General features: G+C 74.1%; 53 protein-coding genes (2 of these 53 only partly in view). 21 read left to right on the top strand and 32 right to left on the bottom strand.

From position 1 onward, the window contains the following. On the top strand, nt 1-323 hold the 3' portion of the coding sequence (locus ACIQUQ_RS25595; RefSeq protein ID WP_403980033.1) for an alpha-ketoglutarate-dependent dioxygenase AlkB. 307 nt of this gene lie to the left of the window's left edge; only the last 323 of its 630 coding nucleotides appear in the window; its start codon lies off the left edge, out of view; it ends in the stop codon at nt 321-323. 87 nt (nt 324-410) lie between these two features. Here ACIQUQ_RS25595 and ACIQUQ_RS25590 read toward each other — a convergent pair whose 3' ends face one another. Next, complete coding sequence (locus ACIQUQ_RS25590; RefSeq protein ID WP_403980030.1) at nt 411-1,151, bottom strand: alpha/beta fold hydrolase; 741 nt, start codon at nt 1,149-1,151, stop codon at nt 411-413. A 19-nt stretch (nt 1,152-1,170) separates the two neighbouring features. Here ACIQUQ_RS25590 and ACIQUQ_RS25585 point away from each other — a divergent pair, with 19 nt between their 5' ends. The 4 genes from ACIQUQ_RS25585 (at nt 1,171) to ACIQUQ_RS25570 (ending at nt 6,499) form a co-directional block, all read left to right on the top strand. Then, nucleotides 1,171-2,964, top strand: coding sequence for a protein kinase (locus ACIQUQ_RS25585; RefSeq protein WP_403980028.1), 1,794 nt, complete (start codon nt 1,171-1,173; stop codon nt 2,962-2,964). Between the two features lie 139 nt (nt 2,965-3,103). Beyond that, nucleotides 3,104-3,562 carry a hypothetical protein gene (locus ACIQUQ_RS25580; protein ID WP_403980026.1) on the top strand — a complete coding sequence of 153 codons (459 nt, stop codon included), beginning with the start codon at nt 3,104-3,106 and terminating at the stop codon, nt 3,560-3,562. Nucleotides 3,563-3,715: 153 nt separating this feature from the next. Continuing rightward, nucleotides 3,716-5,317 (top strand): von Willebrand factor type A domain-containing protein, encoded by a 1,602-nt coding sequence (locus tag ACIQUQ_RS25575; RefSeq protein ID WP_403980023.1) that lies wholly within the window; start codon nt 3,716-3,718, stop codon nt 5,315-5,317. Between the two features lie 453 nt (nt 5,318-5,770). Continuing rightward, the gene (locus ACIQUQ_RS25570) at nt 5,771-6,499 is read left to right on the top strand and encodes a GNAT family N-acetyltransferase (RefSeq protein WP_399951196.1); all 729 of its coding nucleotides are present in this window, start codon (nt 5,771-5,773) and stop codon (nt 6,497-6,499) included. Nucleotides 6,500-6,631: 132 nt separating this feature from the next. Here the strand turns inward: ACIQUQ_RS25570 and ACIQUQ_RS25565 are convergent, their stop codons facing one another. Then, nucleotides 6,632-7,171 carry a GNAT family N-acetyltransferase gene (locus tag ACIQUQ_RS25565; protein ID WP_403980021.1) on the bottom strand — a complete coding sequence of 180 codons (540 nt, stop codon included), beginning with the start codon at nt 7,169-7,171 and terminating at the stop codon, nt 6,632-6,634. A gap of 41 nt (nt 7,172-7,212) precedes the next feature. Further along, nucleotides 7,213-8,064: a LysR family transcriptional regulator gene (locus ACIQUQ_RS25560; protein ID WP_403980018.1), complete on the bottom strand. Its 852-nt coding sequence runs from the start codon at nt 8,062-8,064 to the stop codon at nt 7,213-7,215. Nucleotides 8,065-8,133: 69 nt separating this feature from the next. Between ACIQUQ_RS25560 and ACIQUQ_RS25555 the strand changes: the two genes are divergently transcribed. Then, complete coding sequence (locus ACIQUQ_RS25555) at nt 8,134-8,736, top strand: short chain dehydrogenase (RefSeq protein ID WP_403980015.1); 603 nt, start codon at nt 8,134-8,136, stop codon at nt 8,734-8,736. A gap of 77 nt (nt 8,737-8,813) precedes the next feature. On the opposite strand, the gene ACIQUQ_RS25550 is transcribed toward ACIQUQ_RS25555, so the two are convergent. Beyond that, nucleotides 8,814-9,695 carry a glycoside hydrolase family 19 protein gene (locus tag ACIQUQ_RS25550; protein ID WP_403980094.1) on the bottom strand — a complete coding sequence of 294 codons (882 nt, stop codon included), beginning with the start codon at nt 9,693-9,695 and terminating at the stop codon, nt 8,814-8,816. 427 nt (nt 9,696-10,122) lie between these two features. Between ACIQUQ_RS25550 and ACIQUQ_RS25545 the strand changes: the two genes are divergently transcribed. Further along, the gene (locus tag ACIQUQ_RS25545) at nt 10,123-10,566 is read left to right on the top strand and encodes an SSI family serine proteinase inhibitor (protein WP_403980011.1); all 444 of its coding nucleotides are present in this window, start codon (nt 10,123-10,125) and stop codon (nt 10,564-10,566) included. Nucleotides 10,567-10,703: 137 nt separating this feature from the next. Here ACIQUQ_RS25545 and ACIQUQ_RS25540 read toward each other — a convergent pair whose 3' ends face one another. From ACIQUQ_RS25540 to ACIQUQ_RS25530, 3 genes are all read right to left on the bottom strand, one after another. Beyond that, entirely contained in the window at nt 10,704-10,895 is a 192-nt protein-coding gene (locus tag ACIQUQ_RS25540; RefSeq protein ID WP_403980008.1) for a DUF6126 family protein, read from the bottom strand. Nucleotides 10,896-10,905: 10 nt separating this feature from the next. Continuing rightward, the gene (locus ACIQUQ_RS25535; protein ID WP_403980005.1) at nt 10,906-11,544 is read right to left on the bottom strand and encodes a helix-turn-helix domain-containing protein; all 639 of its coding nucleotides are present in this window, start codon (nt 11,542-11,544) and stop codon (nt 10,906-10,908) included. 99 nt (nt 11,545-11,643) lie between these two features. Continuing rightward, nucleotides 11,644-12,120, bottom strand: a complete 477-nt coding sequence (locus ACIQUQ_RS25530) for a MarR family winged helix-turn-helix transcriptional regulator (protein WP_403980002.1) — start codon at nt 12,118-12,120, stop codon at nt 11,644-11,646. Between the two features lie 134 nt (nt 12,121-12,254). Between ACIQUQ_RS25530 and ACIQUQ_RS25525 the strand changes: the two genes are divergently transcribed. Continuing rightward, on the top strand, nt 12,255-12,665 hold the full coding sequence (locus ACIQUQ_RS25525; protein WP_403979999.1) for an organic hydroperoxide resistance protein: 411 nt from the start codon (nt 12,255-12,257) through the stop codon (nt 12,663-12,665). 90 nt (nt 12,666-12,755) lie between these two features. Here ACIQUQ_RS25525 and ACIQUQ_RS25520 read toward each other — a convergent pair whose 3' ends face one another. Further along, nucleotides 12,756-13,655: a dihydrodipicolinate synthase family protein gene (locus tag ACIQUQ_RS25520; RefSeq protein WP_403979997.1), complete on the bottom strand. Its 900-nt coding sequence runs from the start codon at nt 13,653-13,655 to the stop codon at nt 12,756-12,758. A 71-nt stretch (nt 13,656-13,726) separates the two neighbouring features. On the opposite strand from ACIQUQ_RS25520, the gene ACIQUQ_RS25515 reads away from it, so the two are divergent. Next, nucleotides 13,727-14,662: a LysR family transcriptional regulator gene (locus ACIQUQ_RS25515; RefSeq protein WP_403979994.1), complete on the top strand. Its 936-nt coding sequence runs from the start codon at nt 13,727-13,729 to the stop codon at nt 14,660-14,662. 28 nt (nt 14,663-14,690) lie between these two features. Here the strand turns inward: ACIQUQ_RS25515 and ACIQUQ_RS25510 are convergent, their stop codons facing one another. Both ACIQUQ_RS25510 and ACIQUQ_RS25505 read right to left on the bottom strand, forming a co-directional pair. Next, nucleotides 14,691-16,100 carry an FAD-binding oxidoreductase gene (locus tag ACIQUQ_RS25510; protein ID WP_403979991.1) on the bottom strand — a complete coding sequence of 470 codons (1,410 nt, stop codon included), beginning with the start codon at nt 16,098-16,100 and terminating at the stop codon, nt 14,691-14,693. A 76-nt stretch (nt 16,101-16,176) separates the two neighbouring features. Further along, nucleotides 16,177-17,016 (bottom strand): ArsR/SmtB family transcription factor, encoded by an 840-nt coding sequence (locus ACIQUQ_RS25505; protein WP_403979988.1) that lies wholly within the window; start codon nt 17,014-17,016, stop codon nt 16,177-16,179. Nucleotides 17,017-17,219: 203 nt separating this feature from the next. Here ACIQUQ_RS25505 and ACIQUQ_RS25500 point away from each other — a divergent pair, with 203 nt between their 5' ends. Continuing rightward, the gene (locus tag ACIQUQ_RS25500) at nt 17,220-17,975 is read left to right on the top strand and encodes a carbonic anhydrase (protein WP_403980091.1); all 756 of its coding nucleotides are present in this window, start codon (nt 17,220-17,222) and stop codon (nt 17,973-17,975) included. A 100-nt stretch (nt 17,976-18,075) separates the two neighbouring features. On the opposite strand, the gene ACIQUQ_RS25495 is transcribed toward ACIQUQ_RS25500, so the two are convergent. The 4 genes from ACIQUQ_RS25495 to ACIQUQ_RS25480 all read right to left on the bottom strand — a co-directional run bounded on the left by ACIQUQ_RS25495 (nt 18,076) and on the right by ACIQUQ_RS25480 (nt 20,554). Continuing rightward, nucleotides 18,076-18,345 (bottom strand): hypothetical protein, encoded by a 270-nt coding sequence (locus tag ACIQUQ_RS25495; protein ID WP_399951157.1) that lies wholly within the window; start codon nt 18,343-18,345, stop codon nt 18,076-18,078. Continuing rightward, nucleotides 18,342-18,692, bottom strand: coding sequence for a hypothetical protein (locus ACIQUQ_RS25490; RefSeq protein WP_403672614.1), 351 nt, complete (start codon nt 18,690-18,692; stop codon nt 18,342-18,344). Before ACIQUQ_RS25490 ends, ACIQUQ_RS25495 begins: the two co-directional genes overlap by 4 nt. 188 nt (nt 18,693-18,880) lie before the next feature. After that, entirely contained in the window at nt 18,881-19,375 is a 495-nt protein-coding gene (locus tag ACIQUQ_RS25485) for a peptidylprolyl isomerase (RefSeq protein ID WP_403979985.1), read from the bottom strand. Nucleotides 19,376-19,489: 114 nt separating this feature from the next. After that, entirely contained in the window at nt 19,490-20,554 is a 1,065-nt protein-coding gene (locus ACIQUQ_RS25480) for an alkene reductase (RefSeq protein WP_403979982.1), read from the bottom strand. 121 nt (nt 20,555-20,675) lie between these two features. On the opposite strand from ACIQUQ_RS25480, the gene ACIQUQ_RS25475 reads away from it, so the two are divergent. Both ACIQUQ_RS25475 and cpt read left to right on the top strand, forming a co-directional pair. Beyond that, nucleotides 20,676-21,197, top strand: coding sequence for a MarR family winged helix-turn-helix transcriptional regulator (locus ACIQUQ_RS25475; RefSeq protein WP_403979979.1), 522 nt, complete (start codon nt 20,676-20,678; stop codon nt 21,195-21,197). A 98-nt stretch (nt 21,198-21,295) separates the two neighbouring features. After that, complete coding sequence (gene cpt, locus ACIQUQ_RS25470; protein ID WP_403980088.1) at nt 21,296-21,835, top strand: chloramphenicol phosphotransferase CPT; 540 nt, start codon at nt 21,296-21,298, stop codon at nt 21,833-21,835. Nucleotides 21,836-21,865: 30 nt separating this feature from the next. Here cpt and ACIQUQ_RS25465 read toward each other — a convergent pair whose 3' ends face one another. The 6 genes from ACIQUQ_RS25465 to ACIQUQ_RS25440 all read right to left on the bottom strand — a co-directional run bounded on the left by ACIQUQ_RS25465 (nt 21,866) and on the right by ACIQUQ_RS25440 (nt 28,958). Beyond that, nucleotides 21,866-22,636, bottom strand: a complete 771-nt coding sequence (locus ACIQUQ_RS25465) for an alpha/beta fold hydrolase (protein ID WP_403979976.1) — start codon at nt 22,634-22,636, stop codon at nt 21,866-21,868. Between the two features lie 126 nt (nt 22,637-22,762). Next, nucleotides 22,763-23,443, bottom strand: coding sequence for an HAD family acid phosphatase (locus ACIQUQ_RS25460; RefSeq protein ID WP_403979974.1), 681 nt, complete (start codon nt 23,441-23,443; stop codon nt 22,763-22,765). 303 nt (nt 23,444-23,746) lie between these two features. Then, nucleotides 23,747-24,130: a VOC family protein gene (locus ACIQUQ_RS25455; protein WP_403979971.1), complete on the bottom strand. Its 384-nt coding sequence runs from the start codon at nt 24,128-24,130 to the stop codon at nt 23,747-23,749. A 6-nt stretch (nt 24,131-24,136) separates the two neighbouring features. Next, a complete protein-coding gene (locus tag ACIQUQ_RS25450) occupies nt 24,137-25,492 on the bottom strand; it encodes a cytochrome P450 (protein WP_403979968.1) in 1,356 nt (451 codons plus the stop codon). Between the two features lie 80 nt (nt 25,493-25,572). Continuing rightward, the gene (locus ACIQUQ_RS25445; RefSeq protein WP_403979965.1) at nt 25,573-27,570 is read right to left on the bottom strand and encodes a helix-turn-helix domain-containing protein; all 1,998 of its coding nucleotides are present in this window, start codon (nt 27,568-27,570) and stop codon (nt 25,573-25,575) included. Nucleotides 27,571-27,596: 26 nt separating this feature from the next. Next, complete coding sequence (locus ACIQUQ_RS25440; protein WP_403979963.1) at nt 27,597-28,958, bottom strand: MFS transporter; 1,362 nt, start codon at nt 28,956-28,958, stop codon at nt 27,597-27,599. A gap of 303 nt (nt 28,959-29,261) precedes the next feature. Here ACIQUQ_RS25440 and ACIQUQ_RS25435 point away from each other — a divergent pair, with 303 nt between their 5' ends. Further along, a complete protein-coding gene (locus tag ACIQUQ_RS25435) occupies nt 29,262-31,463 on the top strand; it encodes a TerD family protein (RefSeq protein WP_403980085.1) in 2,202 nt (733 codons plus the stop codon). Nucleotides 31,464-31,526: 63 nt separating this feature from the next. On the opposite strand, the gene ACIQUQ_RS25430 is transcribed toward ACIQUQ_RS25435, so the two are convergent. Then, nucleotides 31,527-34,586: a hypothetical protein gene (locus tag ACIQUQ_RS25430; RefSeq protein ID WP_403979961.1), complete on the bottom strand. Its 3,060-nt coding sequence runs from the start codon at nt 34,584-34,586 to the stop codon at nt 31,527-31,529. 434 nt (nt 34,587-35,020) lie between these two features. Here ACIQUQ_RS25430 and ACIQUQ_RS25425 point away from each other — a divergent pair, with 434 nt between their 5' ends. The 3 genes from ACIQUQ_RS25425 to ACIQUQ_RS25415 all read left to right on the top strand — a co-directional run bounded on the left by ACIQUQ_RS25425 (nt 35,021) and on the right by ACIQUQ_RS25415 (nt 38,861). Next, nucleotides 35,021-36,418 (top strand): DNRLRE domain-containing protein, encoded by a 1,398-nt coding sequence (locus tag ACIQUQ_RS25425; protein WP_403979958.1) that lies wholly within the window; start codon nt 35,021-35,023, stop codon nt 36,416-36,418. A 92-nt stretch (nt 36,419-36,510) separates the two neighbouring features. Next, nucleotides 36,511-37,854, top strand: a complete 1,344-nt coding sequence (locus ACIQUQ_RS25420; protein WP_403979956.1) for an MFS transporter — start codon at nt 36,511-36,513, stop codon at nt 37,852-37,854. Then, on the top strand, nt 37,851-38,861 hold the full coding sequence (locus ACIQUQ_RS25415; RefSeq protein ID WP_403979953.1) for a hypothetical protein: 1,011 nt from the start codon (nt 37,851-37,853) through the stop codon (nt 38,859-38,861). The genes ACIQUQ_RS25420 and ACIQUQ_RS25415 overlap by 4 nt, the downstream gene beginning before the upstream one ends. A 91-nt stretch (nt 38,862-38,952) precedes the next feature. Here ACIQUQ_RS25415 and ACIQUQ_RS25410 read toward each other — a convergent pair whose 3' ends face one another. After that, the gene (locus ACIQUQ_RS25410) at nt 38,953-39,474 is read right to left on the bottom strand and encodes a hypothetical protein (protein WP_403979950.1); all 522 of its coding nucleotides are present in this window, start codon (nt 39,472-39,474) and stop codon (nt 38,953-38,955) included. 114 nt (nt 39,475-39,588) lie between these two features. Between ACIQUQ_RS25410 and ACIQUQ_RS25405 the strand changes: the two genes are divergently transcribed. Continuing rightward, nucleotides 39,589-40,149, top strand: coding sequence for a hemerythrin domain-containing protein (locus ACIQUQ_RS25405; protein ID WP_403979948.1), 561 nt, complete (start codon nt 39,589-39,591; stop codon nt 40,147-40,149). Here ACIQUQ_RS25405 and ACIQUQ_RS25400 read toward each other — a convergent pair. Continuing rightward, on the bottom strand, nt 40,146-41,129 hold the full coding sequence (locus ACIQUQ_RS25400) for an IS481 family transposase (RefSeq protein ID WP_403979946.1): 984 nt from the start codon (nt 41,127-41,129) through the stop codon (nt 40,146-40,148). The two genes, ACIQUQ_RS25405 and ACIQUQ_RS25400, sit on opposite strands and share 4 nt — an antisense overlap. A 297-nt stretch (nt 41,130-41,426) precedes the next feature. Then, complete coding sequence (locus tag ACIQUQ_RS25395; protein WP_403979944.1) at nt 41,427-42,197, bottom strand: 3-hydroxybutyrate dehydrogenase; 771 nt, start codon at nt 42,195-42,197, stop codon at nt 41,427-41,429. A gap of 164 nt (nt 42,198-42,361) precedes the next feature. Here ACIQUQ_RS25395 and ACIQUQ_RS25390 point away from each other — a divergent pair, with 164 nt between their 5' ends. Next, nucleotides 42,362-43,168, top strand: a complete 807-nt coding sequence (locus ACIQUQ_RS25390; protein ID WP_403979941.1) for a tyrosine-protein phosphatase — start codon at nt 42,362-42,364, stop codon at nt 43,166-43,168. Nucleotides 43,169-43,305: 137 nt separating this feature from the next. Beyond that, the gene (locus tag ACIQUQ_RS25385; RefSeq protein WP_403979938.1) at nt 43,306-45,123 is read left to right on the top strand and encodes a S8 family peptidase; all 1,818 of its coding nucleotides are present in this window, start codon (nt 43,306-43,308) and stop codon (nt 45,121-45,123) included. A 108-nt stretch (nt 45,124-45,231) separates the two neighbouring features. Here ACIQUQ_RS25385 and ACIQUQ_RS25380 read toward each other — a convergent pair whose 3' ends face one another. The 7 genes from ACIQUQ_RS25380 to ACIQUQ_RS25350 form a co-directional block, all read right to left on the bottom strand. Beyond that, nucleotides 45,232-45,597, bottom strand: coding sequence for a cupin domain-containing protein (locus ACIQUQ_RS25380; protein WP_403979936.1), 366 nt, complete (start codon nt 45,595-45,597; stop codon nt 45,232-45,234). Between the two features lie 49 nt (nt 45,598-45,646). After that, nucleotides 45,647-46,561, bottom strand: coding sequence for a hypothetical protein (locus ACIQUQ_RS25375; protein WP_403979933.1), 915 nt, complete (start codon nt 46,559-46,561; stop codon nt 45,647-45,649). A 60-nt stretch (nt 46,562-46,621) separates the two neighbouring features. Beyond that, nucleotides 46,622-47,224, bottom strand: coding sequence for a dihydrofolate reductase family protein (locus tag ACIQUQ_RS25370; protein WP_403979931.1), 603 nt, complete (start codon nt 47,222-47,224; stop codon nt 46,622-46,624). Further along, nucleotides 47,221-47,826, bottom strand: coding sequence for a helix-turn-helix domain-containing protein (locus tag ACIQUQ_RS25365; protein WP_403979928.1), 606 nt, complete (start codon nt 47,824-47,826; stop codon nt 47,221-47,223). Before ACIQUQ_RS25365 ends, ACIQUQ_RS25370 begins: the two co-directional genes overlap by 4 nt. 120 nt (nt 47,827-47,946) lie before the next feature. Then, the gene (locus tag ACIQUQ_RS25360) at nt 47,947-48,804 is read right to left on the bottom strand and encodes a VOC family protein (protein WP_403979926.1); all 858 of its coding nucleotides are present in this window, start codon (nt 48,802-48,804) and stop codon (nt 47,947-47,949) included. A gap of 193 nt (nt 48,805-48,997) precedes the next feature. Beyond that, complete coding sequence (locus tag ACIQUQ_RS25355; RefSeq protein ID WP_403979923.1) at nt 48,998-49,687, bottom strand: response regulator; 690 nt, start codon at nt 49,685-49,687, stop codon at nt 48,998-49,000. Beyond that, a complete protein-coding gene (locus ACIQUQ_RS25350) occupies nt 49,684-51,288 on the bottom strand; it encodes an ATP-binding protein (protein WP_403979921.1) in 1,605 nt (534 codons plus the stop codon). The genes ACIQUQ_RS25355 and ACIQUQ_RS25350 overlap by 4 nt, the downstream gene beginning before the upstream one ends. 154 nt (nt 51,289-51,442) lie before the next feature. Here ACIQUQ_RS25350 and ACIQUQ_RS25345 point away from each other — a divergent pair, with 154 nt between their 5' ends. Together ACIQUQ_RS25345 and ACIQUQ_RS25340 are read left to right on the top strand one after the other, a co-directional pair. Next, a complete protein-coding gene (locus tag ACIQUQ_RS25345; protein ID WP_403979919.1) occupies nt 51,443-52,825 on the top strand; it encodes a cation:dicarboxylate symporter family transporter in 1,383 nt (460 codons plus the stop codon). 296 nt (nt 52,826-53,121) lie between these two features. Then, nucleotides 53,122-54,780 (top strand): sigma-70 family RNA polymerase sigma factor, encoded by a 1,659-nt coding sequence (locus ACIQUQ_RS25340; RefSeq protein ID WP_403979917.1) that lies wholly within the window; start codon nt 53,122-53,124, stop codon nt 54,778-54,780. A gap of 125 nt (nt 54,781-54,905) precedes the next feature. On the opposite strand, the gene ACIQUQ_RS25335 is transcribed toward ACIQUQ_RS25340, so the two are convergent. Further along, nucleotides 54,906-55,073, bottom strand: the 3' portion of a protein-coding gene (locus tag ACIQUQ_RS25335; protein WP_403672543.1) for a hypothetical protein. 207 nt of this gene lie beyond the right edge of the window; 168 of the gene's 375 nt are visible here — the last part of the coding sequence; its start codon lies off the right edge, out of view — the gene reads right to left on this strand; it ends in the stop codon at nt 54,906-54,908.

Here is a 55,073-nt window from a genome sequence, read left to right as displayed (position 1 = left end):
ACGAGCTCGGCGAGCCGTTCACCACGGCCGGGCTCTGCCTCTACCGCGACGGCCGGGACAGCGTGGCCTGGCACGGCGACCGCACCGGGCGGTCCTCGCGCGAGGACACCATGGTCGCGATCGTCTCCGTCGGCGACCCGCGCGACCTGGCCCTGCGGCCGCGGGGCGGCGGGCCCACGGCGATACGCCTCCCCCTGGGCCACGGCGACCTGGTGGTGATGGGCGGCTCCTGCCAGCGCACGTGGGAGCACGCGGTCCCCAAGTCGACGCGGGCGGTGGGCCCCCGGGTCAGCGTGCAGTTCCGCACCCGCGGGGTGCGGTGACGCCGCGCGGGGCGGCGCTCCACGGGACGCGGTGACGCGCACGGCGTGCGTACGGCGTCCCGCACGCCGCCCTGCCCGGCCGGCCGGCTACGGCCGCCCGCCGCCCCGCACCCGCCGCTCGAGGAAGTCCCGCACCAGCCGGACGAACTCCTCGGGTTCCGCGGCGTGGATCAGGTGCCCGGCCGGTACGTCGGCCAGTTCGGCGTCGGGCAGGACGCGGGCCATCTCGCGGATCCCGTCCTGCGGCACATGGCTGGCCGGGCCGCCGGCGAGCAGCAGGGCGGGGGCTCCGATGCGCCCCAGCCGGCCCGCCCAGGCGGGGTCGGGGGTGTCGATCTGGGCCCGTACGGCGAGCACCATGTCCCAGTCGAAGTCCAGCTCGCCCTCGGGGCGCACGGGCGCCACGGGCTTCCGGGGCCGCGGCACCGGCACGTCCTCCAGGACCAGTGCGCGGACGCGTTCCGGATGGTCCTGGGCGAACAGGTAGCCCACCACGCCGCCCAGGGAGTGCCCGACCAGGACGACCTCGCGGAGCCCGAGGGCGTCGAGGAAGGCGAGCAGGTCGTCCCGCATCAGCTCCAGCGAGTAGGCGCCCGGCCGGTCGCTGCGGCCGTGGCCGCGCAGATCGGGCGCGTACACCCGCCAGGGTCCGGCGGCGGCCGCGCCGCTCCCCGCACCGTCCCCGGCCAGCGCCGGCGCGACCGCTCCCCAGTCGTCGGCGCACTCCCCGGTGGCGTGCAGCAGGACCATCGCGGGGGCTTCCGGCGGGCCCCAGACCGCGTACGAGAGCCGGATCCCCCCGACGCCCGTCATCCGGCGTTCTCTCATGCTCCTACTATGACCTGCCATGGACACGAGTGAGGCCGGCAGACGGCTGATCGACGGCCGCTTCGAACTGCTGGCACGGCTGGGCAGCGGCGGCATGGGCACGGTGTGGCGGGCCCGGGACATCTCCCTCGACCGTGAGGTCGCGCTGAAGGAGGTCCGGCCGCCCGACCCCGCGGTGGCGGAGGCCAACCCGGCGCTGGCGCGCACCCTGCGCGAGCGGGCGGTGCGCGAGGCCAGGGCGCTGGCCCGGCTCGCCGACCCCCATGTGGTCACCATCCACCAGATCATCGAGCCGGCCGACGGCTCGCACCCGTGGATCGTGATGGAGCTCGTGCAGGGCGGTTCCCTCGCGGACCGGCTGGACCGGGGCTCCCTGCCGGTGGCGGACGCCGTGCGGATCGGCCTGGACGTGCTGGCCGCCCTGCGCGCCGCGCACGCGGCCGGCGTGCACCACCGCGACGTGAAGCCCGCGAACGTACTGCTGCGTCCCAACGGCGGCGCGGTCCTGACCGACTTCGGCATCGCCGCGCTGCGCGGCTCCACCAGCCTGACCGCCACCGGGGACCTGATCGGGTCCCCCGAGTACATCGCGCCCGAGCGGATCCGGGGCGAGGAGGGCCACCCGGCCTCCGACCTGTGGTCGCTGGGCATGATGCTGTACGTGTCGACCGAGGGCATGCACCCGCTGCGCCGGGCGACCACCATGGCCACCATGGTCGCGGTGCTGGAGGACCCGGTTCCGCCGCCGGTCCGGTCCGGCCCGCTGGGGCCCGTGGTGGCCGCGCTGCTGGTGCGCGACCCGGCCGCGCGGCCCGACGCCGAGCGTCTGGAGGAGCTGCTGCGGGCGGCCGGGGAGACCGGCGCGCCGACGGCGCCGGGCGGCCTCGGCGGCTTCGCCAAGCAGGACGCGCCCCCCGCGCCGCAGACGCCCGTGACCCCGGTGGCGCAGCCCGGGGTCACTCCGGGGGCGTACGGGGCCTCCCCGTACGGGCAGGGCCAGTTCGGGCAGCCGGCGTACGGGCAGGGCCCGTACGGGGGCAGCCCGTACGGGGCGCCGACCCCGTACCCGCCCGTGTCCGCCCCCGGCGGTTACGGCGGCGCGACCACCGCGCCGTCCCCGGTGCCCGCGCCGCGGCCCGCGGGCAACAAGCGGTCGGTGGTGCTGGCGATCGCGATCTGCGGGGCGCTGATCGCGGCGACCGTGGCGCTCACCCAGCTGCTGCCGGACGGCAAGGAGTCGAACGCCGGGGACAGCGGGGGCCAGACGACGGGCGGGTCGACGGTGCGCCCGACGGTCCCGGCCACCACGGGCACCGACGACAAGGACGCGACGGACGGCGGGACCGGCTCGGGCGGCGTGGTGACCAAGGGCACCCTGCTGACCCCGGCGAACGTGCGGGCCGCCGTGGCCTCGTTCAAGGAGGCCGCGGGCACGGACAAGGTCGTCGAGATCACCATCTACGAGCAGTACGCGATGGCGGACATCACGCCCAAGGGCCGCAAGGGCGTGTACGACGACTACCGCTACGACATCGGCGGTTCGGCCCGCCGTACCGGTCCCGGCAGCACGCTGGACGCGGACGACGAGCCGATCGACCTGGCGACCGTCAACTGGGACGCCCTGCCGGGGCTGATCAAGCGGGCGGACTCGGAACTCGGCGTCGAGAAGCCCACGATGCGCTACGTGATCGTGGACCGGGGGCTGATCGACAAGGAGGCCACGATGCGGGTGTACGTCTCCGACGAGTACGGCGGCGGCTACCTGCAGGCGGACCTGAAGGGCAAGGTGCAGCGGCTGCTGCCGCGCTCCTGACGTCAGCAGCGCATGGCCCGGGAGCACGCCCGGCGGAGCACCCCGGGCGGAGCACGCCCGGCCGCGGCTCCCGGACGCCGCTCCCGGCCGACGGAAAACCGGTTGGCCGCGGCGGCCGTGCGGCCTACCGTCGCGCGTGATGGAGATGTCCTTCCGGAAGCTGCCGGAGAACCAGCACGAGATCCTGGTCCGCGACCGCAGGGGGCCGGATGTCCGGCTGCCCGCCCAGCCGACCGGTCCGGCCATGCCGCACGACCTGGTGCACGCCGTCGTCGAGTCCGTCCTCGGCCTCGACGACGGCTTCTGGGGCGCGGTGGCGCGCGGCGCCACCTTCCAGGGCTTCGAGCCCGTCGAGCCGTCGCGGCACCGCCGCTCGGGGCTGAAGGTGCTGCGGCGCGGCGGTGACGCGGTGCTGGCCGCGGAGCTGTCGGTGAACTGGGCGTACCGGGTGTGGTCGGGGCTGCCGGCCACGGGCCGCGGCGTGGGCCGCCCGCCGCTCGGCGCGGCCGAGCTGGCCCGTACGGGTGCGGCCCTGGACGAGGCGGCCGCCCGGTGGGCGGCCGTCCCGGAGGGCGGGAGCCTCGTCTGGCGCTGGTGACCCGGCCCGGCGGTGGCGGGCGGCGGCCGTGTCCTGACCTTTACATTCCGCCTCGCGTTGTCCTTTCGAGATCGATTCGCAACCCTGCCGCGTGCTCCGCCTCGCCTTCGCCGACGTCACATTCACAAGTGCCGTAGACCGAGGAGGGGCCAAGTGGAGCTCTGCGCAAGGAAGTACGGGCGGGTGCTGGCGGTGACGCTGGCGGGCGGGCTGCTGGTGACGGGCTGCGGGGGCGGTTCCTCCGTGGACGGCCCGGACAATTCGTACCAGCGGCCGCCGCGCTATGCCGCGCCCGAGAGCGGCGGCGTGACGGGCGGGGGCGTCACGGGCGGCGGTGCACAGAAGGGCGGCGCGGCCCAGGGAGCGGCGCAGGGCACGACGGAGGGCGCCCGCGAGGGCGAGGACGACGGCCTGCGGCCGTCCGCGCCGCCCGCCGACTACCTGTCGACCTTCGGCCTCGACGTGGACACGGCCGGGTACGGCTACGCCCGCCGGGCCCTGGGCCAGGGGCGGCTGCCGGAGGCGGCGACCGTGCGCCCAGAGGAGTTCGTCAACAGCTTCCGGCAGGACTACCCGAGACCGCAGGGCGACGGCTTCTCGGTGACCGTGGACGGGGCCGCCACCGCGGAGCCCGGCTGGTCGCTGGTACGGGTGGGGCTGGCCACCCGGGACGGGGCGCCGGCGTCCGAACGGCCGCCCGCCGCGCTGACGTTCGTCGTGGACGTGTCGGGTTCGATGGCCGAGCCCGGGCGGCTGGACCTGGTCCGCTCCTCGCTGGCGCTGATGCTGGACCGGCTGCGTGACGACGACTCCGTCGCCCTCGTCACCTTCAGCTCCGAGGCGACCACGCTGCTGCCGATGACCCGGCTGGCCGGCGCGCGGGAGCGGATCCGCACCGCCGTGGACGCGCTGCGGACCGCGGACTCGACGAACGTGGAGGCCGGGGTGGCCCGGGGGTACGACGTGGCGGTGGCCGGCCGGCGGGCGGGGGCGACGAACCGGGTGGTGCTGCTGTCCGACGCGCTCGCCAACACCGGGGCGACCACGGCCGACGCGATCCTGGAGCGCATCGAGGGCGCGCGGCGCGCGTACGGGATCACCCTGTCCGGGGTGGGCGTGGGCAGCGAGTACGGGGACGAGCTGATGGAGCGGCTCGCGGACCGGGGCGACGGGCACACCACGTACGTCTCCGACACCGAGGAGGCCCGCACCGTGTTCTGCGAGCAGCTGCCGGCGCAGGTGGAGCTGCGGGCCCGGGACGCGAAGGCCCAGGTGGCGTTCGACCCGGCGACCGTGGAGCGGTTCCGGCTGGTCGGGTACGAGAACCGGAAGGTGGCCGACGGTGACTTCCGGAACGACCGGGTGGACGGCGGCGAGGTGGGTGCCGGGCACACCGTGACGGCGCTGTACGCGGTACGGCTGCGGGCCGGTGCCTCCGGGCACGTGGCGACGGCGACGGTGCGCTGGCTGGACCCGCGGACGCGGGCCCCGCACGAGGAGTCGGGCCGCGTGGAGGCGTCGTCGCTGGCCGCGCCCCTGTGGTCGGGGTCGAACCCGCGGCTGCAGGTCTCTGCGGTGGCGGCGTACCTGGCGGACGCCCTGCGCGCCCGCTCGGGCGGCTGGGAGCCGCTGCCGGGCGCGGTGGCGCCGGCGGCCCTCACGGGCCATGCGGAGCGGCTGGCGCGCGGCACCGAGGACGAGGACGTGCGCCGCCTCGCGGCGGCGGTCCGCCAGGCCTCGTCGCTCCTCGGCTGAGCGGCCGCCCGCGCGGCCAGCACGGGGTCCCCCGGGGCCGCGGGAGGGGTCGCGCGGGGGCCGCGGGAGGGGTCGCGCGGGGGTGCTGCCGGAGCCTTTGACCGAGCCTTGACCCGGGCGTCCGCGACGCGCCGCCCGGGCCTGGTCCGGAGGTGTCCCGCCCCAGGTCAGGGGCCTGTCGGGGGGCGGGGCGAGAACGTGGTCAGCCACATGCTCCCACCACCTTCTCCAAAGACCGGCTAGGCCTTATGGTGAGCCCGTCGCCGATCCGCGAATTCCAATCGCGGCGCCGCGTCACCCCGGCAGGTAGAGCCCCGCGTTCACCTGACCGCCCCTCTCGCTTTACCCTTCCTTTCCCACCCCAGCCATGCCTCGGTCGCATGCTGTACCACCGCCTTCGCACCATGACCACGGTGCGGGGCACACTCCGACATCCGAAGGACCGAAGGGCCCGTGCCTGTACCCGTAGCCCTCACCGGCCGCATCGCGCGGCTGGAGCCCCTCGCACCCCACCACGCCCTCGCTCTCGCCGAGGCCGGTGCCGAGGACCGTACGTCGTACGCCTTCACTCCCGTGCCCCACGGCCTGGAGGCGGCCGAGCGGTATATCGACCATGCCCTCTCCGAACAGGCGGCGGGCCGGATGCTGCCGTTCGCGGTGATCAGTGCCGCGGACGGCCGGGTGGTCGGTTCCACACGCTTCCTGGAGCTGGACTACTGGAAGGGCCCCATGGTGTGGCCCTCCGTGCCGGGCGTGCCGTACGGCGATCCGGCGACGGCGGTGCCCGATGCGGCGGAGATCGGCAACACCTGGCTGGCGCCCCGCGCCCAGGGGACGGGGATCAACGCCGAGATGAAGCTGCTGATGCTGCGGCACGCCTTCGAGACCTGGGGCGTGCGCCGCATCTCGCTGCGCGCGGACGCCCGGAACACCCGTTCGCGGGCCGCGATCGAGCGTCTCGGGGCCACCTGCGAGGGCGTCCGCCGGGCGCATTCGCGGGGGCTGGACGGCGCGGTGCGCAGTACGGCCTTCTACTCGATCCTGGACGAGGAGTGGCCCGCGGTCCGGGCCATCATCGAGCTGCGGCTGGCCGCGGCGGCCTCCCCGGCCGCGCTGAACCGGGCGATCGACCGCGAGTGCCTGGGGCAGGACGGCGGCGGGGGCCGGCTGATCCTGGCCTGAGCCGCCCCGTACGGCTCCACGCGAGCGGCCCGGCCCCGGGATCTCTTCCCGGGGCCGGGCCGCTCGCGTACGGGGCACTCGCGTCCGGCTGCTCGCGTACGGGCCGCCGTCTCCGTACGGGCGCTGTGCGGCCTATGCCGCGGGCGGGGTCCACTCGTCGGCGAGGAGGCCCAGCACGAGTTCGTCGAGGAACTCGCCGTGCACCCAGGCCGCGCTGCGCCGCACGCCCTCGCGGGTGAAGCCGTTCCGCTCGGCCGCGGCGATCATCGCGGCGTTGTCGGCCAGCGTCTCCAGTTGGAGGCGGTGGAGGCCGCGGACGGTGAAGCCGTAGTGGCAGAGCAGCCGGACGACCTCGCCGCCCAGGCCCCGGCCGCGGAACGCGGGGCGCAGGGCGAGGCCGAGGTGGGCGCCGCGGTTGTGGAGGTCGACGTCCCAGAGGACGGCCTCGCCGGCCAGCTCGCCGGTGGACAGTTCGACCACCGAGAAGCAGGCGTCCCGGTCGCCCGGGGGCCGTACGGCGTATGGCGATTCGTCGTGCGCGGGGGGCCAGGGCACCCAGGGCCTGGTGTCGGCGCGTGCGTGGCCGGGGACGTCGTCGTACAGCTCGGCGTGGAGCAGGGGCACGTCCTCGGGGTGCCGGGCGCGCAGCCCGGTCTTCTCTCCTCGTATCACCCGGCAGTTCTAGGCCGCCCGGCATGGGCCGGACAACCGAATTAGGGCCTGGCGGCGAGGGTCCGGCGGGCGTGGTCGCGGAAGGCGGTGACGGCGGGGTGGGCGCCGGTGCGCGGCCAGGCGAGGTGGACGGTCACGGGTCCGGCGTCGGCGAGGGGGCGGTACACCACGCCGGGGTGCGGGTGGCTGTGGCGGGTGGCGTCCGCGGTGACGCCCACGGCCTCGCCCGTGGCGATGGCGGTGAGCCATTCGTCGACGTTGGCGACCTCCAGGGCGGCGGGCGGGCCCGCGGGCCACAGAGCGTCGGTGGTGGCCGCGGTGGAGCAGAGGACGACGGGGCGGGCGGCGAGGTCCGCGAGGGTGACCGCGTCGCGGTGCGCGAGGGGGTCGTCGGCGCAGAGGGCGGCGATCCGCGGCTCCTGGTAGAGGGCGACGGAGGCGGTCCCGGGGTCGTCGGGGCGGACGCGGACGAAGGCTGCGTCGAGCTCTCCCCGGCGCAGGGCGGCCGCGGGGTCCTCGCCGCGGTGGACGCGGAGGGCGGTGGCGGGGTGGTCGCGGCGCCAGTCGCGCAGCAGGCGCACGGTGTGCTCGCCGAGCGCCGCCCAGGCGAATCCGATCCGCAGGGGGCGGGAGCCGGCGGCGGCCTCGGTGAGGGCGTCGTCGAGCTGGTTCAGGATCCGGTGGGCGTGCTCGTGGAGCCGCAGGCCGGCCGGGGTGAGGTGCAGGCGGCGGGTCGTACGCTCCACGAGGGTGGTGCCGAGGCGGCTCTCCAGCTGCTCCAGGGTGCGCGAGAGGGCGGGCTGGCTGATGTGGAGGGCGGCCGCCGCGCCGGTGATGGTGCCCTCCTCGCCGATCGCCACGAGGGCCCGCAGGTGCCGCAGATCCACATTCATGACCGCCAAGCATAAATGCCGCGCGAGAGGCATTTCCCTGGCCCGTGGCGGCTCGCCTAGCGTCGGGGCATGCGAATCCTCCTGATCGGCGCGGGCGGCACGCTCGGCTCCGCCGTCCACCAGACCCTGTCCGGCCGCGGCCACGAGGTGGTGACCGTCGGGCGTTCCGGCGGCGACCTGCGGTACGACGTGACCGACCCGGCTCAGATCGCTGCGATGTACGCGGCCGCGGGCCCGCTGGACGCGGTGGCGAGCGCGGCCGGCGACGTCCCGTACAAGCCGGTGGGGAGGATGACCCCGGAGGACTGGACCGCGGCGTTCCGGGGGAAGGTGCTGGCGCAGCTGGAGCTGGTCCGGCAGGGGCTGGACGTGGTCGCGCCGCGCGGTTCCTTCACGCTGATCACGGGGATCACGGCGCGCCGTCCGGTGCCGACCGCGTCGGCGGCGGCGATGGCGAGCGGCGCGGTCGAGGCGTTCGTCCGGTCGGCCGCCCCGGAGATCGCGCCGCGGCGGATCAACGCGGTGAGCCCGACGGTGTTCACCGAGTCGCTGGACGCGTACGGGGACTTCTTCCCCGGCTTCCCGCCGGTGCCGCTGGCCGAGGTGGCCCAGGCGTACGTCCGGACCGTCGAGGGCACGGAGACGGGCCGGGTGCTGGAGCTCGGCCAGTAGCGGCGGAGGGGGCTTGGGGCGCGTGGGGGCGGTGGGGGGCGGGCACCGCCGCCCCCACGCGGCTTTCGGGGCGCCGGTCAGCAGCCGAGGTTGCCGCCGGGGTCGACGCCCAGGATCCGGGTGAACCGCTGGTAGGCGTCGATGCGGCTCTGGACCTGCGCGGGGTTGCCGCCGTTGCACTCCAGTGAGCCGTTGATGGAGCGGATGGTCTCGCCGAAGCCGGCGCCGTTGACCATGGCGGCGTGGGCGGTCATGGTGCCCGGGCCGTTCTGGGTGTTCCAGTACCAGAGGGCGGTCTTCCAGGCCACGGCGGCGTCCCGCTCGACGAGGTGGGGGTTTGCGAGCAGGTTGATGCCCAGCGCGTCGCCGGCCGCCTTGTAGTTGAAGTTCCAGCTGAGCTGGATGGGGCCGCGGCCGTAGTAGGCGGCCTGGCCCGCGGGGCAGCCGTAGGGCTGGGCGGCGTCGCAGTAGTGCGGGTAGTTGGCGGTGTTCTGCTCGACGACGTGGACGAGGCCGCCCGTCTCGTGGGAGACGTTGGCCAGGAAGGCGGCCGCCTCCCGGCGCTTGACGGTGTCGCTGCCGGTGTTGGCGAAGCCGGGGTAGGCGGCGAGGGCGGCCTTGAGGCCGGCGTACGTGTAGAAGGCGCTGCGGTTCGGGAACATCTCGTTGAACTGCGCCTCGGTGACGACGAATCCGGACGGGTCGACCGGGCCGGGGCCCGGATCGGTGCCGCCGCCGTCGCCGCAGGCGCCCTGGTCGGCCCAGACGCCCCAGGTTCCGGTGGTGCCGGGCGTCTCGCCCTGGGTCCACCACTTGGCGCCCCAGTTGCGGCCGTTGTGGGAGACGGTGGCGCCGCCGGTGTAGACCGCGGAGGCGGCCCAGGGGGCGGCGCAGGGTGCGGCGGCGGATGCGGAGGCGGCGGGGAGGGCGATCGCGAGGGAGGCGGCGGCCGCGGCGATGGCGGTGACGGTGGCGAGGGCGGGGCGGAACGGCGCTCGGGACACGTAACTGCTCCTTGCGTGGGGGGAGTTGCCGTGGGGGGCTTGCCGCCCACTGAACCGAAATGGTCTGGACCTGTCAAGGTCTAGACCAGAAAGCGGAATCCCCCAACTCGCCCTCACCGCCGTCGAGTTGAGCCTCAGAGCCTTCCATTCGATGGCTCAAGGATTTATTCACCTTAAATTTGCTTGATCAACAATCGGGTACGGCTTTCTTCAGCCGAATCATCCGATCGCATTCGTACTGGTCAGCGCACTGGAACGAGCACAACCTGCACTCAAACGGTCACAACCAGCGACCGAAACCGATGGTATGACCGGGCATCAGCCGCCGGGTTCGGCAAGACTCACGTCCGCAATCCGAATCCACACACAGGGAGTGTTCGAAATGCGGTCCATGACACGGGTCCTGGGGCTGGCTGCCACGACCACGGCGCTCACCGCCCTCACCGCGCTGAGCGGCGTCGCCCCCGCCGACGCCGCCCAGACCGGGGCGGCCCGCCTGTACGCGCCGTCCGCCCTGGTGCTCACCCTCGTCGACGGGGACGACGTCGAGGAGGGAACGGTCCTGCGCGCCGTGACGCTCAGCTGCATGCCCACCGCCACCGGCACCCACCCGGACCCGGCCGGCGCGTGTACCGAACTCCGCGCCTCCAACGCGGCGTTCGACACCCTCGCCGCCACCGGCTCGGGTGCGATGTGCACCCGCGAGTGGCGTCCGCTCACCGTGACGGCGGACGGCATCTGGGAAGGCACCCGGGTGTCCTTCCGGCACACGTTCGCGAACCGCTGCGCGCTCGAGCACAGCAGCGACGCGGTCTTCTCCTTCTGAGGCCGCCGGCCCGGCCCCCCGCGGGGCCGGGCCCGCCGTCCGTGTCCCCGTTCCGGCCTCCCCGCAGGGGCGGGGACGCCACGCGGCGGCCGGTGCACTGCACCGGCCGCCGCGTTCGCGCGTGTGGGGTGGGGGGATCAGGGGTTGGAGCGGGAGCCCAGCTCGAAGAGCAGGTAGAGGAACGCCGCGAAGGCGTGCCCCGCGAAGAGGTAGGCGAAGAGGCGGATGACCAGGCCCCGCGGGAACTTGGTTTCGACCCGGTCCCCCGCGGGCGCCCCGGCGGGTCCGGCGGCTTCGTGTGCCGCGGCGGCGGTGACGTTGTCCGGCATGGCGGTCTCCTCAGATCTTGGGCCGGGGCGTGCCGCCCAGACACAGCCCGGCCAGGGCGCTCTGCAGCAGCGTGTGGACGAACAGCAGGTCGGCGCCGCCCTGTTGGGCGGCGGCGATGCGATGGGGCGTCAGGGAGTCGAAGTGGGCGCTGTCGCCCGGCTCCAGGAGGTACTCGGTCTCGCCCAGGTGGAGGCGCAGCCGCCCGGTCAGCACGTACAGCCATTCCTCGCCCGGGTGGACGCGCACCAGCTCGCCCTGCGACCGGCCGTACGGGACGTGCACCCGCAGCGCCTGCATGCCGCGCCCGGAGCCGCCCGCCTGCCAGTACGTCCAGCCGTCGGCCTCGCGGGCCCCCGCTCCCCCGCCCCGTACGATCGGGTCGGGAGCGGCCGGGGTCTCGCCCAGCAGCTCCGAGACCGTCGTACCGTAGGTACGGGCGAGCCCGAGCAGCATCGGCAGCGAGGGCTGGCGCTGGCCGGTCTCCAGCCGTGACAGGTGGGCCGGCGAGAGCCTGGCCCGGGCGGCGGCGGCCTCCAGGGTCAGTCCGGTACGGCGGCGCAGCTCGCGCAGCTGCGGGGCGACGGCCGGAAGCTCTTCGGCCGGCGCGGCAGGGCCCTGGCCTGGGCCCTCTTCGGGGGCGGGTTCCATGCCCCGATTGAGCCAGATTCTTGCCTGACCGGCAATCCTCCTTGCCTCTGAGGCAAACCGCGCGGAGCCGCCGGCCGGAGTTCGCCGCGGCCCCCGGCCTCAGGCTTCGGACAGGGCCGCCGCGTCCAGGGCGGCGGTCAGCCGGTCGAGCCGCGCCTGGAGGTCCTGGATCTCCGCCAGTCCGTACCCGGTGGCCGCCGCGATCCGGCGGGGGACGGCCGCGGCCCGCTCCCGCAGCGCCGAGCCCGCGTCGGTCAGGTGGGCGGAGACCGACCGCTCGTCCTCCGTGCTCCGCTCCCGGCGCACCAGGCCGGCCGCCTCCAGCCGCTTGAGCAGCGGCGAGAGCGTGCCGGAGTCGAGGCGCAGGTGATGGCCGAGGTCCTTGACGGGCATCGGGCCGCGCTCCCAGAGCAGCAGCATCACCAGGTACTGGGGGTAGGTGAGGTCGAGGTCCTTGAGGATCACCCGGTACAGCCCGCCGAAGGCGCGGGAGGCGGCGTTGAGCGAGAAGCAGATCTGCCCGTCCAGCCGGAGGAAGGCCTCGTCGGGAACGTTCTCGGTCCAGTGCTCGCTCATGTGCTCCAGCTTACCTCGGGAGCCATTCAGTTGTGCACAACTGAATTGTGTGCTCTATTAGTGGCACGGCCGGACAGGCCGCCGCTCCCCCGGCCGCAGCCGGTGGGTGCCCACGCCACGAGAGGAAGCCCCTGATGGACGCGCTGTACACCGCCGTCGCCACCGCCAACGGCCGCGAGGGCCGCGCCGTCAGCTCCGACGGCCAGCTGGACCTGCCGCTCGCGATGCCCCCGGCGCTCGGCGGCAACGGTCAGGGGACCAACCCCGAGCAGCTCTTCGCGGCCGGTTACGCGGCCTGCTTCTCCAGCGCCCTGGGCCTGGTCGGCCGGCAGGCCAAGGTCGACACCAGCGAGGTGTCCGTCACCGCCGAGACCTCCATCGGCCAGGACGGCACCGGCTTCGGCCTCGCCGTCACCCTCCGCATCGAGCTGCCGGAGGCCCTGGAGGGCGAGACCGGCACGCTGCTGGTCAAGCAGGCCCACGAGGTGTGCCCCTACTCCAAGGCGACCCGCGGGAACATCCCGGTCGAGCTCGTCATCGAGTAGTGGTCACCGGCCGGCGCGCCACGCGCCGGCCACCCCACGCCCGCGGGCCCGCCGTCACACGACGACGGGCCCGCGCGGCGTTCTCCCTGCTCACGCCCCCAGCTCGGCCAGCTCCTTGAGCACGGCGTCCACCGACCCGGGCCGGGCGGGTAGCAGCGGGAGCCGCACGTCCGCGGTCGGAATGCGGCCCTGCGCGTGCAGCACCCCCTTGACGACGGCCGGGTTGGGCTCGGCGAAGGCGGCGGCCGAGAGGCGGGCCAGCCGGTGGCCCAGCTCCCGGGCCCGCCCGGCCTCCCCCGCACGCCAGGCGTCGGCCAGCTCCACGAAGCGTCCGGTGGCCAGGTGCGCGGAGGCGAGGACCGCCCCGGCCGCGCCGAGGGCGAGCAGCGGCGAGGCGAACACGTCGTCCCCGGCCAGCACGGCGAACCCGGCCGGCGGGTCGCCGAGCAGGTCCACGGTGTCCTGGTCGATGCCGCCCACCGCGTACTTGACCCCGGCGACGCCCGGGATGCGGCCCAGCGCCCGCAGGGTCGCGGCGTCCAGCGGGCGGCCCGTGCGGTACGGGATGTGGTAGATCACCAGCGGCACCGGGCTCACCGCGGCCAGCCGCGTGAAGTGGGCGACCACCCCCTCGGGCGAGGGCCGGGTGAACGAGGGCACCGTCACCAGGGCCGCCGCGAGGTCCGGCCGGCGGGCCAGCCCGGCCAGCGCCCGTTCCGCGGACAGGGTGTCGGACCCGCCCGTGCCGACGGTCAGGGGCACCCCGCGCTCGCGGCAGACCCGGGCGCAGAGGTCGACCACGGCCGACCGCTCGCCGTCGTCCAGGGCGGCCGCCTCGCCCGTGGTGCCCAGGGCCACCAGTCCGGCGGCCCCTTCGTCGAGCACCGCATGGGCCAGCGCCTCCAGGGCGCCGAGGGCGATCCCGCCGCCGGGCGCGAAGGGGGTGACGAGCGGGACGTGGATCCCCTGCGGGGAGAAGTCGAGTGCCATGCCCCGAGCCTCGCCCCGACCGAATACTCAGGTCCAGTTCGCTTTTCTGAGGCAAAACGTAAGCTGTGCTGATGCTCGACGTACGCCGCCTGCGCCTGCTGCGCGAACTCGCCCTCCGCGGCACCATCGCCGCCGTCGCCGAGGCCCTGGCCTTCACCCCCTCGGCCGTCTCCCAGCAGCTCACCGCCCTGGAGCGCGAGGCGGGGGTCCCCCTGCTGGAGCGGACCGGGCGGCGGGTGCGGCTCACCCCGGCCGGCGAGAACCTGGTGCGCCATGCCGAGGCGGTGCTGGAACGCCTGGAGCGGGCGGCCGCGGAGCTGGCGGAGGTCCGGCACGGGCCGGCGGGCCCCCTGCGGATCGGCGCGTTCCCCACCGCGACCCGGTCCATCGTGCCCGCCGCCCTGGCGGAGCTGGCCGTACGGCACCCGAACCTCGAACCGATGGTCTCGGAGATCGACCCGGCAGGGGTGGCGCACGCCCTGCGGGCCGGCGACCTGGACGTGGCCCTGATCCACGACTACGACTTCGTGCCGGCGCTGCGGGAGCCGGGCCTGGACACCGAGCCGCTGTGCGGCGAGTCCATGTACCTGGCCACCCCCGCCACCGCTGCCGAGGCCGCCTCAGCCGTGCCGGCGGAGGCCAGGCTGCGGGAGCTCGCGCGCTGGCGCGACGCCCCGTGGATCACGGCGACGCCGGGGACGCTGTGCGAGGCGGTGACGGTGCGGGCGTGCCAGGCGGCCGGGTTCTCTCCCCGGGTACGGCACCGGGTGGACGAGTTCGGCACCGTACTGGCCCTGGTGGCCGCGGGCCAGGGCGTCGCGGTCGTGCCGCAGCTCGGGGTGGTGGACCCGCCGGCGGGCGTGGCGCTGGCCCGGCTGCCGGTGCGGCGCCGGACGAAGGTCGCGTACCGCAGCGGCGGGGCGGCGCACCCGGGGGTGGCCGCGGTGACGCGGGCGCTGCGGGCCGCCGTGCCGGCGGGGCTGGAGGCCGGGGAGGAGGAGCCGTAGCGGGGCTCGCCGGACGCGGCGGGGGGTGTCAGGCGGCGGCCGGGGGGATGTTCTGGTTGAGGTGGAAGAGGTTGTCGGGGTCGTAGTGGGCCTTGAGGCGGCGCAGGCGGTCGTACTTCTGCGGTCCGTAGGCCTGGCGGACGCGGTCCTCGCCCTCGTTCATCAGGAAGTTGACGTAGACGCCCGTCTGGTGCGGTGCCAGGGCGGACCAGAACTCCCGGGCCCACTCCCGCTCCGCCTCGAAGCCTTCGGCGTCCTCGGTGATGGCGTTGAGGTTGACGGTGTGGCCGGCGGTCCGGCCGGTGTAGGCCGTCTCGTCGTCGCCGGTCCGGGCGACGGCCCCGCCGAGCTGGAAGATCGGGAAGCTGGTGAACGGGGAGCGGATGCGGGCGGCGTGCTCGGCGACCACGTCGATGACCTCGTCGGTCAGCCGGGCCACGTCCAGGGCCTTGAAGTAGTACCAGCGGCCGTGCGGGAAGGAGGGGTCGAACATCGCCTGGTGGGCGGTGAAGGGCTTGGGCACGCAGAGGTCCAGCAGCGGACCCTGGGCGCGCAGCGGCCGGAGGACGCGCTCGCCCTCCTCGACCGGTCCGATGTGGCAGCAGACGACCATGACCACGGGCGCGCCGTGCAGTTCGGGCGGGATGAAGGGCAGGGGCGGGGCCTTGCGGTGCATGACGACGGTGGTCAGGCCGTCCGGCACGTCGGTGATCCAGTCGCGGTAGAAGCGCAGCAGGGACGCGGACCGCTCCATGGGCCAGATCAGCGGGCCGGCCAGCACCTCGGGGCCGACGGGGTTGAGCCGGAACGTGAACTCGGTGACCACGCCGAAGTTCCCGCCGCCCCCGCGCAGGCCCCAGAACAGCTCGGCGTTCCGGTTCTCGTCGGCGGTGACCAGGCTGCCGTCGGCCGTGACCAGGTCGGCCGAGAGCAGCTGGTCGACGGTCAGCCCGTACGCGCGCATCAGCCAGCCGATGCCGCCGCCGAGGGTGAGGCCCGCGAGGCCGGTGTGCGTGACCACGCCGGCCGGTACGGCCAGGCCGAACGCCTGGGTCTCGTGGTCGAGTTCGCCGAGGAGTACGCCGGCCTGGGCGCGGGCGGTGCGCTGCTCGGGGTCGACGCGGATGCCGCGCATCGGGGAGAGGTCGACGACGATGCCGTCGTCGCACACGGAGTGCCCGGGGAAGCTGTGGCCGCCGCCGCGCACGGCGACGGGGAGTCCGGCGGAGGCGGCGAAGCGTACGACGGTGATCACGTCGGCGACCCCGGCGCAGCGGGCGATGAGGGCGGGGCGGCGGTCGACCGCGCCGTTCCAGATCCTGCGGTCCGTCGCGTAGGACGGGTCGTCGGGGCGCACGAGCGGGCCCCGGAACTCCTTGGCGAGGGTGTCGTACGCCTCGTCGATGACCTTCGCCGCCGTACCGCTGTCCGTACTCATGGCCGCGCCTCGCACACCCGATGGGAAGAGCCCTTCCCAGCATGGCACAGGAGGTCCGCCGGGGGCCCGCGGGCGGTCAGGCGGCGGGCTCCGGCAGGGGCTCGCCGGTCTCCAGCAGGGTCTTGAGGCTGGAGAGCAGTGCGGGCCAGCCCTCACGGATCATGCCGAGGCCGGTGGCGCCGGGCTCCCAGCCGTCGTGGACCACGGTGAGCCGGACGGTCTCGCCCTGCGGTTCGAGGGTGAAGGCGACCCGGGAGCGGCGTTCGTCGGCGAGCCGGGCGCGGAGCTCCTCGGAGACGCCGACGGCGGCGGCCCATTCGGGGGTGAAGGTGTGCCAGGTGTAGGCGAGGCGGCGGAAGGGGTCGGCTTCGAGGACGACCTGGGCGGGGTCGTCGATGCGGGCGCCGTTCTGCTCCCACAGCATGGGGGAGCCGGCGTTCCAGTCGGTCTCGAAGGCCAGGCCCCAGTAGCGGCGGGTGAAGGCGGGGGAGGTCAGGGCCTCCCAGAGCCGCTCGGGGGTGGTCCTGATGTGGGTGGTGTAGACGAAGGCGTCGGGACCGGGGGCTGCGCCTCCGGGGGGCGCGGTGGCGGGGGTGTCGGCGTCCACGGCGGGTTCCTCCAGGGCTCTCTTGAGGTCGGCGAGCGCGCGTACCCGCTCGCGGTCGTACTGACGGATCCAGCGTTCGGCGACGGCGTTGATCGGCTCGGCGTTGAGGTGGTGCAGCTTCTCCCGGCCGTGCCGGACGGCGGTCACCAGACCCGCGTCCTCCAGCACGGCGAGGTGCTTGCTCACGGACTGGCGCGTCATGTCCAGGCCGGCGCACAGTTCGCGCAGGGTCTGGCCGTTCCGCGCGTTCAGCCGGTCCAGCAGGGCGCGCCTGCTGGGGTCCGCCAACGCCTTGAAGACCTCGTCCATCTCCACCCCTCCCATAGGCAACCGCGAGGTTGCCCATTCACTATAGGCAGCCATTTGGCTGCCTGTCCAGCAGGTGGACGCGGGGGCGGTCGCTTTCCGTCGTTGTCTGTCCGATTCCCCTTCGATACCGGGAAGTTGGGCGGTTCTCACCTCTGGCCAAGGGTTACGGTCCGCCGGTGAGAGACAGCAGAGACACTCCCCCGATATCCCTCGACCCCGCCACGGCCGGCACGTCAGCCGCGCTCGCCGGGAGCCGCGGTACGAGCCGCCGCGGCCTGCTCCGCGCGGCCGTGGCCGGCACCGCGGTCGCCGGTGGCGGCCTGACCCTCGGGGCGCTGCCCGCGGCCGCCGCGCCGGCGGGCTCCGGCCCCCGTCCCGGCACCCCGGCCGAGGCCCTGCGCGAGCTGGCCGCGGGCAACCGGCGCTGGCGCGCGAACCGGCAGCGCCACCCGCACGAGTCGCCCGCGGTCCGCCGCCAACTGGTCTTCGGCCAGGACCCGTTCGCCGTGGTGCTGGGCTGCATCGACTCCCGGGTCCCCCCGGAGCTGGTGTTCGACCAGGGGCTGGGCGACCTGATGACCGTACGCTCGGCCGGCGAGGTGCTCGACGAGGCGGTGCTCGGCAGCGTCGCGTACGGGGCGCTGGAGCTGGAGATCCCGCTGGTGCTGGTGCTCGGGCACCAGTCCTGCGGCGCCGTGAAGGCAGCCGTGCACGCCGACGAGACCGGCGAGCGGCTGCCGGCCCACATCCAGTACCTGGCCGACCAGATCCGGCCGGCCATCGACCGCACGCAGCACGGCGAGGCGCGGGTCGACGCGACGATCACGGCGCACGTGCGGCTGGTCCGCGACCGGCTCAGGGGCGAGCCGGACCTCGCGGAGCGGATCGCGGCGGGCAGGCTCGCGGTGGTCGGCGCCCGCTACGAGCTGCACGACCAGGCCGTACGCCTCGTCCCCTAGGCCGCGCCCGCGAGGTCGGGCCGGGGCCTGGCCGGGGCCGCGCGCGTCGCCGTACGGGCGCGGGCGGTCCGGCGGCCCCTGAGCGCACGGGCCCGCGCGCTCAGGGGCCGCTGATGATCCAGATGATGGCCACGGTACGGGTGTCCGAGATCACCCGGTACAGCACGGTGACCAGGCGTCCGGTGTCGGTGGCGGGGCCGGCCAGCACGCGCCGGAGCTCGGCGCTGGCCACGGGTTCGGCGGCGCTGTCCGCGCGCGGGTCGTCGGCCAGGCCCTTGAGCGCGCGGTAGAGCGCCTGGCGTTCGCCCGGGGTGAGTTCGGCGACCTCGCGGTTGAGCCGCTCCGGCAGGAGGATGTGCCAGTCGCTCAACGGCCCCCCTCACCGAAGCCGGGCCCGTCGAAGCCCGCGCCGTCGAACTGTGCGAAGAACTCGTCCAGGCCGCTGGCCTTCTCGCTGCCCTCCAGCGACGCGCCGATGGCCTCCGCCACCTCGGGGCGGGCCCGGAGGGCCCAGACGTGCCGGTACTCGGTGAGCACCAGCGGCACCTCGTCCAGGCGCGCGGCACCGAGGCGCGCGTCGAAGGCGGTCAGGTCGGCCGGGGAGACGACGGCGAGCGCGGCGCGCAGTTCGGCGATGCTCTGGGGCCCCTCCCCCGCCGCGAGGCGGTACGGATCGCCCAGGGTGCGGGTGGGGGTCTCGTGGGGCAGGGCGCTCATATGGGGTCCTCCGTCCGTCCTACCCCACGGTACGCGCCCGTTCCCTCACCGGGGAGGGCGCCGACTGGGGTTCCGTACCAGGGTTCCTACCCGTTTCCGCACCCGGCCGGAACGCGCGGCGGCCCTCCGCCCGGAGGTTTCCGGAGGAGGGCCTGCACGCGTGGTGCGGTGTCCCGGTGGGGGAACGACTACTCGACGATGCCGGACTTGGCGATCGTGACCTTGGCGGCGAGGCGGCCGCTGCCGGAGCCGAGGCCCTCGATCTTCTTCACAAGGTCCATGCCCTCGACGACCTCGCCGAAGACGACGTGCTTGCCGTCGAGCCAGTCGGTGACGATCGTGGTGATGAAGAACTGCGAGCCGTTGGTGTTGCGGCCGGCGTTGGCCATGGAGAGCAGGCCCGGGCGGTCGTGCTTCTTGTCGAAGTTCTCGTCGGCGAACTTCTCGCCGTAGATGCTCTTGCCGCCGGTGCCGTTGCCCGCGGTGAAGTCACCGCCCTGGAGCATGAAGTTGGGGATGACGCGGTGGAACGAGGAGCCCTCGTAGCCGAAGCCGTGCTTGCCGGTGGCCAGCTCGCGGAAGTTCGTGGCCGTCTTGGGGACGACCTCGTCGTACAGCCTGAAGACGATCCGGCCCGCCGGCTCGTCGTTGATGGTGATGTCGAAGAAGACGTTGTTGCTCATGGGGCCATCCTCACATCTTCCCGGCGCAGGATTCACGTCGGGCCGCCATTCGGCTGATTCCCCGGCCCGCCCCGCCCCCCGGGCGGGGAAGGGCGGGCCGGGGCGCGCGGGTCGTCAGCGCGACGGGTAGTCCGTGTAGCCGCGGGCGTCGCCGCCGAAGAAGGTCGCGGCGTCCGCGGCGTTGTACGGGCCGCCCGTGCGCAGCCGCTCCGGCAGGTCGGGGTTGGCCAGGAAGAGCTGCCCGAAGGAGATCACGTCGGCCAGTCCCTCCTCGACCAGGGACAGCGCACGGTGGTCGGTCGGGCCTTCGGTGGCGGGGTTCAGGACGAACACCCCGGGGAACTCGGCGCGCAGGGCCCGCGTCACCTCCCGGCTCTCCGGCGAGGTCTCCAGGACGTGGAGGTAGGCGAGGCCCAGCGGGGCCAGCTGCTTGAGGAGCAGCAGGTAGGTGTCGCGCGGCTCCGGCTCGTCGATGTCGTTGTAGACGTTGCCGGGCGAGAGGCGCAGGGCGGTGCGCTCCGGCCCGATCTCGGCCGCGACGGCCTTGACGGCCTCGACCGCGAAGCGGATCCGGTTCTCCGGCGTGCCGCCCCACTCGTCGGTGCGGAGGTTGGTGCCGGGGGCGAGGAACTGGTGGATGAGGTAGCCGTTGGCGCCGTGGAGTTCGACGCCGTCGAAGCCCGCGTCCACGGCGTTGCGGGCCGCGGCGGCGAAGTCGGCGACGGTGGCCCGTACCTCGTCGGACGTCAGCTCGCGCGGGGTGACGAAGTCCTTGGGGCCCTCGTGCGTGTACACCTGCCCCTGCGCGGTCACGGCCGAGGCGCCGACGGGGGTGAGGCCGTCGGGCAGCAGGTCCGGGTGGCCGATCCGGCCGGTGTGCATGATCTGGGCGAAGATCCGGCCGCCGCGGGCGTGCACGGCCGAGGTCACCTTCCGCCAGCCGGCGATCTGCTCGGCGGTGTGCAGGCCCGGGGTGTCCGGGTAGCCCTGGCCGACGACGGAGGGCTGCGCGCCCTCGGTGACGATCAGCCCGGCGGAGGCGCGCTGGGCGTAGTACTCGGCGGTCAGCTCGCCGGGTACGCCGTCCTCGCCGGCGCGGCTGCGGGTCATCGGGGCCATGGCGATGCGGTTGGCGAGCCGGACGCCGGACAGGTCGATGGGGTCGAAAGCGGTGGTCATGAGTCGCCTCGCAGAAAGATAATGGGTCGACCAAGTAATGCCGTCGGGAGCCACTGTAACCCATTCATTGGCCGACCAAGGTAAAATGTGGGGAGCGAGTCCGAACCGCCAGGGAGCGATCATGAACACCGCCGCCGACACGGGCGCGACCTCCGGCTGTACCGCGGCGCCCGGCGCCGAACTGGAGGGGCCGGTCAGCCACGCCGTGAGCCGGGTGGCCCGGCTGCACCGCACGGCGGCGGGCAAGCTGCTCAAGGAACTGGGCCTCTACCCCGGCCAGGAGTTCGTGATGATGCACCTCTGGGACAACGGCCCGGTGCGCCAGTCTGAACTCATCAAGGCCGTGGGGCTCGACCCCTCCACGGTCACCAAGATGCTCCAGCGCCTGGAGCAGGCCGGGCACGTGCGCCGGATGCCGGACCCGGCGGACCGGCGCGCGGCGCTGGTGGAGGCCACCCAGGCCAGCTGCGGGCTGCTCCAGGAGGTGCGCGACGCGTGGCGGCGGCTGGAGGAACTCACCCTGCGCGGCCTGGACGAGGGCGAACGCGCCGAGTTCCTGCGGCTGCTGGACAAGGTGGAGGGCAGCCTGTGCGCGGAGGCGGCCGAGGGTGCCGCGTGCCCCGGGGCTGCCGGGCAGCGGTGAGGCGGCGCGGCACCGGTCACGGAGCGGGGGCGGCCACGGGGCCGGAAAAACGGCAGCGCCCGGCCGTCGGCGGCTCCTAGGGTGACCGGATGACCCATGTGATCGTGCTCAACGGCAGTTCCAGCGCCGGGAAGTCGGGCATCGCCCGCTGCCTCCAGGCCGTGCTCCCCGACCCCTGGCTGGCCATCGGGGTGGACACCCTGATCGACACCCTGCCGGCGGCGATGCGCGAGGGCGGCCTCGGCATCGGCTTCGGGGACGACGGCGAGGTCACCGTCGGGGCGGACTTCCGCGACCTGGAGCGGGCCTGGAACACCGGTGTCGGCGCGATGGCCCGCGCCGGAGCACGGATCGTCGTGGACGACGTGTTCCTCGGCGGCGCCGCGTCACAGGCCCGCCTGCGCGACACCCTGGAGGGGCTGGACGTGCTCTGGGTGGGCGTGCACTGCGACCCGGAGGTCCTCGACGCCCGCGAGATCGCACGCGGCGACCGGGCCCCCGGCATGGCCGCCGCCCAGCACCCCCTCGTCCACCGCGGCGTCACCTACGACGTGGAGGTGGACACCACCAGGACCGAGGCCCTGGACTGCGCCCGGACCATCGCGGCCCGCGTCACCGGGCCTGCGGTGACCGGCTGACCGGATCCCCGCCGGGGAGCGGGGCCCGCGTCACGCGGGCCGGCAGAGGCCCGCCGCCGTGGCCGCCGCCATGCCGTCGGGGTTGTCCAGCATGATGTTGTGCCCGCAGTCCGCCACCGGGACCACCGCGACCCCCGCAGCGGCGAGGGCGTCGGCCCGGTCCGGGGCGCCGTCGGCCTCCGGGTGGAGGAAGGTCCGCGGCACGTCGAGCTCCAGCAGCAGTTCCCGCATGGTGGGCCGGGTGCCGCCGGCCAGGCGTACGGCGCTGCGGTACAGGGCCGTACGGTCCGTCAGCCGCATGGTGGACCACCAGTGGTCCCCGGCCCGGTCGCGGACCTCGGCCCAGCCGCCGGCCACGAACTCCTCCTCGGTGTACGCGGCGATGCCGCTGCTCCCGGCGGTGCCGGGGGCGGGCGGCAGCGGGTCGAGGTTGGCGTCGGCCAGCACCAGGCGGGAGACCAGGCGCGGGTGCCGGGCGGCCAGCACGATCGCCACCGAGCCGCCCATGCTGTGCCCGACCACCTCGGCGTCCGCCACTCCGGCCGCGGCCATGGCGGCGGCCACCGCGTCGGCGTGGTCCTCCAGCGCGTACCCGAACCCGGCCGGACGGTCGCTCAGCCCGTGACCCATCAGGTCGACCAGCAGGGACCGGTGGCCGGCGAGCAGCGGATGGTGCGCGATCTCGTTGAAGTACGCGGAGGTCGCGCCCAGTCCGTGCAGCCAGACCCGGACCGGCTCGCGGCCGGGGAACTCGGTCCAGCGGATCAGATCGCCCTCGGGGGTCACGGGAGTCGAGCGCACGGCCTGCCTTTCACAGTGGACGGGCAGGCCATCCCAGCGCCCGCGGCGGGCCCCGTCAACCGGATTTCGCCGCCCGGATTCCGGTGCGCGGCCGGGGCGCCGGGCCCTGCGGGCCGGTGCGGCGCGTCAGGAGAGCTTGCCGTCGTAGTCCGGCAGCTTGAAGGTCCGCTCGGCGTGGCCGCCGACCAGGTCGCTCGACTTGTTCCCGATGTTGGCGATGATCGTGTACCCGCGGGCCTCGATCTCGGCGCGCTTGGCGGTCTTGTAGGTGCTGACCTCCTCGAACAGGTCCGGGAGGTCCCGCACGTACAGCCCGGTGACCGGGTAGCCCACCGTCCTGAGGTTGTACAGGGTGGGCGAGTAGACGATGCCGGGGCGGGCGGTGACGAAGAAGACGGCGACGCCGCGGGAGTGGGCGTAGGCGACCAGGTCGCGGACCCGGGAGATGGCCGGCGTGGGCCAGGTCCAGAAGTAGTGGAAGTCCGTCTCCAGCGAGGAGTTGTCGATGTCGAGGACGATCGCCGGCTTCTCGCCCGCCGGGGAGGCGTCGAGGCGCTGCTGGACGTACGGGCGGGCGACGTCGACGACCGCGCCGACATCGCGCAGCCAGGCGTTGTAGTCGATGCCGAGGATGGCCGCGTTGCCGCCGGGGGCACTCGCGAGCGGTGCGGCGGCGGCCACGGCCGGGGCCTTGGCGGGGGCCGGGGCGGCCTGGACGGGGGCGGCCGAGACGATCAGGGCGGCGGCAGCGGCGGCCGCGGTGGCCGCGACGGCGGTCGTACGGGCTCTCAACATGGCCTTGGGCATGGGGGGTTGCTCCTTGGACGCGACGGCGGCCTGGCGGGGCCACCTGGACATGACATGTTCACGCCCAAGATGGACCGGGCGCGCCCCCATGTCTACTGGTCAGTAGGAAATTGCCGGTGTCCGCCACGTGAACCGGTGACCGTTCCGGCCCGCCGTCCGTTCGGCATTCCGTCCCACCGTCACCACCCGTGCCGGGTAAGGGCGTTCGGGCGGGCAGTGCCGTACGGGCCCGCGGCCGGGCCGTGCGGGCCGTCACCCTCCCGTACGCGCCTCCCCCGGCCGTACGCACCGCCGCCCGGACCCTCAGGGCCGGTACCGCAGCGGATGGTCCTCGGGCACCTCGACCACCGCGATCCGCACCCCGTCCGGGTCGGCGATCCACATCTCCACGAGCCCCCACGGCTCGCGCACCGGGGGCCGTACCACCTCTGCGTCCCGGGCGCGCAGCTCCTCGTACGCGGCGGCGCAGTCGGCCACCTGGAGCCAGAGCCGCAGCCCCGGCGCCGGGCCGTCCGCGGACCGCCCCGACACCTCCAGGAAGCCGCCGCCCAGGAAGTACACCGTGCCCCGCTCCTCGCCGGTGCCGAACTCGCGGTACACGGCGAGGCCGAGCGCCCCGCCGTAGAAGGCGCGGCTGCGGGCCGGGTCACGGGGTGTCAGCAGGAACCGGCTGCTCAGTACGTGCATGCGTCCTCAGCGTAGTGAGCGCAGCCGGGCGGTGACGGGACCCCGGGGCACCAGGGTGAGTCCGGTGAACGGGCGGCCCACCGGGACCTCGGGCTCGATCCGGAACCGCCGGGCGAGCACGGCCAGCAGCAGCACCGCCTCCACCATCGCGAAGCGGGCGCCGAGGCAGGCGCGCGGACCTCCGCCGAAGGGGAACCAGGCGCGTTCGTCGGCCTGGTCCTCGCTGCCCGGCGTCCAGCGCTCGGGGCGGAAGGCGTCCGGGTCGGGGAACCAGCGCGCGTCCCGGTGCACCGACCACTGGCTGCACCACACCGAGGTGTCCGCGGGCACCGGGCGGCCGCCGAGGGTGGCCCCCTCCCCCGCGATCGCCGTGATCAGCCAGATCGGCGGGTAGAGCCGCAGCGACTCCTTGACCACCTGCCGGGTCCAGGGGAGGCGCGCGTAGTCGTCGTGGCCCGGCAGCCGGTCGCCGAGCACCTCCGTCAGCTCCTCCTCCAGCCGCTCGCGCGCGGCGGGGTTCCGGGCGAGCAGCTGCCAGGCCCAGGTCAGCGTGGTGGAGGTGGTCTCGTGGCCGCCGATGTAGAGGGTGATGGACTCGTCGCGCAGCTCCTTCCCGGTGAGCGGCAGCCCCTGCTCGTCGCGGGCCGCGAGGAGCCGGCTCAGCAGGTCCTCGCGCTCCTCCCCGGCCGCCGCGGCGGCCCGGTGGGCCGTGATCACGCGGGTGATCTCCTCGTCGAGCTGCGCGACCGCGGCGCGCATCCGGCGCCGGCCCGGGGTGGGGACCCAGGGCGGCAGGAAGACGGTGACGCCGCGCAGCTCCGCGCCGAGTTCGCGCTGGGCCACGGCCATCGCGGCGCCGATGGCCTCCTCCCGGCCGCCGGTCTCGGTGCCGAAGAGGGTGCGGACGGCGATGCGCTGGGTGAGGGCCGCCATCTCCTTCTGGACGTCGATCCGCGCCCCGTCGCGCCAGCCGCGGGCCACCGCGTCGGCGCAGTCGATCATCGTGGCGGCGTACGCCTTGACCTGCCGGGGCCGTACGGCGGGCTGCACCAGCGCCCGCTTGCGCCGCCAGTCGGCGCCGGTGCTCAGCACCACGCCGTCGCCGAGCAGGTGGCGGAAGGCCCATCCCAGCTCGGGCGGCCGGAAGGTGTCCTCGACCGCCCCCATCAGCTCCACGACGTGCTCCGGCCGGGACACCAGCAGGTTGCGCTGCGGTCCGAGGGCCCAGGGGACCCAGTCGCCGTGCCGGTCGCGCAGGTCCTCGAAGAAGCCCAGCGGATCGCGCGCGAACGCCGGCAGGTTCCCCAACACCGGCCAGCCGCGCGGCCCTTGCTCCGTCCCGCTCACCACAGTCCCCGTCATGCGCGGCATGCTGCCACCCCGCCCCGGCGGACACCAGGGTGCGGCCGCCGGTGATCCGCCGCCCTGCCGGAGCTGCCCCGTCAGCCCCGGGAGAGGTGGTGCAGGCGGAGGGCGAGCTGCGTCTCCAGGGCCCGGGCCGGGGTGTTCCAGTCCTTGCCCAGGAGGCGGGCCACGCGGTCCAGGCGCTGGGTGACGGTGTTGATGTGGACGTGCAGGTGGTCCTTGGCGCGGGTGAGGCTGCCGCCCTGCCGGTAGTACGCGTCCAGGGTGCGCAGGAGTTCGGTGCCGCGGCTGCGGTCGTACTCGATGACGGGGCCCAGGATCCGGTCGACGTACCCGGTGAGGTCGGTGCGGTCGCCGAGGAGCACACCGACGAACCCGAGGTCCGCCAGCGCCGCGCCGTCCCCGGTGCGGCCGAGGGTGTGCAGGGCCGTGAGGCAGCGGGTGGCCTCGGCGTAGGCGGTGGGGAAGTCCTCCGGGCCGGTGGCCGGTCCCGCCGAGCCGACCGTGACCGGGGTGCCGGTGGCCCGGCCGAGGTCGGCGGCGAGGGTGGCGGCGAGCGGGCCCGGCTCGGTGCCGGGGACGACCAGGACGGCGTGGCCGCCGTGCGGGCCGGCCAGGCCGCCGAGGGCACGGGCGTGCCGGGCCGTCTCGGTGGCCAGCCGGGAGCGGGCCTCCGGGGCGCAGTGGGCCAGCAGCACGCTGTGCGGCCGGGTGGTGTCGACGCCGAGCCGGCGGGCGCGCAGCGCGAGGCTGGAGACCTGCCGGGCGCCGGCGTCGGGGGCCAGGGTGAGCAGGTCGTCGAGGAGTTCGCCGCGCACCCGGTCCTCGGCCTCCGCGACCGAGCGCCGCATCAGCAGCAGCAGCGCGGTGACCAGGCCGGCCCGCTCGAAGAGCCGCCGGTCGGTGTCGGGCAGCTCCGTCCGCCCCGAGAGGGCTATGGAGCCCAGCAGTTCGGGTCCGGCGAGCACGGCGCACACCCACACGCCGTCGACGGCGACGGCCCGGCCGGCCGCCCGGGAGGCGGCCACCCCGGCGGGCGGGGGCGCGGCCGCGGCGGGGCCGGTGCGGGCCAGCTCGCTGCCGTCGGCGTCGTGCACGGCCAGGGCGCCGCCCAGCACGGCGGCGGTCTCCCGGGCCACGTCGCCGGCCTCGCCGCCGCGCAGCACCAGGTCGGTGAGCCGGTCGTGGGTGTCGGCGGCCCGGCTGATGGCCTGGTTGGCGGCGCCCAGGGAGACCAGCGCCCCGCGGGTCTCCTCCAGCAGCCGGGCGCCGTCGATGGCGATGGCCGCGTGGTCGGCGAGGGAACCGAGCAGGGCGATGGCGTCCTGGGTGAACTCGCGTACGGTCCGGTCGGCGGCGAACAGCACACCGATCACCCGGGTGCCCAGGCGCAGCGGGACGCCGAGGATGCCGCGCAGCCCCTCCTCGGCGACGCCGGTGTCGATGGCGGCCACGTGCCGGAAGCGGGTGTCGGTGCGGTAGTCGGTGCTCGCGTACGGGCGGGCCGTCTGCGCGACCAGGCCGCCGAGCCCGTCGCCCATGTTGAGCCGGAGCTGCTGGAAGGCGGCGGACACGGAGCCCTCGGTGACCCGCATGTACGTGTCCCCGGCCGCCGGGTCGTGCAGCGTCAGGTACGCGACGTCCGCGCGCAGCAGCGTACGGGCCCGCCGGACGATGGCGCGGAGCACGGCGTCCAGGTCGCGCAGCCCGGCCAGGTCCCCCGCAGTGTCGAACAGGGCCTCCAGCTCCGCCTCGCGGCGGCGGTGCTGGCCGAGGGTGCGGTGGATGCCGCGGGCGGCGTCGGCGGCCCCGGCGATGAACGCCAGCTCCTCCGGCGTGGCGCCGGAGGCGCGGGCCGTCTCGGCCACCCTGCCGAGTTCCTCGGCCGTGCCGCCCTGGGCGAGCAGGTCGAGCAGGAGCCGGGCCGCGTGGGCGGCCCGGCTGCCGCCGCCCTGGCCGGGGGCACCGGGGGCGGGAGTCCCGGGGGCGGCGGCTCCGGGGGCGGCGGCTGCGGGGGCGGCAGGGGCGTCGGGGGTGCCGCCGGCCGCCCCTGCTGCGTGCTGAGAGCTGTGCATGGTGCGGATGGTAGGGCGCCCGGCCGTCAGACCCGCTCGGCGGCCGGGGCGGGGGCCGGGGTGCTGCCGGACTCGGAGAGCGCCCGGCCCCTGGTCTCGCGGGCCAGGACCACGGTGAGGGTGGTGACCAGGGCGGCGAGGCAGAGGTAGACGGAGACCGGGGTGGCGGAACCGTAGTCCTTCAGCAGCTCGACGGCGATGATCGGGGCCAGCGCCCCGGCGACGATCGACGCCAGCTGCGAGCCGATCGAGGCGCCCGAGTAGCGCACCCGGGTGTCGAACAGCTCGGTGACGAAGGCGGCCTGGGGCCCGTACATCGCGCCGTGCAGCAGCAGGCCCGCGGTCACTGCCAGCGCGATGACCGGGAAGGACTCGGTGTCCAGCAGCGCGAAGAAGGCGAAGGCCCACGCCGCCATGCCCACGGAGCCGATCAGGATGACCGGGCGGCGGCCGATCCGGTCGGAGAGCGCGCCCCAGGCGGGGATGGTGACGAAGTGGACGGCGGAGCCGATGAGCACGGAGTTGAGCGCGGCGCTCTTGGGCAGGCCGAGGTGGACGGTCACGTACACGAGCAGGAAGGAGGTCAGCACGTAGTACGAGATGTTCTCGCCGAACCGGGCCCCGATGGCGGTGAGCACCTCGCGCCAGGACTTGCGGAAGACCTGGACGACGGGCGCCCGGTCCTCGACGCCGTCGGCAGCGGCGGCCTCGGCCCGGGCCTGCGCCTCCAGGAAGAGGGGCGACTCGGCGACGGAGAGCCGGATCCACAGGCCGACGACGACCAGCAGACCGGAGAGCAGGAACGGTATCCGCCAGCCCCAGGCGAGGAAGGCCTCCTCGGACTGCACGGCGGCGAGGAGCGCGAGCACACCGGTGGCGAGCAGGTTCCCGCCGGGCGCGCCGGCCTGCGGCCAGGAGGCCCAGAACCCGCGGTGCCGGTCCCCGCCGTGCTCGGCCACGATGAGGACGGCGCCGCCCCACTCGCCACCGAGCGCGAACCCCTGGACCAGCCGCAGCACGGTGAGCAGCACGGGCGCGGCGGACCCGATGGTGGCGTGGGTGGGCAGCAGCCCCATGGCGAACGTCGAACCGCCCATCAGCAGCAGGCTGATCACCAGCAGCTTCTTGCGCCCGAGCCGGTCGCCGAAGTGGCCGAACACGATCCCGCCGAGGGGCCGCGCGAGGAAGCCGATGGCGTAGGTGACGAAGGCGATGAGGGTGCCGGTGAGCGGGTCGGCGGCGGGGAAGAACAGGGTGTTGAACACCAGCGCGGCGGCGGAGCCGTAGAGGAAGAAGTCGTACCACTCGATGGTGGTCCCGATCAGGCTGGCACCGACGATGCGCCTGATGGAGCCGGGGGGTGTTGCAGCGGTTGCCTTGGCGGCCATAGTCACCACTTCCGAGCGGGTTCCGGGGGGACGAGTCGTGTCGCCACACCGTAGAAGCGCCCGGGCCACCCGCGTATGTGGCGGACCACCACAGTTGGGGACCCGCGTACCCGTGCGACCACCACACCGGGCTCGCGCGGGGTGGCCGAAAAGCACCCTCCCGCCCTCTGGATGCGGACAGTTACGGTTCACTCACTGGCCACAAACGTGTGCCACGTCACAGAACCAACCGATCGACTGGACACGGCTGCCCGGAAGCCGACGCCGGCGGCCGCGGGTCCGGGGGGACTCCACATGCACGAAATGCCCAAAGGGGCCAACGTCGCGCTCTCCGCACTCACCGAGCAGCCCGGCGCGGTGGTCGCAGGCCTCAGCTGGAGCAGCGCCACGGGAGACGGGGACGCGGACGTCTCGGTGATCCTGCTCGACGAGAACGGAAAGGTCCGCCACGACGGCGACTTCTACTTCTACAACCAGCCCGCGGCGAAGGACGGCAGCGTCCAGCTGCTCGGCAAGACCCCCACCCCCGACGGCAGCGAGGACCGCATCGGTCTCGACCTCACGGCCGTCGCCCCGGACGTGGCGCGGATCGTCGTCGCGGCCAGCCGGTACGGCGGCGCACGCTTCGGCGACCTGGCCGACCTGCGGCTGACGCTCTCCGACGGGTCGGGCGAGGCGCTCCTCGGCTTCTCGATCCCGGACGCGGGGGCCGAGACGGCGTTCATCTTCGGAGAGCTCTACCGGCGCGACGCGGAATGGAAGTTCCGGGCCGTGGGCCAGGGGTACGACTCCGGACTCGCCGGGCTCGCCACCGACTTCGGCATCGCGGTCGTCGACGACGAGGAGGAGGGGGAGGAAGCGGCAGCGGAGGCGACGGCGGACGGGGCGGGCGCCGGAGCCGATGCGGGCGGGTCCTCTGCGGGCCCCGGGACCGCCCCGGCCGGGAGCGGCGGGCCGGGCACCGGCGGCGGGTCCGTCACGGCGACCGTCGTGGGCGCGGCCGTCGCCGGTGCGGGCGTGGCCGGTGCGGGCGTGGCCGGTGCGGGCGTGGCCGGTGCGGCCGTCACCGGCACGGGCACGGCTGTCGCGGGTGCGGCCGTGGTCGGCGCGGCCGTCGCCGTGCCGGGCGTACCGGATGCTCCCCTGGTCCCCGCCCAGGCGGGGCCGGCCGGCTCCCCCGCGCCGGCCCGCCCCCGGGCCGTACGCACGGCCAAGAAGAAGATCACCGTCCCGCGGGCCGCGAAGAAGTCCCTCGCGGAGAACGAGTCGTGGCGGCCCGCCCGCCTCTTCCCCCTGCCCCACACCAAGAGCGACCGGGAACGCGAGGCCCGGGCCACGTCCGTGCTGCTCGCCGTCATGGCCGAGGTGCCGGAGTTCGGTCGTAGGCTCACGGCCGGCTTCGGAGCCCCCGCCGGCCGCATGCAGACGTTCACCGAGGTCGCCCTGCCGCACGGCGAGTCCCCCCGCCGGCCGGACGGGGTGATCCGCGTGGAGCGCGCCGGCAAGCTGTGGACTGCCCTGGTGGAGACGAAGACCAACGGCAACCCCCTCAAGGACGAACAGGTCCAGGACTACATGGACATCGCCGCCCGGCGCGGCTACGAAGCGGTGATCACGCTCTCCAACGACGTCGCGCTGGAGGGCAGTCCCCTCGTCACCGTCAAGCTCGACGGCCGGCGCAAGCACAAGGTCGGGCTCTGGCACCTCTCCTGGGCGGAGGTCGCGCAGCACGCGCAGCTGCTCATCCGGCACGAGGGCGTGGGCGACGCGGCCCACGCCTGGCTGCTGCAGGAACTGCTGCACTACCTGCACCACGAGAACTCCGGCTGCCACGGCTTCCAGAACATGGGCCCGGCCTGGGTTCCGGTGCGCACCGGCATCGAGACCGAGACGCTGTCCGCCGGGGACCCGCGCGCCGCCGAGGTGGTGGAGAGCTGGGAGCGGCTGGTCCGCCAGCTGTGCCTGCGGCTCGGCGGGGAACTCGGGCAGAAGGCACTGCCGGTGCAGCGGGCCCGCCGGGGCGGCGACCCGGAGGCGCGCCGGGCGGAGGCCGCGGACACGCTGTGCGCCGAGGGCCGGCTCTCGGCCGAGATCCGGGTGGACGGCTCGCCGGGGATCCTGGGGCTGACCGCCGACCTGCGGACCGGCAAGCTCCGTACGTCCATGGACGTGCCGGCGCCCGAGGGCGGCTATCCCCTCACGGCCGCCAAGCGGCTCGTCCGGATCCTCGCCGAGGCGCCGGCCGACCTGCACGTCGAGACGCTGGTCGAGGCCAACAACGGCCCGCGCGGCACGCTGGAGCGGCTGCGGCCGGAGCCGGGCGACCTGCTGCCCAGGGACGGCGCTCCGATCACCGGCTTCCGCCTCTCGCTGTTCAAGGGGATGGGCGGGGCACGGGGGAACACCGAGTCGGGCTTCATCCGGAGCGTCGGCGAGTCGGTCGACCGCTTCTACACGACGGTCGTGGTCCACCTCGCCCAGCTCCAGAGGCGGAGCCGGGCCTGACACGAGGGGGAGCCTGCCGCGTGGTTGCCGCGGCAGGCTCCGTGCGTGGTGGGTTCGGGTGGGTTACGTGCGGACGACCCGGACCGAGTCGCAGCCGAGGGCGCGGTACGTCATGCCGTCGGGGGCGCGGAAGTCCGTCTTCAGGCAGGCCTCGGTGCTGGTCGCGGTCAGGCCGCTGTCAGCGGGCTTGAAGTGCATCACCATGTCCTGGTCCGCGTCGCGGGTGGTCTCGTCCAGCTCGTAGGAGCGCTCGATGTGGCCGGTGCGGTGGATCTCACTCGCGCCGGTGACCGAGGCCGTGTTGAACACGTTGCCGCGCAGTCCCCAGCGGGCGGTGAGGGGCTGGATCGTCGTGGCGTCGAAGGCGAACGGCAGCCCGTACTCGCCGGCCCTGGTCGTCAGCGCCGCGAGCGTCGCGTCGGTGTTGAGGTTGATCGAGTTGGGGAAGCCGTGGGGTCTGACGTTGATCGCGATCGGGACCACGCAGTCGATGCGGAACGTGGCCGTCTTCGTGTTGTTGTCCGGGGTGGGGTCGACCGCCCCGGATGCCTTCAGGGCGATGGCGTAGGTGAGGGTGACGGTCTTGTAGCCGGGGGTCTGACAGCTGAGGGTGAAGCGCTGGCTGACGGTGCGCGGTACGCCGACCGCGAGCGCGCTCTGCTGTGCCGAGGTCGTGGCCGGCGTCACCCCGGCCCCGGGGCCTGCGGTGGCGGCACCGGTCAGCAGAGCGTCGACCGGGCTCGACGGACCGCCGTTCTCGACCGTCACGTCCGCCGTGGCCTCGGCAGAGCGTCCGACCAGGATCTCCAGCGGGGAGCCGGTGCGGAGGTCCGTGATCTTCACGTCGGCCTTGGTGATGACGAGGGTGTCCGCCGAGGCGCCGTCGTTCGCCGGGTTCGGGTCCGGGCCGTAGAGGTTGTCCACGGTGGCCCGGGTGGTGACGGTCCGCTGCCCGTCGGGGTAGAGGAAGCCGGCCGGTACGTCGGCCCGGATGTCGAACGACCTGGAGGTGTCGTCCGGGAGGCTGCCGAGGTTGCAGGTGACCACCTGCCCGGACCGCACGCAGGCGACGCTGCTGTCGACGAAGTCGAGGCCGTCCGGGAGGGTCGTCCGCACCTCCGTCGAGTGGGCCGGGTTCGGTCCGTGGTTGGTGGCGGTGAGGGTCAGCTTGAGCCGCTCGCCCGCACCGACCGGATCGGGGCTGTCGGCGACGGCGACGCTCACGTCCGCGGTGTTGATCTGCGCGGCCATCTGGTCGCGGTCCGCGATGGTCGGGACCGGCGTGGTCTCGGGGCGCACCGCCGCGTCGCGCGAGTCGCCGAACTGGCGGAACGGGAGGGAAGCCCGGTTCCAGTCGTGGTGGCCGTTGATCGTGTCGGTGTTGGAGGTGTTCCGCGCGCAGTCGAGGGGGGCCTGCGTCGGGACGGCCGGCGGGGCCGGCAGCGGCGGCGGCGGGCTGCTGGTGTTGATGTTGGTGGGCGGCACGGTCGACTCGAAGGGCGGGTCGTTGCTGTCGCCGTTCCAGTCGATGCCGCCGGTCAGGGGGCCGGTGCGGCGGGCACCCCGCGCATCCTTGAACACGATGGTGTTGGCGTTGTCGCTCGCGTCGAGTACCACGTTCTCGTTGAGCGCGGTCTCCACCAGCGGGGACAGGGGTGCCGTGCCGCGCCGCCTGCCGTCGAAGCTGACCCGGGGCGGCGAGAAGTCGATGACGGACCCACCCGACACGCGGCCGATGCCGAACTGCTCGTCGTAGTCCATGACGCTGACGTAGTTCGGCTTGCAGTTGTTTTCCTCATTGCCTCCGTGGTCGAGGTTCAGGTTGTGCCCGAGCTCGTGCATCACGGTGCCGCCGTCGTGGTTGTATTCGACGAAGTCGTTGCCGCCGAGTTCGCCTTGGCCGCCGGAGCCGCAGCCGGTGTCAGGGCCCATGCCGTCCGTGTCCTGGTCGCTCTGGGTACTGATGGCGTAGCGGAAGATCAGCCGCCGGTTGCTGTTGAAGTTCGGGGCCGGGAACGCTCCCCTGCCATTCTTCGCGTCGTAGAACGTCCGGTCGATGCCGCAGTTGTTCAGGTGCCGGAACAGCTGGTTCCCGCCGCCGAGGTCGTCTCCGACCAGACAGTCGGGGTTGCCGGTGTCGGCCGGGGTGCAGTTGGGCGCCGGGTCCTCGACGCTGGTCTCCAGGTATTCGCCCGAGCTCCCCGCGGCGATGTTGTCGCAGTCCTGGTCGGCGGCGTCGGTCCGGCCGTCCCCGCCGTTGTCGACCCCGTCCGTGCAGGTGCCGGGCGCCTGGCCCCGGCGGGCCGTCAGGTCGACGAGGTTGCCGGTGTCCACGTGCAGCCGGATGCCCTGCGCTCCGTCGATGTTGGTGAACGGCGCGTCGGCGAACGCGTCCCGCATCGCGGCGATGTCGTCCCGTCGCGGCGCCTGCCCGGCCGAGTAGTCGAGCTCCAGGAACAGGTCCTTGTGGTCGGGGGTGGCGCCGAAGCGGGGCAGGTCCACGTCGACGCCGGCGTTGCCGTCGTCGTTGTAGCCGTTGCGCTCCCAGCCGTCCAGCAGGCCGTCGGCGTCCGCGTCCCCGTTCTGCCCGTCGACGCTGAAGTCGAAGCAGAACTTGACCGCCTCGCCGCCGTCGCCGGTGACGCAGTTCACCGGCCAGTTCACGTCGCCGCTCCACCGGCCGGTCCGCAGGTCGATTGCGACCCTGACCGTCTCCCCGGCACCGGACTTGATGTCGAGCCGGTCGTCGTCCGACTCCAGCTCACCGGTGTCGGTGCAGAAGGGCGCGTCGCAGTCGTCGTGGTCCCACACGGAGAACGTGACGTTCGCGGTCGGCACGTCGTTCACGGTGAAAGGAAATACGGTCCCGGGCATCACCCAGAAAGGAGTGATGTGCGGATCGTCGTCGACGTGATCCGTGAAGCTGTTGCCCGCGGTCGTGGCGGCATGGATGGTGCCGGTGTTGAACTCGACGCCCGCGTAGAAGTCGGCGTCGTCCCTGCCGATGCCGTCGAGGTCGTCGCCGACGCCGTCGACGCTCGTCACCGTCACGGAGACCGGCATCGAAGGATCCGCGCTCGCCTCGGACACCGACCAGGTCAGCAGCCCGCAGAGCACGGCCATGACGATGGCCCCGGTCCGGAGCCTCGGGACGGTGCCCCGCGCGGGCCCGGACGCCCACCGGCGCCGTCTGAAGAGCGGATGGAACGCATTTCCTACGGCCACGCTGCCTCCTCCTGAAGCGATTCCGAAAACCGCGGCAGCAATATAGAGCGCCCGCAGCAGGAGGAATTCGACACTCGGCGCGACACGAGAGGCGTCGTCCGGCTTTATCGATTCACCACGTCCGCCGGCCCGGAAATCCACTTCTTCCGACCATCCGAAATCCCCCTCCCGGCCTTGCGAACCGGCGTCCTGCGGGAAGGCGGCGCCCGTGGCCGGATCGTGTCTTGTGCGGTTCATCCCGTGGCAACCGGCGCAACTCCGTTGGAACATCTGGGCGATCCGCTGGGCATCTACCTTCCGTGTCGCTCCCGTCCCCCACCGAAAGGTTCGGCATGCCCAGTCGGAAGGCCACCACAGCGGCCCTCGTCGGCACCGTCGCCTCGGCCGCCCTGGCCGCCACCGCCCTCACCGCCCTCGCCCCCTCGGCGGCGGCGGCCGGCACCACCTTCACCGCCAGCGCCGACGCCCACGTCGACAGCCAGAACCCCGGCACCAACTACGGCGCCTCCCAGCAGCTCGGCGTGGACAACAGCCCGGTCAAGCAGACCCTGCTCAGGTTCGACGTCTCCGGCATCACCCAGCCGGTGACCCGCGCCACGCTCCGCATCCACGTCGACGACGTCGCCGGCGCCGAGAGCAGCAGCGGCGGAACGTTCCGCGCGATGTCCGACACCAGCTGGTCCGAGACGTCCGTGACGTACAACAACAGGCCGTCCATCAGCGGTGCCACCCTCGGCACCCTCGGCACGGTCGCCCGCAACACCTGGTACGAGGTGGACGTCACCTCGTACGTCACCGGCAACGGCACCTTCGGCATCGGCGTGACCTCGTCGAGCAGCAACGGCGCCGACTACGACTCCCGCGAGACCGGCACCACCGCGCCGCAGCTGGTGATCGAGACCGGCAGCACGCCCAGCCCCAGCCCCAGCACCACCCCGCCCACCGGCGACCCGGTGCTCGTCGGAGCGGGTGACATCGCCACCTCGGGCTCCGGGGACGGCGTCACGGCGAACCTGCTGGACAACATATCCGGCACCGTCTTCACCACCGGCGACAACGCCTACCCCGACGGCACCGCCTCGGACTTCTCGACGTACTACGAGCCGACGTGGGGCCGCCACAAGGCCCGGACCCGTCCGGTCCCGGGCAACCACGACTACCACACCTCCGGCGCCTCCGGCTACTTCGGCTACTTCGGGGCCAACGCCGGTCCCTCGGGCCGCGGTTACTACTCGTACGACCTGGGCGCCTGGCACGTGGTCGCCCTCAACTCCGAGGTCTCCATGAGCGCGGGCTCCGCCCAGGAGCAGTGGCTGCGCGCCGACCTCGCCGCGAGCACCAAGCAGTGCACGGTGGCCCTCTGGCACAAGCCGCGCTGGACGTCGAGTTCCAGCCACGCCGGTGACCCGTCGACGGGCCCGCTCGTCCAGGCGCTGTACGACCACAACGCCGAGGTCATCCTGACCGGCCACAACCACCAGTACGAGCGCTTCGCCCCGCAGAACCCGAGCGGCCGGCTGGACACCGCGCGCGGCCTGCGCCAGTTCGTCGCCGGCATGGGCGGCGCGAGCCTCTACGGCTTCGGCACCATCCAGCCCAACAGCGAGGCCCGCAACAACGACACCTTCGGCGTCCTGAAGCTGACCCTGCACGCCAACAGCTACGACTGGCAGTTCGTCCCGCAGTCCGGCAAGACCTACAACGACAGCGGCTCCGGCACCTGCCACTGACGCACACCCGCTCCGGCCGGATGCCGCCCGCGCCACCCGCTCCCCTGCGGGCCGGGCGGCATCCGCCCCCACACCCGGAGGTCGCAACCCCCGTGTATCTCTCCACGATCGGCAGGACGGAACTGCCGTCCGACGCCCCGGGACCGGGCCGCCGCCGCGGCCGGTGGAAGGTGGTCGGCGGCAACGTCGTCGCCCTCGGCAGCGTCAGCCTGATCACCGACGTCTCCGCCGAGATGGTCACCGCCGTCCTGCCGCTGTACCTCGTCCTCGGGCTGGGGCTCAGCCCGGCGGCGTACGGCGTCCTCGACGGCCTCAACACCGGGGCCACGGCGCTGCTCAGGATCGTCGGCGGCTACGTGGCCGACCGCGTCAGCCGGCGCAAGGCCGTCGCCGGAGCGGGGTACGGGCTGTCGGCCGCCGCCAAGCTCGGGCTGGTGGCGGCGGGCGGCTCCGTGCCGGCGCTCGGCCTCGTACTGGCCGCCGACCGGGCGGGCAAGGGGCTGCGCACCGCTCCCCGCGACGCCCTGATCACCCTCTCCGCCCCCGGCCACGCGCTGGGCCGCGCCTTCGGGGTGCACCGCGCGATGGACAGCGTCGGCGCCTTCCTCGGCCCGCTCGCGGCGCTGGCCGTGCTCACGGCCGCCGGCCAGTCCTTCGACGCCGTCTTCGTGACCAGCTTCTGCGTGGCGGCACTCGGCGTCCTGGTCCTCGTCCTCTTCGTAAGGGACCGCCGGCAGCCGCGCCCGCCGGCGGGCGCCGTCTCGCCGCGCGCCGTGGGACGGCTGCTGCGCGAGGCCCCGGTGCGGCGCCTGGCCTGTGCCGCGTGCCTCCTCGGGCTGGCCACGGTCGGCGACGGGTTCGTCTACCTGCTGCTCCAGCGGCGCGAGTCGCTGTCCATCGGCTGGTTCCCGCTGCTCGCCGTCGGCACGAGCCTGTCGTACCTGCTCCTGGCGGCCCCCCTCGGCGTGCTGGCCGACCGGGTCGGCAGGCTCCCGGTGCTGCTCGGCGGTCACGGCGTACTGGCCGCGGTCTACCTGCTGCTGCACGGCCCGCTGGGCGGCCCGGCGCTCGTCGTCACCGTCCTCTTCCTGTACGGGCTCTTCCACGCCGCCACCGAGGGCGTCCTGATGGCGCTGGCCGGCCCGGTCCTGCCGGAACGGCTGCGGACCACCGGCATCGCGCTGGTGCAGAGCGGCCAGGCGCTGGCCTACCTCGGCTCCTCGGTGCTGTTCGGCCTGGCGTGGCAGGCGTGGGGCAGCGCGGCCGCGAGCCGCGGCGCCGCCGTCGCGGTGGTCGTCACCGGCGTCCTCACGGCGTTCCTCCTCGGCTCCCGGGCCCTCCCCGGCTCCCCCGGTCCCCGGACCGGGGCACCCGATTCCCCCACCGGGGCCCCCGATGCCCGGACCCCGGGCGAAAGGACCGGTTCCCCTTCATGAACGGCCTCACCCGGCGCGCCCGGATCCTGGTCACCGTGGCCGCCGCCGTCGTCCTGGCGGCCCTGGCGGCCACCTCCGTCGTGCTCGCCCGGCAGGACGCGGCGGCCGGCTCACCCGCGGGCGGCACCGCGGCCGGAGCCCCCGCGGGCGCGCCCCAGCGGCCCGGCGCGGGGCTGCGGGTCCTGAGCAACGGGCTGCTCTCCACGGTGTCCGTCGCCGACCCGTCCGGCCCCCGCACCGTCACGGAGCTGCGCTGCGACCGCGCCTACACGGCCGGCGGCACCACCGCCTGTCTCACCCCGGCGGGCGCCCTCAGCGCCCCGAAGCTGCTGGTCCTGGACCGGGACCTGCGCCCCCGGCGCACGGTCTCCCTGACCGGCCTGCCCAACCGCACCCGCGTCTCCCCCGACGGACGGCTGGTCGCCTGGACCACGTTCGTGGGCGGCGACTCGTACGCCGGCGGCGGCTTCTCGACCAGGACCGGGATCCTCGACACGCGGACGGGGCGGCTGGAGTCCTCCCTGGAGGACTTCGCCGTCTTCCGGCAGGGGCGCCGGTACCGGGCCGCGGACGTCAACGTCTGGGGCGTCACGTTCGCCGCCGACGGCAACCGCTTCTACGCGACCGTGTCCAGCGCGGGCACCCGGTCGCTGGTGGAAGGGGACCTGGCGGCGAGGACCCTGCGCGCCCTCGCGGACAACGTGGAGTGCCCGTCGCTGTCGCCCGACGGCCGGCGGGTGGCCTTCAAGGAGGCCGTCGGTGCCGACCCGGCCAAGGGCTGGCGCCTGTCCGTCCTCGACCTCGCGACGCTGCGCCGCACGGAACTGGCGGAGACCCGGACGGTGGACGACCAGGCGGCGTGGCTCGACGACGCCACCGTCGCGTACGCCCTCCAGCGCGGCGACGGCACCAACGACGTCTGGTCCGTCCCGGCGGACGGCAGCGGGGGGCCCCGCATCCTGGTACCGGGCGCGGCATCCCCCGCCGTAGTGCCGGCCGGCGGCTGAGCCGGGTGCCGGGCGGTCGGGGAACTGGGCGGGCGGCGGCTGAGCCGGGTGCCGGCCGGGCGGGAAGGGCGGGCGCGAGGGGCGGGGCCGCTCAGGCCTCCGGGCCGCCCAGCAGGTCCACCAGCTCCGCCCGGTGCAGGTCGGCGATGGGGGCCAGCAGGTCCGGGTGGCGCAGGAGGGCGGCGGCCCGGCGGTCGTCCTCCCCGGGCCTGGCCAGGCGGCGGAAGTCGGCCGGCACCGGGCCGGAGTGCGCCGAGCCCGAGACGGTCAGGACGGCGGCCTCGGCGAGGCGGGGCGTGCTGAGCAGGCAGGCGGCCCAGCTCGCCACCACCTCGTCGACCCAGGTGCGCCAGGCCTCCCGGCCGTTCCCGTGGGCGTGTGCGTCGGCGCCGGTGATCCAGTCGAGCTTCGCGGCGCCCCCCGGACCCGTCAGCGCGACCAGCTGGCCATCGAACTCGCTGGGGTAGCGCAGCCACGCGGCGACCGTCACCGCCTGGCGCGCCTGGGCCTCGGCGAGACTCCGCTGGAAGGCGCCGCGTGCGGAGGGGAAGGCACTGGTCAGCCACTGGGTGGTGGCGGCGATCAGAGGGGAGAGGGGCAGTTCCGCAGCCATCGTGGCCGTCCCGGGCTCGAAATTCTGCAGATTTCCACTTTATCCGGAGGGGAAGCGGGGAAGCCGCGCCAGTGACCGCAGCAAGGCTGCCCCGTACCGACAGGAGACAGTGCCATGGGACACGGCGGCAACATCATCGAAGAGCTCATCGCCGACCACCGGGAGGTCGAGGAGTTCTTCGCGAAGATCGAGGAACTGCCGTCCGGCGACGAGCGCCGCAAGCACCTCGCGGACCAGGCGACGATGGAGCTGGTGCGCCACTCCGTCGCCGAGGAGGCGTACCTGTACCCGGCCGTGCGCGAGCACGTCACGGACGGCGACGGCCTGGCCGACCGGGAGCTGGAGGACCACGCCACCGTCGAGCGGCTGATGAAGCAGCTGGAGGGCTGCGAGGCGGACGACCCGGAGTTCGACCACCTGGTGCGCCGGCTGATGACGGAGGTGCGGGACCACATCGCCGACGAGGAGTCCAACCTCTTCCCCAGGCTCCGGAGCCAGTGCCCGGACGACTTCCTGTACGAGCTCGGCGACAAGGCCCGGCAGGCCAAGAAGACGGCCCCGACCCGGCCGCACCCCTCCACCCCCGACAAGCCCCCGGCCAACAAGATCCTCGCGCCGGGCATCGGCCTGGTCGACCGCCTGCGCGACATGATGACGGGCCGCGGCAAGGACTAGGTGTATTGACCCGCAGCGTTGTTGACGCGGGTGATGGGTGGGTGTCCGCCGAGGGCGGTGTGGCAGCGGTGGTGGTTGTAGTGGTGGAGGAAGTCTGCCAGGGCCCTGGTCCGTTCGTCGTTGGATCGGTAGGGCCGCTGGTAGGCCCACTCCTCGGCGAGGGTGCGGTTGAAGCGTTCGACCTTGCCGTTGGTCTGGGGCCGGTAGGGGCGGATCTTCTTGTGGGCGATGCCGGCCGCTGTCAGGGTCTGGGTGAACAGCTTGGACTTGTAGCAGGAGCCGTTGTCGGTCAGCACCCGTTCGACGGTGATGTGGTGGGCGGTGAAGAAGGCCTGGGCCCGTTGCCAGAAGGCGATGGCGGTGTGCTGGCGTTCGTCGGGGAGGACTTCGCTGTAGGCCAGGCGGGAGTGGTCGTCAACGGCGGAGTGGATGAAGGAGTAGCCGATCACCGGCGTGCAGCTCTTGCGCTCGGTCGTGGTGGCCTGGCGGTTGCGGTCGCCGGCGGATCTGCCGACAGCTCGCCAGCCGCCGCCGGCGGGGATGTTGCCGAGCTTCTTGATGTCGACGTGGACCAGCTCGCCGGGCCTGGACCGTTCGTAGCGGCGGATTGGCTTGCCGGTGGGCCGGTCCAGCCAGGCCAGCCGGTTCAGACCGTGCCGGACCAGGATCCGGTGCACGGTCGAAGCAGGAAGGTCCAGGATCGGGCCGATGCGGGCCGGGCCGAGCTTGCGCCTGGTCCGCAGGCGGCAGACCCGAGCCTCGAGGGCGGCGGGAGTCCGGTGCGGGAGTGTGTGAGGCCGGCTGGAACGATCGTGCAGGCCTGCATCGCCCTCGGCCCGCCAGCGGCGGACCCATTTGTGTGCGGTGGGGCGGGATATGCCCATCTCCGCGGCCACGTGCGCGACCGGTCGGCCGGACAAGACACGTTCGACCAGGATCCGCCTGCCGTGAACGGTCAGCCGGGCATTACGGTGGGACACGAAGACCTCCGTGCGGTGTAGTCCTAGACACCTCCACCACACCGGAGGTCTTCGCCATGATCAAGACCTGGCCGTGTTAACAACGCTCGTGCTCAATACAACTAGGCCGTCTCTTCCGGATCATGCCTGACCCGCGCCGCCCGGCACCGCGCCTCGCCGCGTTGTCGAGGCGCCCAAGTACGTCCAGTACACGGGCGCCTCTCCGCCTTGCGATGCACGGCACCGGACGACGCGGGCTTAACCGGCAAGATCCGAAAGAGACGGCCTAGCCCGCGTCCCTCGGACCGGGCAGGCCGGTCAGGTGGCCGTCCAGCCGCCGTCCAGGGCGAGGGAGGTGCCGTTGACGTGGCCGGTGTGGGGGCCGCAGAGCCAGAGGACGGCGGCGGCCACCTCCTCCGGCTCGATGAGCCGCTTCATCGGGGAGCGGGCCAGCAGCACCTCCGCGAGCACCTCCTCGGCGGGCAGCCCGTGGGCGGCGGCCTGGTCGCGCAGCTGGCCTTCGACGAGCGGGGTGCGGACGTAGCCGGGGCTGACGCAGTTGCTGGTCACGCCGTGCGGCGCGGCCTCGACGGCGAGGACCTTGCTCAGTCCTTCGAGTGCGTGCTTGGCGGCGACGTACGCCGACTTGTACGCGCTGGCGCGCAGCCCGTGGACGCTGGAGATGTTCACCACGCGGCCCCAGCCACGCGCGTACATGTGCGGCAGGGTGTGGCGCATCAGCAGGAACGGTGCGGTCACCATGACCTGCTGGATGCGGGCGAAGCGCTCGGGCGGGAAGGTGTGCAGCGGCGCGACGTGCTGCAGGCCCGCGTTGTTGACCAGCACGTCGACCGCCGCCGGGAGGCCGTCGACGGCGGCGGGGTCGGCCAGGTCGGCCACGTGCGCGGTGCCGCCGACGGCGGCGGCGACCGCCTTGGCCGCGTCGGCGTCGAGGTCGGTCACGTGGACGGCGGCGCCGGCGGCCGCGAGCGCGTGGGCGCAGGCCCGGCCGATGCCGCCGCCCCCTCCGGTGACCAGCGCGGTGCGGCCGGACAGCGGCGGGGGCGCGGAGTGCGGTGCGTTCGTCATGACCGGGAATCTAGGCGCGGCTCCGGGGACCCTCCATGTGCGCGGGGCCCACACTCCCGGGCCGCGCCATGGCGGCCGGCACCACCTCGTCCCGCTGCCGCCCCGCCACGTGGGGTGCGTCGCGGTCGGGCGGAAGATCGTATTCAGTGCTTAGGGTGTGGCCCGTGACGAGACACCTGGAGTTCGAACGGCTGCACAACTTCCGCGACTTGGGCGGCTACCGCACCGCAGAGGGGCGGACCGTCCGCTGGGGGCGGCTGTACCGGGCCGACTCCCTCGGCAAGCTGGCCGGCGCGGACTGGGAGCGGTTCCGCGAGCTGGGCATCCGTACCGTGATCGACCTGCGCTACCCCTGGGAGATCGCGTCCTGCGGCCGGGTGCCGGAGGCCGAGGACCTTGCGTACGTGAACCTGAGCATCGAGCACCGGCCGTACGACCAGGCGCAGATCGACCCCGAGCTGGACCCGTGGCGTTACCTGGCCGACCGGTACGCCGAGGTGGCCCTGGACGGTGCGGCCGAGCTGCGCGACGCGCTGGAGGTCATCGCGGAGGGCGAGGACGCGCAGGTGTTCCACTGCGCGTCCGGGAAGGACCGCACCGGCCTGCTGGCGGCGCTGGTGCTGATCCTGCTCGGCGTCGACGAGGACACGGTGGCGGCCGACTTCGCGCTCACCGAACTGGCCACGGAGCGGCTGCTGGCCGACTGGCACGCCGCCAACCCGGACCGGGAGATGCGCTGGCCGGGCTACGGGCGGGCACCGGAGCAGGTGATCCGGCTGTTCCTGGCCGACCTGGCGGCGACGTACGGCTCGGTCCACGCGTACGCCACCGGCCACCTGGGCGTGGACGAGGAACTGCTCGGGCGCCTGCGCGAACGACTGCTGGAGCCCGCCGTCCGACCGGGCGGCGGCCCGCCGTCCCAGGGGGCTCCGGGGCGGTGGCGGGAGGACCGGCGGCGCGGGGCCTCGTAATCGATCAACTTTGGCCTGAACGCGGCGGGAAAACAAGGCTCTTCCCTTACTGGGCATGTACGTGACATCTTGCGTCCACCCCTTTATTCACCTGGCCCGATGGCGCCACCAGCCCCATCGGGCCCTCGGAGGACGCATTGACTCCCCACATATCCCGACGACTGCGCCGCACCGCGGTCGCGGTCGCCGCGCTCAGTGCCGCCGCCGTGTTCGTGACCCCCTCGGGGATCGCCAACGCAGCACCCACGTCGGACACTCCGCGCGCACAGGCAACGCCCACCTCTTCCGCCCGCACCGCAGCGAAGGCGGCCGTCGCCGGCTGGGCCGCGGGCACCCGTGCCTACCTGGTCGTCACGACGCCGGGTGACACCACGGCCGTCCGGACCGCCGTCGCCAACAACGGCGGTTCGGTCTTCGCCTCCTACGACGCCATCGGCGTCATCGTGGCGCACTCGACCTCGTCGGCGTTCGCCTCGGCCATGCGCTCGGTCTCCGGCGTCCAGCAGGTGGGTGCGACCCGTACCTCTGACGTCCCGGCCGACGCGTACAACCCGGCCATCCCGACCGCGCCCTCCCAGACGCCGACCACGCTGACGGAGTCGAACCGCTGGGACATGACCCAGATCAAGGCCGACCAGGCCTGGGCCGTGACCACCGGCTCCGCCACGGTCAAGGTCGGCGTGCTCGACACCGGCGTGGACGACCTGCACCAGGACATCGCGCCCAACTTCAACGCGGCGGACTCGGCCTCCTGCGCCTACGGCAAGGCCGACGCCCGGACCGGCGCCTGGCGTGACGTGGACACCCACGGCACCCACGTCGCCGGCACCATCGCCGCCGCCAAGAACGGCAAGGGCGTCATCGGCGTCGCGCCGGGCGTGAAGATCTCCTCGGTGCGCATCGCGGAGCCGGGCTCGACCCTCTTCTTCGCCGAGAACACCATCTGCGGCTTCATGTGGGCGGGCGACCACGGCTTCAAGGTCACCAACAACAGCTACTACACCGACCCGTGGCAGTTCAACTGCCCGGACAACCTGGACCAGGCGGCCATCATCGAGGGCGTCAGGCGCGCCCAGGCCTACGCCGAGGGCAAGGGTTCGCTCCAGGTCGCCGCGGCCGGCAACTCGAACATCGACCTGGCCAACAAGACCACGGACACCGAGAGCCCGAACGACTCGACGCCGGTGACCCGCACCATCACCAACGCCTGCCTCGACATCCCGACCGAGCTGCCGGGCGTCGTGACGGTCGCGGCGATGGGCCAGGGCAACGTCAAGGCCTCGTACTCCAACTTCGGCCGTGACGTCATCGACATCGCGGCCCCGGGCGGCGACGGCTCGTCCGGCGTGTACTCGACCCTGCCGGGCGGCAAGTACGGCAGCAAGAACGGCACGTCGATGGCCTCGCCGCACGTCGCGGGCGTCGCGGCGCTGCTCGCGAGCGTCAACCCGACGTACACCCCCGCGGACCTGCGCAACGCGCTGGCGACCCAGGCCAACGACACGGCCTGCCCCTCCGACAGCCGCTGCACCGGCACCACCGCGAAGAACGGCTTCTTCGGCGAGGGCCAGACCGACGCCCTGAAGGCCGTCGGCGCGACCCCGCCGCCCGGCAAGTTCTTCGAGACCACCACCGACGTCACCGTCAACGACAACGCGACCGTGGAGAGCCCCCTCACGGTCTCCGGCGTGACGGGCAACGCCCCGGCCACGCTCAAGGTCGGCGTGGACGTCAAGCACACCTACCGCGGTGACCTGGTGATCTCGCTGGTGGCCCCGGACGGCTCGGTCTACCTGCTGGAGGACTTCGCCAACAACGACGGCACCGACAACGTGCTGAAGACCTACACGGTCAACGCCTCGTCCGAGGCGGCCAACGGCACGTGGAAGCTGCGCGTGCAGGACGTCGCCAGCCAGGACGTCGGCAAGATCGACGCCTGGAACCTGACCTTCTAGGTCCCCGGCGGCACCACATCGCACCAACGGTCCCGGACGGCCACACGGCCGTCCGGGACCGTCGTGTTGCGGCAGGCGGGCCCGCTCCCGAAGACCCGGCGGACGGGCTCAGGAGGACTTGGCGTACTCGCCGAAGCCGGTCCAGTCGACGGCGACGCAGGCCTCGTCGCCCAGGACCCAGGCGTCGTGGCCCGGCTCGACGACCATGAAGTCGCCGGCGCCGTACTCCGTGGAGTCGCCGTCGTCCATGACGACCTTCATGCGTCCGCTCACGACGTACCCGGTGTGCGCGGCCTGGCAACTCTCCGTCCCCGCAAGGGGCTTGATGTGCTTCGACCACTGCCAGCCCGGTTCGAAGACCGCGCGTCCGACCGCTCCCTTGTCGGTGTTGATGACGTCGAGCCTGCCGCTGTTCTCCGGGAACGGGCGGGTCTCGTCGGGGGAGTCGAAGTTCCTCTGCAGGATTCCAGCCATGGCCTACCGCCTCCCGGCGGGACGAACGGCCCCCGAGTCCACTTCCAGATTACGCCGCTCCCCCGCCACCGCCCCCGGACCCCTCGGACCCGAACACCCGGCGGACGGCCACCACACGCACCGCCGCATGCACCGCCGTGCCGGTGCGGGCCAGCGCAACCAGCCCGGGGGCGGTCCCGGCGTACGCCTCACCGTCCCCGGTCCGGTCCCGCTCCCTGGCACCCGCTGCGGTCAGGAACGGCGCGGCCTGGGCCGCCGGCCCGGCGCCGAGCGGCTCGGTCAGCACCCGCCGCCCGTCGGGCAGCTCCACGGCCAGCGCCTTGGGCAGCGAGGCCGCCCCGGTGTAGCCCACCACCGGCAGCTCGGCGCTCTCGGAGTGCCGCAGGCACCGCCAGTCCGCCGCGCCCGGCCGGTACGGAGAGTCCTCGGGCTTGGCGATGACGCCCTCGATGCCCTGGTCGCGCAGCGCCTCGTACCAGATGAGCGCGGTCTCGTGGTCGTCCGTGGCGGGCACCGGCTGGACCGGGGGCACCGGCTCGCCGAGGACGTCCAGCAGCAGCCCCCGGCGCTCGGCGTAGCCCAGGGCCCGCACGTCGCCGTGGACGGGGTGGGCGAGCAGGTCGAAGACGGCGTACGAGGCGGGCAGCGTCCCGGCCAGCTCGCGGGCCCGGACGGGACTGGCCCCGGCCCGCGCGTGCACGGCGGCCGGGTCCAGGCAGCCGTCGCGCCAGATGACCGCCACCCCGTCGACGACGGTGCCGGGCGGCAGCCGGGTGGCGGCGTGCACCAGGTCGGGCCAGAGGGCGGTGACGGTCCGGCCGGTGCCGGTGTGCAGCCGTACCGCGCCCTCCTCCCGGAAGAGCAGGGTGCGCTGGCCGTCGAACTCCGGCTCGTACCACCATCCCGGGCCGCCGGGCAGGTCGGGAACGGTCTGGGCCCGGAGCGGGCGCACGGGGAACTCCATGTGCCCAGCATCTGGATCTTGGGCGCGAACGCCACCCCGACGGGCCGGGAAGTGGCGCGATCAGCCCTGGCCCGGGAGCCCGATGGCGTAGGTGTGCTGGACGAAGCCGGCACCGAGCACCCGGCTCTCCCGGTGGACCAGGTCGATGTCGCGGCCGGTGGCGCCGAACAGGGGAAGGCCCTCGCCGAGCAGCACGGGCACGGTGGTGAGGCACAGCTCGTCCACGAGCCCCTCCCGCAGGAAGGTCTGGATGACCCGGCCGCCGTCCACGTACACGTTGCGGGCGCCGTCGGCGGCCAGCGCGTCGAGCAGGGCGTCGAGGGTGCGGTGGACGGTGACGTTCGGGTCCTCGGTGACCAGGGTGCCGCTCAGGACGGCGACGCGCTTGCCCTCGTAGGGCCAGAAGCCGAAGGTGAGCACCTTCTCGTAGGTGCCACGGCCCATGACGAGGGTGTCGATTCCGGCGAAGAAGGCGTCGTAGCCCACGTCGGCGCTGCTGCCGGCCTGTTCGCCGCGGCCGGTGAGCCACTCGATGTCGCCGTCCGGGCGGGCTATGAAGCCGTCGAGGCTGGTGGCGATGAACACCAGGCCGCGGAAGGCGCGCTCCCGGGCGGGTGCGGCAGGCGCGTCGGGGCGGGCGGCGTGCGTACGGGAGCTGGTCATGCGTCCTCCTGGGGGTGGGCGAGGTGGGGGGCGAGTACGGCGTCGAGCGTGGTGCGCAGCCGGTCGAGGAGGGTGCCGCGCCGGTCGACGGCCCACAGCACCCCGCAGCCGGTGGTGGCCGCCCGGACGGTGGCGGCGAGGGCGGCCGGGTCCGTGCCGGGGCGGAGCAGACCGGCGTCCGCCGCCTCGGCGAGCAGTCCCGTGACGCGGGCGGCGTGGTCCTGCTCCGCGGCGAGCGCCCGGGCGCGGAACTCGTCGTCCGCGAGGTCGGCGCAGAGGAAGGCCAGGTGGTGGGCGTACGCCTCCGGAGTGGTCATCGGGGCGTGCAGGGCCGCCAGGAACGCCGCCAGGACGTCCAGGGGCGAGTCGTGGGCGGCCCGCAGATCTGCGGCGAGCTGTTCGGTGTCCGCGGCGGAGTGCGCGGCGAGGGCGAGCAGCAGGCCGCGCTTGGAGCCGAAGCGCTGCACGAGCGTGCCGGGTACGAGCCCCACCTCGCGGGCCACGAGGGCCAGCGTCAGCTTCGCCGGGCCGACCCGGCCCATCACGTCCACCGCGGCGCGCAGGATCACCGCGTCGTCCACGCCCCTGGGCCGTCCGGCCATGCCCGTCCCTCCGATTTAATAAATGCACGTGCATTTATTAAACCACGCGGCGGCAGGGGCGCGCCGCGGACGCAGGGGCGGGGCGCAGGGCGGGCGGGGCGGGCGGAGCCCCCGCCCGCGTCAGTCCAGGGGCCCGGCCGGGCTGCCGGCCCCCGCGGCCGCGACCGGCGCCTCGGCCAGGTCGGCGGGGAGCGGGGCGGTGACCGTGAACAGGGCGCCCTCGGGGTCCCGCAGGGTGATCCAGTTGTGCGTGCCGTCGGCGCGTACGGGCGTGACCGCGGTGCCCCCGAGGAGCGTGGCGGTGTCGATGGCCCGGGACAGGTCGGGCACCCGGAAGTGCACGTGCCAGCGCGGCCTGACCTGCGGGTCAGGCGCCTCGTCGACGGCGCCGCCGCGGATCCGGGCCACCGCCCCGGTCCCGTGGCGCAGGACCACGTGGTCACTCTCGTACGAGACCTCGCAGCAGCCCTCGCGGCCGCTGGCCCAGTCGAGGACCTCGGCGTAGAAGATCGCCGCGGCGAACGCGTCCCGCGTGTAGAGCTCCAGGCAGGCGGGGGCGCGGCTGCGGCCGACCGCCCAGTCCCTGATCACCCGGCCCTGCCAGATGCCGAAGATCGCGCCGTCCCGGTCGGCGGCGAGGGCCGCACGGCCCAGGCCGAACGAGAGCGGGCCCACGGCGACGGTGGCGCTGCGCTCGCGAATCTTTGCGGCCGTCGCGTCCGCGTCGGCCACGGCGAAGTACGGGATCCAGGCCACCGATACCGCGAAGCTCTCGGCGAGCGCCCCGATGCCCGCGACGGGCGCTCCGTTCACGAAGGCCACGCTGAAGGCGTCCCCGAGCCGGCCTGGGCGGAAGTGCCACCCCAGGACCGCTCCGTAGAAGTGCTGGGCCGCCTCCAGGTCACGCGCGGTGAGGCTGACCCAGCACGGCGCACCGAAGACGTCCTCGCTCGACGTCGGCACGACTGTCACCCCCATCCGGCGCTGTCGGGTTGCTACTGCCAACGCTACCCCTGCCCGACGCCGTCACACGGGAGGCCGGGCGGCCGGGGCGCCGCCGGGCCCGTGGGGGCGGGCTTCGGGGTCCCGGCGGGGCGGGCGGCCGCACCCGGCGCGGCGGCCCGCGAAAACGGCGCTGCGGAGGGGCGGGCCGCCGGAACCGCACACCGGTTCAGCGGGACTCGGGCAGCCAGCGGTAGTGCAGTTCCGGACGGCCCACCTGGCCGTACTGGGGGCTGCGGCCGGCCCGCCCGGAGTCGACCAGGTACTCCAGGTAGCGGCGGGCGGTGATCCGGGAGATGCCGGCGGTCCCGGCGAGGGCCGCGGCGGTCAGGCCCTCGTCGGAGTCCCGCAGGATCGAGGTGACCCGGTCGAGGGTGGGGGCGCTGAGCCCCTTGGGCAGCGCGGCGGGCTGCGGGGCGCGGAGGGCGGACAGGGCCCGGTCCACCTCGTCCTGGCCGCTCGCCTCGCCGGCCGCGGCGCGGAACTCGGCGTACCGCAGCAGCCGGTCCCGCAGCGTCGGGAAGGCGAAGGGCTTCAGTACGTACTGCACGACGCCCAGCGAGACGCTCTCCCGCACCACCGCGAGGTCCCGCGCCGAGGTCACCACGATCACGTCCACCGGGTGCCCGGCGGCCCGCACCGCCCGGGCCAGCCGCAGGCCGTGCCCGTCCGGCAGGTAGAGGTCCAGCAGGAGCAGGTCGGCCCGGGTGCGCTCCAGCTCGCGGCGGGCCGCCGCGGCGGTGTGGCAGACGCCGGCCACCTCGAAGCCCGGGACCCGGCCCACGTACAGGGCATGGGCGTCCGCGGCCACCGGGTCGTCCTCGACCACCAGCACCCGTACCGGGTCCGCGGTGCTCACCCGCCGGCCCCCGTCCGGGGGCCGGCGCCGTCGGGGAGGGGCAGCCGGGCGGTGAACTCGGCGCCGCCGGACGCGGTGTGCGCGGCGGTCACGGTGCCGCCGTGGCGGCGCACGGCCTGCTCGACCAGGGCGAGGCCCAGGCCGCGGCCGGGTCCCTTCTCCGACCAGCCGCGCCGGAACACCTCGGCGCCGGCCGGGAGGCCCGGCCCGTTGTCCGCCACCCGCAGCACCAGGGTGCCCGGCTCCGCGTCGGTGCCGGCCGTGACCGTGACCCGCGCCCCGGGGGTGCCGGTCACGGCGTCGACGGCGTTGTCGACCAGGTTGCCCAGGACCGTCACCAGGTCCCGTACGGGCAGGGCGCCCGGGGCCCCGATCCGCGACTCGGGGGCCACCACCAGCTCCACGCCCCGCTCGTGCGCCTGGGCCGCCTTGCCCAGCAGCAGGGCCGCCAGCACCGGCTCGTCCACCGCGGCGACCACCTGGTCGGTGAGGGCCTGGGCCAGCTCCAGTTCGGCGGTGGCGAACTCCACCGCCTCCCCGGTGCGCCCGAGTTCGATCAGGGAGACCACCGTGTGCAGCCGGTTCGCGGCCTCGTGCGCCTGCGAGCGGAGCGCCTGGGTGAAGCCCCGCTCGTGGTCCAGCTCCCCGGCCAGGGACTGGAGTTCGGTGTGGTCGCGCAGGGTGGCCACGGTGCCCCGGCGCCCGCCGCCGGCGACCGGCGCGGTGCTGACCACCAGGACCCGCTCGGCGGTCAGGTGCACCTCGTCGAGCCGGGGCTCGGCGGCCAGCAGGGCGCCGGTCAGCGGTGCGGGCAGGCCGAGTTCCGCCACGTTGCGCCCCAGCACGTCGGCGTCGCGCACCCCGAGCAGCTCCCGCGCCCCGTCGTTGACCAGCAGGACCCGGCGCTGCCCGTCGAGCATCACCAGGCCCTCGCGGACCGCGTGCAGGGTGGCCTGGTGGTAGTCGTACACCCGGCTGAGTTCGGCGGCGTTCATGCCGTGCGTGTGACGGCGCAGCCGGGCGTTGATCACGTACGTGCCGAGGCCGCCCAAGACCAGGGCGCCGGCCGCCACCCAGGCGAGGGCGGCGACCTCGCCGGCCACCCGGTCGCCGATCGACTCCACCGTGATGCCGGCGGCGACCAGGCCGGTGATCCGTCCGCCGTCGCGGATCGGGGTGACCACCCGGATGGAGGGGCCGAGCGTGCCGGTGTACGTCTCGCTGAACGTCCGCCCGCGCAGTGCGGGCCCGGTGTTGCCGAGGAAGCGCTCGCCGATCCGGCGGGGGTCGCGGTGCGTCCAGCGCACCCCGGCCGGGTCCATGATCGTGACGAAGTCGACGCCGGAGTCGACGCGGACCTGCTCGGCGTACGGCTGGAGGGCTCCCGACGGGTCGGTGCCGCGCACGGCGTCGCGCACCGAGGGGGCGTCCGCCACCGAGCGGGCCACGGCGCGCGCCTGGAGCCCGGCGGACTCCTCGGCGCGGGCTCGGGCGTTGACGTACGCGAGGAAGGCGCACCCGGCCACCACGACGGCGATCAGCACGGCCTGCACGGCGAAGAGCTGGCCGGCCAGGCTGCGCGGGCGGGGGATGCGGAGCATGCGCGTCAGTCTGCACCGGCCGGTGAACGAAATGAACGCAAGGGTGACCGCGGTCACAGGGCTGGTGGATAGTCGCCGGGACCCCCCGCCGGAACGTGAGCCGCGTGGGCGGCGGGCCGGGTCCGGGACAGATGCGCGACTTCAGGAGACTTTCGTGGCCGTACTCGAGCGGGACAGCAGCCGGCGTCGGGACAGAACGCACTACCTCTACCTCGCGGTGATCGCCGCAGTGGTGCTCGGCATCGCCGTGGGCTTCGCCGCCCCGGGGGTGGCCGTCGAGCTCAAGCCGCTCGGCACCGGTTTCGTGAACCTGATCAAGATGATGATCTCCCCGATCATCTTCTGCACGATCGTGCTCGGGGTGGGCTCGGTACGCAAGGCGGCCAAGGTGGGCGCCGTCGGCGGTCTGGCGCTCGGCTACTTCATGGTCATGTCCACCGTGGCGCTGGCCATCGGCCTGCTCGTCGGCAACCTGCTGGAGCCGGGCAGCGGGCTGCACCTGACCGAGGCCGTGCGGCACGCCGGCGAGGAGCAGGCGAAGAACGGCGGCGCGGAGAGCACCGCCGAGTTCCTGCTCGGCATCATTCCGACCACCCTGGTCTCCGCGTTCACCGGCGGCGAGGTGCTGCAGACCCTGCTGGTGGCCCTGCTGTGCGGGTTCGCGCTCCAGGCCATGGGCACCGCGGGCGAGCCGGTCCTGCGCGGGATCGGACACGTGCAGCGGCTGGTCTTCCGGGTGCTGGCGATGATCATGTGGGCGGCTCCGGTCGGCGCCTTCGGCGCGATCGCCGCCGTGGTCGGCGCCACGGGGACGGACGCGCTGAAGTCCCTCGCCGTGATCATGATCGGCTTCTACACGACCTGTCTGCTCTTCGTCTTCGTGGTGCTGGGCACGCTGCTGCGGGTGTGCACCGGGATCAGCGTGTTCGCGCTGCTGAAGTACCTGGGCCGGGAGTTCCTGCTGATCCTCTCCACCTCGTCCTCGGAGTCGGCGCTGCCGCGGCTGATCGCCAAGATGGAGCACCTGGGCGTCTCCAAGCCGGTCACCGGCATCACGGTGCCCACGGGGTACTCCTTCAACCTCGACGGCACCGCGATCTACCTGACGATGGCCTCGCTGTTCGTCGCCGAGGCCATGGGCAACCCGCTCTCGATCGGCGAGCAGGTCTCCCTGCTGGTCTTCATGGTGATCGCCTCGAAGGGCGCCGCGGGCGTGACGGGCGCCGGCCTGGCCACCCTGGCCGGCGGCCTGCAGTCGCACCGGCCGGAGCTGGTGGACGGCGTGGGCCTGATCGTGGGCATCGACCGGTTCATGAGCGAGGCACGGGCCCTGACGAACTTCGCGGGCAACGCGGTGGCCACCGTGCTGATCGGCACCTGGACGAAGGAGTTCGACCGGGCACGGGCCGCCGAGGTGCTGGCGGGCCGGCTGCCCTTCGACGAGACCACCCTGCTCGACGACGGCCACGGCCCCGCCCCGGAGGCCGCCGTACCCGCCCCCGGCACTCCGCCCGAGGCGCAGCCGGTCAAGGCCTGACCCGCGGGGGCGGCCGTACGGCGCCCCCGCCCCGGCCCGAGTGGCGGACGTCACGCGGGCAGAACACCCCGAATCCCCCCCACGGGACCCCCCGGACCCCTCGGCAACGAGGGGTCCGGGGCTGTGGGCGCCCGGAAACCGGGGTAGCGTGTCGGCCGCCCGTTCGGACGCCGGGCGCCCGTCCCGGAAAACCGGGCGGGAAAGTTCCGGCGGTTTTCGTTATCGGGCGGATGCCCTGCGGTCTCCCAGGTGTTGGGCATCGACAGCAGCAGGGGACAGGCAGGGTGATTCCGAACATGAGCGGACAGCACGGTACAGATCTGGTCAGAGCGGCACAGAGTGGTGACCTGCAGGCGCAGGACCAGCTGGTCGCCGCCTACCTGCCGTTGGTCTACAACATCGTCGGCCGTGCCATGAACGGCCACCACGACGTGGACGACGTGGTGCAGGAGACCATGCTGAAGGCCCTGGACGGGCTCGGCACGCTGCGCTCCCCCGACAGCTTCCGCTCCTGGCTCGTGGCCATCGCGATGAACGTGCTCCGCAGCCACTGGCACGCGCAGCAGACCGGGTACGGCAGCGGACCGCTGGACGACGCGCGGCACCTGGCCGACCCCGGAGCCGACTTCGTCGACCTCACCGTCGTACGCCTGAACCTGTCCGGACAGCGCCGGGAGACCGCCGAGGCCACCCGGTGGATGGAACCCGAGGACAGCGCCCTGCTCTCCCTCTGGTGGCTGGAGTGCGCGGGCGAGCTCACCCGCCAGGAGGTGGCCGCCGCGCTGGGCCTGTCGCCGCAGCACACCGCCGTACGGGTGCAGCGGATGAAGGCGCAGCTGGAGGCCGCACGGGTGGTCGTACGGGCGCTCGGCGCGAACCCCCTGTGCCCGCAGCTCCGCGCCGAGACGGGTGTCTGGGACGGCCGGCCGTCGGCGCTGTGGCGCAAGCGAATAGCCAGGCACGCCCGGTCCTGCGCGCACTGTGCCGGGCTGTGGCACGGCCTGATGCCCGCCGAGGGGCTGCTCGCCGGTCTGCTGCTGGTGCCCCCGTCGGCGCTGCTGGCCACGCAGGTCCAGGAGGCGGTCGGCTGGTCCGCCGGCGCCGCCGCGGCCGCCTCGGACACGACGTCCCTCACTCCGGCGGGCGCGTCCCGTCCGCTGTCGTCGGTCCACCACGAGGGCGCGGGCCCGGGCCGGGCGGCCCGCCGCCGGCAGGCCCGCGGACGGCGCCGTACCGCGGTGGCGGCCGGTGTCGCGGTGGTGGCGCTCGGCGGCGGCGCCTTCTACTTCGTGGCCGCGCCGCACGACGGCGACGAGGCCGGCCGGGTCGACGCCACCCGCGCCGCCGCGCTGCCGGCGAGCCCGCTGTCCTCCGCCGCCTCCCCGTCGGCCTCCGCCTCTCCGTCCGCCTCGCCCTCGCCGAGCGCCTCGGTGTCGAAGAGCCCCAGCGCGAAGCCCTCCCCCAGCCCCACCACGGCGAAGCCCACGCCCACGAAGGCCCCGACCCGCAAGACCACGGCCCCGGCGCCCCGGCCGACCCGGACCGGCGGTGGCGGCTCGGGCGGCACGGGCACCGGCGGGAGCACCGCGCAGCAGGTGATCAGCCTGGTGAACGCGGAGCGGTCCAAGGCGGGCTGCGGCCCGCTGAAGGCGAACTCGCTGCTGACGCAGGCCGCGCAGGGCCACTCGGACGACATGGCGGCCCGCAACTTCTTCGACCACACCAACCCCGACGGGGACGGGCCGGGCGAGCGCGTCACGGCGGTGGGCTACCGCTGGTCGACGTACGGCGAGAACATCGCGATGGGCCAGCGGACCGCGGCGGACGTGATGGACGCCTGGATGAACAGCTCCGGCCACCGCGCCAACATCCTCAACTGCTCCTTCAAGGAGATCGGCGTCGGCATCCACTCCGGCGGGGGCCCGTACTGGACGCAGGTGTTCGGCGCGCGCTGAGCCGGCGCCGCGTCGGCTCGGGCGGTCCGGTGGACCCGAACCCGACCCGGACGGCCGCCGGGCCCGTGACGGTGACCGTCACGGGCCCGCAGCCGTGTCGTGTTCCCGTCTCCGCGGGACCCTGGTCAGACGTCCAGCTCGTTCTCGATCTTCCGGAGCTGGTGGCGGGCCATCGCGAGGTTGGCCCGCTGCTTGTCCAGCGCCAGGTAGAGGAAGAGGCCGTCGTTGCCGCGGGCCCGGAGCAGGCGGATGAGGTGGTACTGGCCGCCGAGCGTGATCAGGATGTCCTCGAT

This window comes from Streptomyces sp. NPDC101118, from assembly GCF_044759445.1.
Taxonomy (GTDB): Bacteria; Actinomycetota; Actinomycetes; order Streptomycetales; family Streptomycetaceae; genus Streptomyces.
Note: the sequence above shows the minus strand (reverse complement) of the source record. Positions and strands in the feature narration are given on the sequence as shown.

Bases quoted from the DNA above. Each gene is read 5' to 3' on its own strand.
- ACIQUQ_RS25590 (WP_403980030.1), bottom strand. From the start codon at position 1,151: ATGAGAGAACGCCGGATGACGGGCGTCGGGGGGATCCGGCTCTCGTAC.
- ACIQUQ_RS25585 (WP_403980028.1), top strand. From the start codon at position 1,171: ATGGACACGAGTGAGGCCGGCAGACGGCTGATCGACGGCCGCTTCGAA.
- ACIQUQ_RS25580 (WP_403980026.1), top strand. From the start codon at position 3,104: ATGGAGATGTCCTTCCGGAAGCTGCCGGAGAACCAGCACGAGATCCTG.
- ACIQUQ_RS25560 (WP_403980018.1), bottom strand. From the start codon at position 8,064: ATGAATGTGGATCTGCGGCACCTGCGGGCCCTCGTGGCGATCGGCGAG.
- ACIQUQ_RS25555 (WP_403980015.1), top strand. From the start codon at position 8,134: ATGCGAATCCTCCTGATCGGCGCGGGCGGCACGCTCGGCTCCGCCGTC.
- ACIQUQ_RS25545 (WP_403980011.1), top strand. From the start codon at position 10,123: ATGCGGTCCATGACACGGGTCCTGGGGCTGGCTGCCACGACCACGGCG.
- ACIQUQ_RS25540 (WP_403980008.1), bottom strand. From the start codon at position 10,895: ATGCCGGACAACGTCACCGCCGCCGCGGCACACGAAGCCGCCGGACCC.
- ACIQUQ_RS25535 (WP_403980005.1), bottom strand. From the start codon at position 11,544: ATGGAACCCGCCCCCGAAGAGGGCCCAGGCCAGGGCCCTGCCGCGCCG.
- ACIQUQ_RS25530 (WP_403980002.1), bottom strand. From the start codon at position 12,120: ATGAGCGAGCACTGGACCGAGAACGTTCCCGACGAGGCCTTCCTCCGG.
- ACIQUQ_RS25525 (WP_403979999.1), top strand. From the start codon at position 12,255: ATGGACGCGCTGTACACCGCCGTCGCCACCGCCAACGGCCGCGAGGGC.
- ACIQUQ_RS25520 (WP_403979997.1), bottom strand. From the start codon at position 13,655: ATGGCACTCGACTTCTCCCCGCAGGGGATCCACGTCCCGCTCGTCACC.
- ACIQUQ_RS25515 (WP_403979994.1), top strand. From the start codon at position 13,727: ATGCTCGACGTACGCCGCCTGCGCCTGCTGCGCGAACTCGCCCTCCGC.
- ACIQUQ_RS25510 (WP_403979991.1), bottom strand. From the start codon at position 16,100: ATGAGTACGGACAGCGGTACGGCGGCGAAGGTCATCGACGAGGCGTAC.
- ACIQUQ_RS25505 (WP_403979988.1), bottom strand. From the start codon at position 17,016: ATGGACGAGGTCTTCAAGGCGTTGGCGGACCCCAGCAGGCGCGCCCTG.
- ACIQUQ_RS25490 (WP_403672614.1), bottom strand. From the start codon at position 18,692: ATGAGCGCCCTGCCCCACGAGACCCCCACCCGCACCCTGGGCGATCCG.
- ACIQUQ_RS25485 (WP_403979985.1), bottom strand. From the start codon at position 19,375: ATGAGCAACAACGTCTTCTTCGACATCACCATCAACGACGAGCCGGCG.
- ACIQUQ_RS25480 (WP_403979982.1), bottom strand. From the start codon at position 20,554: ATGACCACCGCTTTCGACCCCATCGACCTGTCCGGCGTCCGGCTCGCC.
- ACIQUQ_RS25475 (WP_403979979.1), top strand. From the start codon at position 20,676: ATGAACACCGCCGCCGACACGGGCGCGACCTCCGGCTGTACCGCGGCG.
- ACIQUQ_RS25460 (WP_403979974.1), bottom strand. From the start codon at position 23,443: ATGCCCAAGGCCATGTTGAGAGCCCGTACGACCGCCGTCGCGGCCACC.
- ACIQUQ_RS25455 (WP_403979971.1), bottom strand. From the start codon at position 24,130: ATGCACGTACTGAGCAGCCGGTTCCTGCTGACACCCCGTGACCCGGCC.
- ACIQUQ_RS25450 (WP_403979968.1), bottom strand. From the start codon at position 25,492: ATGACGGGGACTGTGGTGAGCGGGACGGAGCAAGGGCCGCGCGGCTGG.
- ACIQUQ_RS25445 (WP_403979965.1), bottom strand. From the start codon at position 27,570: ATGCACAGCTCTCAGCACGCAGCAGGGGCGGCCGGCGGCACCCCCGAC.
- ACIQUQ_RS25440 (WP_403979963.1), bottom strand. From the start codon at position 28,958: ATGGCCGCCAAGGCAACCGCTGCAACACCCCCCGGCTCCATCAGGCGC.
- ACIQUQ_RS25435 (WP_403980085.1), top strand. From the start codon at position 29,262: ATGCCCAAAGGGGCCAACGTCGCGCTCTCCGCACTCACCGAGCAGCCC.
- ACIQUQ_RS25430 (WP_403979961.1), bottom strand. From the start codon at position 34,586: ATGGCCGTGCTCTGCGGGCTGCTGACCTGGTCGGTGTCCGAGGCGAGC.
- ACIQUQ_RS25425 (WP_403979958.1), top strand. From the start codon at position 35,021: ATGCCCAGTCGGAAGGCCACCACAGCGGCCCTCGTCGGCACCGTCGCC.
- ACIQUQ_RS25415 (WP_403979953.1), top strand. From the start codon at position 37,851: ATGAACGGCCTCACCCGGCGCGCCCGGATCCTGGTCACCGTGGCCGCC.
- ACIQUQ_RS25410 (WP_403979950.1), bottom strand. From the start codon at position 39,474: ATGGCTGCGGAACTGCCCCTCTCCCCTCTGATCGCCGCCACCACCCAG.
- ACIQUQ_RS25405 (WP_403979948.1), top strand. From the start codon at position 39,589: ATGGGACACGGCGGCAACATCATCGAAGAGCTCATCGCCGACCACCGG.
- ACIQUQ_RS25395 (WP_403979944.1), bottom strand. From the start codon at position 42,197: ATGACGAACGCACCGCACTCCGCGCCCCCGCCGCTGTCCGGCCGCACC.
- ACIQUQ_RS25380 (WP_403979936.1), bottom strand. From the start codon at position 45,597: ATGGCTGGAATCCTGCAGAGGAACTTCGACTCCCCCGACGAGACCCGC.
- ACIQUQ_RS25375 (WP_403979933.1), bottom strand. From the start codon at position 46,561: ATGGAGTTCCCCGTGCGCCCGCTCCGGGCCCAGACCGTTCCCGACCTG.
- ACIQUQ_RS25370 (WP_403979931.1), bottom strand. From the start codon at position 47,224: ATGACCAGCTCCCGTACGCACGCCGCCCGCCCCGACGCGCCTGCCGCA.
- ACIQUQ_RS25365 (WP_403979928.1), bottom strand. From the start codon at position 47,826: ATGGCCGGACGGCCCAGGGGCGTGGACGACGCGGTGATCCTGCGCGCC.
- ACIQUQ_RS25360 (WP_403979926.1), bottom strand. From the start codon at position 48,804: ATGGGGGTGACAGTCGTGCCGACGTCGAGCGAGGACGTCTTCGGTGCG.
- ACIQUQ_RS25350 (WP_403979921.1), bottom strand. From the start codon at position 51,288: ATGCTCCGCATCCCCCGCCCGCGCAGCCTGGCCGGCCAGCTCTTCGCC.
- ACIQUQ_RS25340 (WP_403979917.1), top strand. From the start codon at position 53,122: ATGAGCGGACAGCACGGTACAGATCTGGTCAGAGCGGCACAGAGTGGT.